The sequence below is a fragment of the Acinetobacter sp. GFQ9D191M genome (genome assembly GCF_011174875.1).
GTDB lineage: Bacteria > Pseudomonadota > Gammaproteobacteria > Pseudomonadales > Moraxellaceae > Acinetobacter.
This window is the reverse complement of record NZ_JAALGV010000010.1, coordinates 1-57,671: the sequence shown is the minus strand read 5'-3', so window position 1 is coordinate 57,671 and position 57,671 is coordinate 1. Positions and strand designations below refer to the sequence as shown.

Below are 57,671 nucleotides of genomic sequence, written 5' to 3'. Positions count from 1 at the left end.
CATCTGTCCCATCGGCACCAGACGTTCTTTATTACCTTTACCGACAATACGCAAATAGCCCTGTTTTAAATTAATCAGATCCAGACGCAGATTAATCAGTTCTGTCACCCGTAAACCACAGGCATAGAGGACTTCAAACATGGCACGATCACGTAAACCGAGGGCAGTATTAATATCAGGCGCATAAATTAACGCTTCGACATCAGCTTCAGACAGGTCTTTTGGCAGGGCACGGCCCAGCTTCGGTGTTTTATGGGCAGCGACCGGATTGTCGCTCCGCAGTTTTTGTTCCCGCAGGAATTTATAAAAAGAACGTAAGGCGGACAAACATCGTGCAATTGAACGTGGACTTTTTTGCTGTTTGGTCAGTTCAATCAGTACATCGGAAATATCATCATGGTTCCATTCTGGTAAAGGTTTAACCAGACATTCAGCACATTGGATCAGATCAGACAAATAGGCATTTCGGGTATGAGGGCTCACTGTCTGGGCAATCAGATAATCACGAAAACCCTGTAAGTAACTGAAAGCTTCAGGAATCTGAACTGGACTAGGAATGCGAGGTTTTTTATTCAGCATGATATTTAATGAAGATAATTTTTAAAAGCGAGAAGCCTGATTGCTATTCTCCACTCTAGTTTAATTTTACCGACATGTCGATGTGCTATACAGCCAAGAAGAAATGTAATTAATACTTATTTGTTAATTATTCTCATTTGTTTGTATACTGTACAAAAGTCTTAGGAATTTTCACGGTGCGTTTGTCTGATTTGAAAGCAAAACAAACTGCCATCATTCGAAAAGTTAATCGAACTACTGATGGTAAAGGCGCTTCCCACGATGTTGTGGCCAGTCGCTTGGAAACTTTAGGTTTTGTACCAGGGACTCAGGTACAAGTCATTACCAAAGGTATTTTTGGTGGGGATCCGATTCTTATTCAGGTGGGGTTTACGCGTTTTGCTTTACGAAAATCGGAAGCGGCCAAGATTGAAATTGAACAGGGAGCCGCGGCATGAGTGATACCTTACGTATTGCCCTTGTCGGTAACCCAAACTGCGGTAAAACTTCTTTATTTAACCATTTAACCGGATCTCGTCAAAAAGTCGGCAACTATGCCGGGGTTACGGTTGAACGTAAAGTCGGGAATTTTACGCTTCCTTCAGGCAAACCGGTACGTGTACTGGATCTGCCAGGAACTTATAGTCTGGATGCGACTAGCCCGGACGAAGAAATTACCCGTAATGTGGTTCAGGGTAAAATTGCAGAAGAAGGCCAGCAGGATACTTTCCTGTGCGTTGTAGATGCAACCAACCTAAAACTGCATCTGGGACTGGTACTGGAAATGATTCAGCTGGGTCGTCCAATGCTGGTGGTGCTGAACATGATGGATGAAGCACGCCGTCGCGGGATGCAGATCAATACCCAGAAACTGTCTGATCGTCTGGGTGTGCCGGTAGTTGAAACGGTAGCCGTGCGTACTTCAGGTATTGAAAACCTGAAAAATGCACTGGATAAAAACAAATTCTCTGCTCCGCAAACTGAACTCAGCGGTTTGAGTGGCGATCACCATCATCAGATTGCAAGCATTCTGAAAGATGTGGTGAATTACGCCGATCAGGAAGATAAACGTACTGATTTCCTAGACAAGATATTCCTGCATCCGGTATTGGGTCTGCTTAGCCTAGCCATCATGATGTTTGTGGTGTTTCAGGCGGTCTTTGCCTGGGCTGCGCCATTTATGGACGGAATTGAAACTTTCTTTGGCTGGTTGGGCGAGTACATGGGTGGACTGATCGCTCATCCTTTATTAAACAGCTTGGTGGTTGACGGGATTATTGCCGGCGCAGGTGGGGTCGTGGTCTTCCTGCCGCAGATTCTGATTCTGTTCTTCTTTATTCTGGTTTTGGAAGAGTCCGGCTATTTACCACGTGCCGCCTTCCTGCTGGATAAATTGATGTTTAAGGCAGGTCTTTCGGGCCGAGCCTTTATTCCATTATTGTCCAGCTTTGCCTGTGCCGTACCGGGAATTATGGCTTCAAGAACGATTAGTGACCCACGTGACCGTCTGACCACGATTTTTGTGGCGCCACTGATGACCTGTTCGGCACGTCTGCCAGTATATGCTTTGCTGATTGCAGCGTTTATTCCTGAGCAAACCGTTTGGGGCTTCATGAACCTGCAGGGTCTGGTGTTATTTGGTCTGTATATGGCCGGTATTCTGAGTGCACTGATTGTTTCCTTTATCCTGAAATTTTTCCATAAAGACAAGTCACAGCACATGCTATTGATGGAGCTGCCAAGTTACCGCTTTCCAGATGTGAAAAACGTCTGGATTGGCCTATTGGATCGCGGCAAAATTTTCTTGAAGCGTGTCGGCGGCATCATCTTTGCATTATCTATTCTGCTATGGTTCCTGTGTACGTTCCCGCAGCCACCAGAAGGTGCAACTTTACCGGATATCGATTATTCCTTTGCCGGGATGCTGGGCCATGTGATGCAACCTATTTTTGCCCCATTGGGCTTTAACTGGCAGATCTGTATTGCACTGATTCCGGCGATGGCAGCGCGTGAAGTCGTTGTGGCAGCATTGGGTACGGTTTATGCCTTGTCTGCAGTTGATGAAGATGCCATGTCTGAGGGGCTGGCGGCACTGATTAGTGGCGGTGGTGATCTGGGCTGGTCGATCGCGACCGGCTTGTCTCTACTGGTCTGGTTTATCTATGCGCCGCATTGTCTGGCGACTTTAGCCACTGTGAAGCGTGAAACCGGTTCATGGAAAACGGTCAGCTTTATGACCTTCTACCTGTTTGGTTTGGCATATTTCATGTCATTCCTGACTTATCAAATTGCATCACATTATTTGGGTTAAACTGGCTGAAGGGAAACCTTGGCTAGATCTGACTGATCATGTGAATGGGAGATTGAGATGATTGAAATTCTGATTGTAGCGGTACTGGTTGTCTGGAGTGCGCTCGTGGTATTTAAAAAGGTATTTCCGAATACTTCACGCTCAGTCTTCCAGAAGCTGTCTGATGCCTGTGCAGCCAAGGACTGGCACACGCTGGCGAAATGGTTAAAACCGGCTATGGCCAGTGGCTGTGGTGGTAACTGTGCCTGTCCGGCATCAGAACAAAGCTCAAATACAAAACCTAAAGCTCAGGCGGTGAAGTGGAAGTAAACTTTCATTCTGTTTAAGAATAAAAACTGAGTATGTAAATGAGTGAGGGAGTTTAGAAATAAGCTCCCTCATTTTTTATTTTTTAAAAACTTATTGATTTATCTGGGTGAGAAGAATCCACTATTTTTCTATATATGAATGGAAGCGTTGTCTGATTTTCCTTTCAAGTTATGGCTAGCATAGTCTTAACTTTTATTCCCATGATGACGCCAATAAAAGTTTATTAATTATTAAACCGATTAAAGATGAAGATTTAACGATATTTTTTTACGCCCTGACACAAAAAATGCCAGAGAAAGTCAAAACAGAAAAAGCATTCAAAACAGCAAAGTGCTACCATTTCGTCAGTTTTAAAATAGACTAGAAAATGGGGCGAAAATGTTAATACAACGTGGTGGATTAAAAGTCGTTGCAGGACTCGGGATTTCAGGTGTTGCAGCAGTCAATTTCTTATATGACCAAGGCTACCGCGTTGCAGTAACGGACTCAAGAGCCACCCCACCTGGACATGACCAGATTCCTGCGGAAGTACAGACCAGTTTTGGCAAGTTTGACCAGGATCTGTTACTCTCTGCCGAAGAAATTATCATCAGCCCGGGACTCGATCCGAAACTGCCTGAAATCCAGGCAGCACTGGCACAAGGTATTTCTGTGGTAAGTGAAATCCAGATTTTACGTCGTGCGACTGATAAGCCGATTGTGGCTATTACCGGTTCCAATGCCAAAAGTACAGTCACTACTTTAATCGGTCTGATGGCAGCGAATGCGGGTAAAAAAGTGGCAGTTGGGGGGAATCTTGGTCGTCCAGCACTGGATCTGACCAAAGATGATCCTGAACTGTATATTTTGGAGTTGTCGAGCTTCCAGTTAGAAACGACCTCAAACTTGCAGGCTGAAGTGGCTGTTGTTCTGAATATGAGTGAAGACCATCTGGATCGTCATGGCGACATGATGGGTTATCACACTGCCAAACACCGTATTTTCCAGGGTGTGAAAAAAGTGGTGTTTAATCGTGATGATTCACTGACCCGTCCACTGGTTCCAGATGCAACACCAATGCAGAGCTTTGGTTTGAATGCACCGGACATCAACCAATACGGTATTCTCAAAGATACGGATGGCACGATCTGGCTGGCCCGTGGCCGTGAACGTCTGCTCAAAAGTTCCGACATGTACATTCAAGGCACCCATAATGTGGCGAATGCTTTGGCTTGCTTAGCTTTGGGTGAAGCAATTGGCCTGCCAATGGACGTTATGCTGGACACTTTAAAAACCTTTAAAGGTCTGGAACATCGCTGTGAATTTGTTAAAGAGGTTAATGGGGTACGTTATTATAATGACTCCAAAGGAACCAATATCGGAGCAACGCTGGCAGCACTTGATGGTCTAGGCATGGCGATCGAAGTCCAAGGTGGCAAAGTTGCCATTATTCTTGGCGGTCAGGGTAAAGGTCAGGACTTTACTGCTTTACGTGACTCATTATCTAAGTATGCAAAAGTAGCCGTATTGATTGGTGTGGACTGCCCAATTATTGAAGAAGCGATTGCGGGTACGACTGAATTGATTCATGCAGAAAGCCTGCAGGAAGCAGTAGAAGTTTGCCAAAAGCGCACTCAGGCACATGATGTCGTGTTATTGTCTCCTGCATGTGCAAGTTTTGACATGTTCTCCGGTTATCCGGAACGTGGTCGCAAGTTTGTGGCCTATGTGAATGAACTCAATTAAGAATAACAAGGATTCGTGATATGGCTGAGTTTGCTCAGACTGCGATCAATAAAATTAATCAATTTTATCAGCAGTGGGTACCTAAGTTACCCGCTGAAGTTAATCCGCGTAATGTGCTGATTTTTTGTGTGCTGGCTTTGCTGTGCATCGGTTCGATCATGGTGGCATCGGCTTCGATGCCTTATGCGGAACGGATGCATGAGAATGCTTTCCATTATGTGACCCGACATGCGATCTCGATTCTGGTTGCGGCGGGTGCAGCCTTTTTAGCCTATAAAGTTCCATTAAAAGTCTGGTTCAATAACACTTTCTTTTTATGGATTATTACCATTGTTTTGCTGGTCGCCGTACTCTTTGTCGGGACTGAAGTAAACGGCTCCAAGCGCTGGATTCGGGTAGCCGGTTTTACCTTGCAGGCTTCCGAAGTCGCTAAGGTCATGATGGCGATTTTTACCGCTGACTATGTAGTCCGTCGTGCTGAAGAGGTTCGTAATAATATCAAAGGCTTGGTACGATTAAGTGCCATCATGGGTGCAACCGTTGGCCTGATTATTCTTGAGCCTGACTTAGGGGCAACAGTGGTAATCACCCTGACCATGCTCGGTGTATTCTTCCTGGCTGGTGCACCCTGGATTCAGTTCGGTGTCGCTTTTATTACTTTATTGGGTGCATTTGCTGCTGCGATTGCTCTGGAACCTTATCGTTTACAACGTTTATTGTCTTTCTCGAATCCTTGGGAAGATCCGCTCGGTACCGGTTATCAGCTTTCTAATGCCTTGATGGCGTTTGGTCGTGGTGAATGGACCGGAGTAGGGCTAGGCCATAGTATCCAGAAAATGTCATATCTGCCGGAAGCGCATACTGACTTTATGTTGGCGATCTTAGGGGAAGAATTTGGTTTCTTGGGTATTTCTACCATTCTGATTCTGTCCTTTACCGTGATGGTCTGCTGTATCCGGATTGGACATCGTGCCTTGCAGCATCAATACTTGCGCGCAGGTTATCTGGCTTATGGGATCAGTATCATTTTCCTGTTACAGATTCTGGTAAACGCTGGGATGAATATGGGGCTATTGCCAACCAAAGGTTTGACCCTGCCATTTATTAGTTATGGTGGTTCATCACTCATTGTCTGTGCAGTGATGATCAGTTTGATTCTGAAAATTGACTCAACGACTCAACAAGTTAATCCAAGTCGGGAAGAATCAAGCTTCTAGATTAGACGGACGCTGTGGATCGGGCTGAGCATGGTCAAGTACTGTGCTCGGCATGACAGTTCCACAATTCAGGCAACGCACAAAAGCACTTTTCGCCTTGGAAAGTGGAATCAGCGGAATAAAAAATAAAGAAAAATAATTACGCTGCTGTTTTAGTTCATACCCAGAACGAGTTCGGCAGACTGGACAAAGAAACTGACTTTTCTCAATGACCTTGGTTTTCGGTCCTACACCAAAAATAAAAAACATTTTTATGACCCTCACTCGCCTGTGTTATTGCTTTTAGCTTAAGTGAAAACCCGTTTTTATAAATAGTGACCTTGTAGCTCAGTTGTATGCGGGATTCGGGAGATATCCCATTGTGCGACGGCTTGTTCGAGCATACGAGCAGGGCGATCCAGTTCTACGGGCGCCTGACAGAGGGCTTGAAGTGCCTGTTGCAAGAGCAGGGGAGCTTGATCAAGATCCAGTGCTTGCGCCAGATTTTGCTTGGACAGTTTCTGGCCCTGATCATTCATTGCCAGTGGTAAATGCATATAGCTTAAACGCGGATAACCCAACAATTGACCCAGATAAATCTGACGTTCCGTGTTGTCCAAAAGGTCTGCACCACGGACTACATGGGTCATGCCTTGCAGATAGTCATCGACCACAACTGCCAACTGATAATTGATGATGCCATCACGGCGTTTTAAGACAAAATCGCCCAAGTCCTTTTTCAGTTGTGAGCAGTGTCGGCCTTGCAGACGGTCTTCAAAACAGATTTCAACATCTTCAACCTTGACCCGAATTGCCTGATGTTCAAAAGGCAGACCGAGGTCACGACAGGTGTCCTGATAAATATGATTGGAGCCCAGCATTTTGCGGGTACATTGACAGGCATAGACCAGACCCTGCTGACGCAATTGCTGGATCACATTTTCGTAAATATCCAGACGATCTTTCTGATAAATGATTTCACCATCGGGCTCGAATTCAAAAGCATCCATGGCACGTAGAATATGTTCTTCGCTGCCGGGATAAATTCGGGGGATATCGGTATCTTCAATACGGACTAGCCAGCACCCCTGATGGGCTTTGGCATCACAGTAGCTGGCGACTGCGGTAATGAGTGAACCAAAATGCAAAGGGCCGGTTGGCGATGGCGCGAACCGGCCCACGTAATTCTCTTCAGCTTTCCCTCCCTTTGATAAAGGGAGGGTCAGGGAGGGATTACTTAAAGACATACTTAACCGTTATTTTGCTTCTCTTTGATCTCTGCCAAAGTTTTGCAGTCGATACATAAAGTTGCAGTTGGACGTGCTTCTAGACGGCGCAGACCAATCTCGATACCACAAGTTTCACAGAAACCGTAGTCATCGTTTTTAATCGCTTCGATAGATTGCTCGATTTTGCGGATCAGTTTACGTTCACGGTCACGAGTACGAAGTTCGATGGCAAATTCTTCTTCCTGAGTCGCACGGTCGTTTACATCAGGGAGCGCAGTATTTTCGTCTTGCATCGTATTTAAAGTACGATCAACTTCTGACATCAGTTCAGCTTTCCATGCCATCAAAATTTGGCGGAAGTGTTCAAGCTGCCCTTCAGACATGTATTCTTCATTTTTTTTAGGTTGATAAGGTTCAATACCAAATAAGCTAGCAGTAGAACCACCCTCAGTCGTTTTCGGCTTAGATTTGCGCACACGTTTTGTAGGTTTTTCCTCTACAACATCAGTTTGTTCGTCTAAGACTTGATTTTGGTTGTCATTCGCCATTTAGGGCATTCCTCATCATATGCGTATGTAATACGCAAAAAATATGGTGATATGCAATTTTTATCCACCCTGTAGAAAGATTATCCTCCTACGGGGGTCGTCATCATATAGACTTTTTATGCTTTTTGATAGTCTTTGATGTCTGGATTATAGATATCACATTTCCTTTGGTTGCAATAAAGTAATTCAAAAAAAATAAAATGCAAAGTTAATAACCTGAAATTTCGGTATTAATATTTTGCTGGCTTAAGGTCACACGTTCGATATGTGTATCGAACTCCCCATTTTGTTTCAAATGTAATACACGATAGCCAGGTGCCGCCTGGTCTAGCGCGAATTCATCACTCTTGGGTTTGAACTGTACACTGGTCGATGGCGTCGATAAAAACTGGATACCCTGCCATTTATTGCAGGAATCCTGATGTACATGACCAAATAGAACCAGCTTCACATTCTGGTGCCGGGCCAGTACATCTTTTAGATCTTCGGCATTCTTTAGCCGGTGCTGATCAATCCAGTGCGACTTCATCGCAAAAGGATGATGATGGCAAGCTACCATCACATACTGATTACGATATTCAAGCAATAATTGGTCCAGCTGTGCCAGTTGAGCCTGTTCTACCCAACCATCTATCCGATCCCGGACTGCACTATTTAGTAAAATCAGGGTCCAGTTGCCAAAATGAATCGCATGAGCCTGATCTCGATCCTGATAAAAAGGAAAGACCAGAATGTCATCATGATTGCCCGGAATTTGATAATTGGGCACCTGACAGGACTGGATATATTTTAAATAACGTGTATAGGTTTCTGCGACCGGCACCTGTGCCAGATCACCGGTATGTACGAGTGCATCCATTTCTGGAAAATTATGTTGAATATGCTGCATGACTTCATGGAAGCTCTGCTCGGGATTCATATTCGCGAATTCCAGATTGGGCTGATCCATCAAATGGGTGTCAGAAATCTGGATAATGGTCCATTCTTGTGGCGATGCAGGATTGAATTGTTCCGATGTCATGTCTGCCCCCTTAAACCTGACGGGACAGCCTGTTGATGCTGTTGTAGCCATTGTAGCGCCATAATCACAGGCGCATTTCTGAGGCGACCATTACTCAGCAGGGTCGGAATATCGGCATAATCCAGAATGTGCAGCTGGATATTTTCCCCTTCATCCGGCATGCCAAAAACACCGCCTTCTTCAGGCAGTTCAGTCTGGGCGACATAAAGATGAAACAGTTCCGAGCAGGCACCGGCAGAAGGATAGAAACTGAAAAGATGCTGCAAGGAATCAACAGTACAGCCTGACTCTTCGAAAGCTTCGCGGCGAATACAGGTCTCAGGCGTTTCATCGCCATCCAGTACACCGGCAATGACTTCTAGTTGCCATGGCGTATCCTGATCATCCAGCCCACCAATACGGAACTGTTCAATCAAGCCGAATTTTTGCTGTTGATCGTTATACAGTAGTACCCCAGCAGCTTCAGGACGGTGGATGAGCTCACGCTGCAATGCAGGTGTATAAGATTCTTGATGGAAGACACGATGACGTAACGTGACTTTTTCCACCTGAATAAATCCCCGATATAAAAACTCACGGGCCTCTATCCTAAAATCTTTTTTATTATAAGAGGCTTGTTTAATAATATTCATAACTCAGAAAAGGATGAAATAACTTATTTTTTTCATCCTATCTGAGATTTTTATGAAAACAACTGTTTTTTTTACGGTTTTACACCTTGTGGTACAATTTTTGACCAGAGCTATGGAAATCGTTTTTCATCTGCTTAAGGCCGGCTTCAATCTCTGCCTGCGTTACAGCCGGGGTTTCATCAGCAGATAACTGGCTGGCATAATCCCGCACATTTTGCGTGATTTTCATTGAACAGAACTTTGGTCCGCACATTGAGCAGAAGTGAGCCGATTTATGCGCCGCTTTTGGCATGGTTTCATCATGCATGCTGCGTGCCGTGTCCGGATCTAGACTCAGGTTAAACTGATCTTCCCAACGGAATTCAAAGCGGGCTTTGGACAGGGCATTGTCACGCGCTTGTGCTCCCGGATGACCTTTGGCTAGATCGGCAGCATGTGCGGCAATCTTGTAGGTAATGATGCCGTCTTTGACATCTTTCTTGTTCGGCAAGCCTAAATGTTCTTTCGGTGTCACGTAGCAAAGCATCGCAGTACCGTACCAGCCAATCATCGCGGCACCAATCGCCGAAGTAATGTGGTCATAACCCGGTGCGATATCTGTGGTTAACGGCCCAAGAGTATAGAAAGGGGCTTCTTTACAGACTTCGAGTTGCAAGTCCATATTTTCCTTGATCATATGCATTGGCACATGCCCCGGACCTTCGATCATCACCTGAACATCATGTTCCCAGGCACGATGCGTTAGTTCACCTAAAGTCCGTAGCTCGGCAAATTGTGCTTCGTCATTGGCATCCTGAATACAGCCCGGACGTAAGCCATCCCCGAGGCTGAAAGACACATCATAGGCTTTCATGATTTCGCAGATTTCATCGAAATGCGTATAGAGGAAGTTTTCCTGATGATGGGCCAGACACCACTGTGCCATGATCGAACCACCACGTGACACAATACCAGTCAGACGATTCGCGGTCAGCGGTACATAACGCAATAACACACCGGCATGAATCGTGAAGTAATCCACGCCCTGTTCAGCCTGTTCAATTAAAGTATCTTTAAAAATTTCCCAAGTCAGGTCTTCGGCTACACCGTTGACTTTTTCTAGTGCCTGATAAATTGGTACGGTACCGATTGGCACTGGAGAGTTACGGATAATCCATTCACGGGTTTCATGAATATTCTGACCAGTCGACAGATCCATAATGGTGTCGGCACCCCAGCGGGTTGCCCAGGTCATTTTTGAAACTTCTTCTTCAATGGATGAACCCAGTGCCGAGTTACCGATGTTGGCATTAATCTTGACCAGGAAATTGCGACCAATAATCATTGGTTCCAGTTCAGGGTGATTGATATTGGCAGGAATAATGGCACGGCCTGCAGCGACTTCCTGACGGACAAATTCAGGGGTGATTTCCTGTAAATTTTTGGCACCAAAATTCTGTCCCGGATGCTGACGCATATCGGTCCCTTCCAGCTGACGCAAGTTTTCCCGAATCGCGATATATTCCATTTCCGGCGTAATAATGCCCTGTTTGGCATAGTGCATCTGGGTCACATTCTGGCCAAGTTTAGCCCGGCGTGGTTTCTGAATATGGGCAAAGCGGATATTGGCAGTACGGATATCACGCAGACGTTGGCGACCAAACTCAGAACTTAAATCATCCAGCATTTCTGTGTCATTACGCTGTTCAATCCAGCCTTCACGCAGATTTGGTAGGCCTTTATTCAGATCAATTTCAACATTTGGATCGGTATAAACCCCTGAAGTGTCATAGACCATCAAAGGTGCATTATATTCACCGCCCAGACCAGTCGGAGTTTCGCTGAGAGAAATTTCCCGCATGGGCACCTGAATATCAGGACGTGAGCCTTGCAGATAAACTTTACGGGAAGCTGGCAGAATGCGGGTCAGATCACGCGCTTCCTGTTCGTGTGGAGTAAGGGGAGTTTCAGAAGAAAGATTCGTTAACTGGCTCATTGCAATGATCCTTATGAATGACATCAACGAATCAAGCACGACCAAAAACGTGGACAGAATTATCTGAGTAGATAAAACAAGGGTAGTCGTTTTTAGATGGCTTGATTCCTACGCAGGTATTAACCTGATCAGGTTCAACGGTACTCACTATCAAATGGCCGATAAGGCTGATTTAAGTGATCTCAGCGAGTTATTACTCGCGCTCCGTCAAGCGAGGCTAAATCTTAGCTTAGTTGGTATTTAAAAAGTAGCTTTAAATTGGGAGGGGTTGCTGATTTTCGGCTATCTCATCGATTTTTAAGAAAAGATTGTTTTAAAGACAGATCGCATCTTTAAAGCAGTTTTTATTGTAGTTCTGTGAGGGTGGGGTGACTTGGGCATAATATAAAATCTGTTCAGTGCTGGACCGGTCACGATAATCCGCAGCTAAGGCACGCTGACGCTGTTCAGGATTCATATCCAGAAACTCTAAAAATAATTGCGCCTGTGTAGATAACTTGGATTTCTGACCACGCGCTAGACCAATAATAGTTTCCAGATGGCTGGTTTCTACCGAATAACGGTCACGATAATCCTCAGAGATTGGCGATTGCTCGCTGCCTCTAAACAGGAAATAAGTATATTGTTTCAGCAGATATTCGGCATCGCGCTGATAGCTACTTTTCGGATAGGTTTGCAGATAATCTTCCCAGAACAAAGCGCGAGCGGCAATATTGGCGGCTTCAAGCTGCAAGCGTTTTTCGACCAAAACCGGTTCCATATTCTGCTCAGCCAGATTTTCAATAAATACCTTTTCGGCAGCCGGTAAATACGGTGCAAAGATACGCGCCAAGTACTCCGGGCTACGACGATATTGCAGCGTGCCATTGCCCTGATCCAGCAGTTCTACATAGGCCTGACCTTTATGCTTCAATAAATACTGGTCGCGTGTGGTCAACTGTTCAAAGTGGCTTTGCTGAATAGTAGGATGCTGAGCCATATCTAAAGCATACTGTTCGAAAGCACGTTGCTGGAATTCGGTACGTTCCACATGCAGAAAGCGTTGATACATTTCGGTGGAACGCTGCATCAGGTGTTTCTGCTCGGCCAGTTCCATGAGCGGCAGACACACTTTAAGATCCTGATTAATCTGTTCCAGTGCAAAAGTGGTGCGCTGTTCATCAATCTGGGACATGTTTTTTTCAATATTTTCACACATGAGGGTGAAATCGTTCGCGGGAGATTGAACGGTTTTAACCTCGGCCTGTTCCATTTCAACCTGCGGTTCTGAGGATTGCTCGCATCCGCCTACGAACAGCAAACTGCTGAAAACAAAACAAACTTTGAATATCGAATGAATTCGCGTTAACACTATGCTTCAGGACTCTATATAGATGAAATCAGAAATAACTGCCTTACCGGGAGCTATATTGTATAGATCTAATTCAAGTTCTATGTGTAGTATTGTGAATGGCTTTGTTAAGCTAGGATGCGGGATGGGGAAAATAGGAGGAATATTGAATAAAATCGTGGATCTATAAGAGAAAAGTAATAAAAGTCATACGTAAAAAATCAAAAGAAATCTTTAGTATTGCTGGGTTTAAAGCGCCTTGATCTGATGATTTAAATGGCTGTAGGGGTGAAAACTATAAAATGAAATTAAAACTCATTGTCAGTGCCTGTTTATTGGGTGTCAGTCCGACACTGTTTGCGCTGGATCTGCGTGAAGCTTATCAGCGTGCCCAGCAGAATGATCCGAACTGGCAGGCGAATCTGTTGCAATACCAGTCGGACCAGCTCAATCTGGGCATTGCCAGCGGAAATTTATTGCCGACTGTGACTTTATCTGGAAATGTGACCCGTAAAAACCAGTCTGCTGATAATTCATCGATAGAAGACTTGCCTGTTGAATTTGGGGAATTACAAGGTTCGAGTGCGACTACACGTCAGATTGCAGTTACTGCACGTCAGCCACTGTTTCGCTGGGATGCTTGGCAGGGTTATAAGCAGGTTAAAACCTCGGTAGAACTCAGCGAAGTTAATTTGCGTCTGCAAAAGCAGCAGCATATTTTGCAGGTGGCAGAAGCCTATTTTAATGTTTTACGCCAGCAGTCTTTAACTACGGCCTATCTGCAAGAAGAGCAGGCCTTATCAGAACAGTTAAAGATGATGAATGCCAAACTTCGAGAAGGACTCGTGGCGAGAAGTGATGTCAGTGAAGCCAATGCCCAATACCAAAGTGCGCAAGCTAACCGGATTTCTACACAGGTACAACTGGTGCTAGCACAGGAACAGTTGGCTCAGTTGATTGGACCTTATCAGGAAAATCTGGCGGTTCTACGTGAGGATTTCCAGTTTCAGAAACCTGTTCCGAGTAATATCGGTTCCTGGACCGAACTGGCACAAAATCAGAATCTGGAAATTTTGCAGGCACGTTTGCAGAAACGCTATTCTGAAGATGCCAAACGGGTGGAGCAGGCGGCTCTCTATCCTCAGGTTGAAGCCGTTGGAACCTATGGCTATTTAAAGCAGACCCCTGAAACAGTGTTATCAACCAATGGGGAGTTTGACCAGATTGGTGTCGAGGTTAACTGGAATCTGTTTACCGGTGGTCGAACCCAAAAAAGTATTCGTCAGGCGGGCGTGAACGTACAGAGAAGCGAAGCCCAACTGGATGCCGCGATTCGCAAAGCCAACACTGATGTCAAACAGTCTTATCTGCAAGTGGAAACGGATGAGGCCAAACTGAATGCACGTAAAGCAGCGATGCAGTCTTCAGATATTGTGTCTCAAGCTTCCAGAGCTCAATATCAGGAAGGTTTAAAAACCATGGTGGATGTATTGCTGGCGCAGCGCAATGCCTTCTCTGCCAAGACCGACTATCTGAATGCTAAATATGATTATTTGCTGCATGTACTGCAATTACAGGCTTCAGTAGGACAATTGACAGAAAAGGAACTGGCAGAGATGAATGCCTGGCTCATTGAATATGACCGTTCTTAAAGAAGGCTAACAAGTTGTCATCAAACTTTCATGATAGTCATGCTTTAATCACAGTTCATGATGTATTTTTGCCTTTTCCTGTTCAGGAGTAGATTTCCTTGAGTCCCAATAATCCTGTGCTCAGTCATCACATTTCTTCGCAATTCAATGAAGAATTGCAGGATGTAAATACCAAGTTCATGACCATGGGTGGCATGGTAGAACAGCAGGTAGCCAATGCCATTCATGCGCTGCTGGATACAGATGCTGCCATGGCGGTCGATGTGCAGTTTCAGGACAATACTGTGAACCGCTTGGAAAGTGAAATTGATGAGGCGCTCACCCTGATTTTGGCTCGCCGTCATCCCGCTGCCATTGATCTGCGTATGGTGCTTGCCATGTCCAAGGCCAATACCGATCTGGAACGGATTGGAGATGAAGCATCGAAAATTGCCCGTATTGCCCAGACTTTGTGTGAAGAGGGTGGTTCACCACGCGGTTATATGGAAACCCGACATATTGGTAACCAAGTTCGAGTGATGATTCATGATGCATTGGATGCCTTTGCTCGTCTGGATGTAGACCAAGCGCTGCGCGTGATGCAGGCCGATGCCGACATTGATCGGGAATATCAGTCCGCTACCCGTACTTTAATGACCTATATGATTGAAGATCCGCGGCATATTAGTCGGGTGATCAATGTACTTTGGGTACTACGCTCACTGGAACGCATTGGAGACCATGCACGTAATATTTCGGAACAGGTTATTTATATGGTCAAGGGCCTGGATGTACGGCATAGCAGTGTTGAAGAAATTGAACAAAAATTTCAGCGTTAAGCAAACCTAAATAATGATAAAAAGCCTGCATTGTGCAGGTTTTTTTTATTTCAAAAATATATTCTTGATATTGTGAAAGCTAGATAGGATAGGTGTTCCCTAATATTGCTATGAGAAAAATCACATAAATAAAAATTACTAATAAGCTTTATAAATTTAATTAAAAGAAATGTGAGCTATTTATCAAAAAACATACAAAAGTTGTATATAATTTAGCAAAATGCGGGTTGATTTATGAAAATGGAATTATTTTCAGAAAGTGAAAAGATTTTTTCACGTGCTCATCAAACCAATAGATAAGAAAGAAAAACGAAGCTCTTTTGTTATCAGTCACATACTTCTGGTCTAAACCTAACCCTGCATTCATTTACTCAGTGAAATTATATATTTAAGAGAAAATTCATGATCATTGATGAAAGTCAAAGAGAAGCTGCCCGAATTTACTTTTCTGTGCAGTTAAAGTTTGTGATCGCGTTAATGGGTGCGTGTTTTTGGACCGTATTTTCTATCTGGATTGCCCAGGACTGGATGCATGATTTGAGCAGCTATATCGGTTATTTTTGGGCTATTTTCCTGATCTATGGTATTGCCATTATTCCGGGATTTATGAACTCATTTGCGGCCTTAAGCCTGATGATGGACAGATGACCTAAACGTCAGCCATTAGCGGTTTATCCAGGGATTACCATGTTGGTCGCAGCCTACAATGAAGCCGCCTCAATTGAAGATACTTTGGTCAGTATTAGCCAGCAAAAATATCCGGGAAAATTACAGGTTATTGTGATCAATGATGGCTCTCAGGATGAAACCGCAGAGATTGTTCGCAAAGCAGAATCAAGATTTCCCTGGCTGACTTTACTAGATTTAAAGCAAAATGCAGGGAAAGCGCACGCCTTAAATGAAGGCCTGAAACTTGCGGAACATGATCTGGTAATTACCGTCGATGCGGATTCCTATCTCCATCGTGTTGCCCTGATCAATATTGTTGAACGCTATGTGGCAGATCCTCCAAATACACGTGCGGTTGCAGGTAAAATTCTGGTACGTAATTCGCGTACCAATCTGCTGACCAAAACTCAGGAATGGGACTATTTTCTGGGAATCTCAGCAACCAAACGCCTGCAATCTCTTTATCAGGGAACTCTGGTAGCGCAAGGTGCTTTCTCTATTTATGACCGTAATGCCCTGATTGAAGTCGGCGGCTGGCCTGAATGTGTAGGTGAAGATATTGTGCTGACCTGGGCCTTGTTAAATGCAGGTTATCGGATTGGCCATTGTGAGGATGCCTGCCTGTTTACCAATGCACCGACGACGCTTAAAGTGTTTGTTAAACAGCGTCAGCGTTGGGCTCGTGGCATGATTGAGGCATTCATTAAACATCCTAGTATTTTAATCAAGCCAAGACTCTCTACATTTTTTATTTACTGGAACCTGTTTTTCCCGTGGCTGGATATTGCCTTTACCTTTGGCTTTATTCCGGGAATCATTCTGGCATGTTTCGGACATTACTGGATTGTCGGGATCATGACTTTGGTGTTATTGCCAATGGCATTCCTGTTGGGCTTTTTAAATTATTCGATTGAACGCAGAATGTTTAATGACCTGGAGCTTAAGGTTCGCAAAAACTTCAGTGGCTTTTTATTGTACGTATTGGCCTATAGCTTCCTGCTTCAACCTGCCAGTATTTTAGGCTATATGGATGAAGTATTGAGAACACGAAAAACCTGGGGAACAAAATGAACACTATGAAAATCGGATATGTATGTGTTCCTCTGCTCGTGGGTTTGAGTACTGCCAGCCTGGCCAATGGATTAAATGAAGATCAGACAGCAAGTGAACGAGCGGCTGGAACGGAATTCTTTTTAAGTGACGATAGTGAAGGCTTCCAGACTCGTAAATTATCAGCGGAATTCTTGCCCGAATATGAAGATGCCGATCATTATCTGGGTGTACGTGGCAGTGCCTATCAATATAGGACAGATGACTGGAAACGCGATGGTCAGAAAGTCTCATTTATTGGGCGTGATATTGAGTCCGCTACAGCCAATGGCTGGAACTTGGAAGCAGGATTATTTGAGCAAGGTGATCATACTTTATTGACCTTTGATGGCAGTTACCGTACCGCACTTGCAAAAAAGACAGCAGTAGAACTTTTTGCCAATCGTGACTGGGTCGAAACCCAGCCTGCACTTGATGCAGGAACGAACTTTACTTTTGTTGGTGCTGCACTGGATCAGGGTTTAGGTGAACATGTCACTCTCGTGGGTTTAGCAGGAACACAGTTTTTCTCGGATGATAACCGCCGTGATCATGGCCGCCTTAGACTGATTTATCAGCCTTCACTGGATCTGGGTCTAACGCTTCAGGCTCGTTATCGTATGTATCGCAGCAGTGAAGAAGATGTGGGTAGAGAGTACTTCAACCCAGAAGATTATCAAGAATCGATGCTCGCTCTTGGTTGGCGTCAGCGCTTCGCTGGCTGGTCTGCAGGCTTAACGGCAGGCTTTGGTCGGGAAAAAATCAATCAGGATCCGAGTCAGTCTACCCGATTATTCGAACTTAACTTACAAAGTCCTGTTCGTGGCTCGCAATTTCTGCGGATGAATGCCGGCTATAACCGCAGTGCTTCGTTCTATGGCCCGAATTACGATTATCGTTATATCAGGGGTGAATGGATTATGCGTTTTTAATACTGGACGATAAATCTTGATTTTAAGCGGTCTTTAAAGACCGCTTTTATTTTTTAGGGATAGTCTAATGAAGAGCTAACTATGCGTTTCTTCCTCTGCATCATCTTCAAAAGTCTTGGCAATTTTTTCAATATTCAGGCTCTTGGCCATTGCATCGAAAATTTCCTTATACACGCCGTCCTGATGATAAAGCGCGTCATGTTCACCGTGTTCGGCAATACAACCTTCTTTCATCACATAGGTATAGTCTGCATCAATAATCTGAGACAAGCTATGCGAAATAATAATCACGGTACGGCCTTGCTTGATTTGATCCAGACTCTGTTTGATCTGTTCTGTCGCAATGGCATCCAGACTCGCCGTCGGCTCGTCCAGAAAAATAATCGGCGGGTTTTTCAGGAACATCCGTGCGATGGCAATCCGCTGTTGCTGACCGCCGGACAGTTGCAGGGCATCGGAATCATAACCATCCGGTAGCTGTAAAATCTGTTCATGAATTGAGGCTTTTTGAGCAGCTGCAATCACCTCATCCATACTGGCATTGGTTTTGCCATAACGGATATTGTCAAAAATTGTGCCCTGGAAAATATGATTTTTCTGTAATACTAATCCGATATGATCACGCAGATATTGAGTGTCATAATCTTTTAAGTCGATCCCATCCAGCTTGATCTGGCCTTCCTGTGGTTCATAAAATTTATCGAGCAGACTGATCAAGGTTGATTTTCCAGCTCCTGATAATCCTACCAGTGCGGTAATGGTATTGGGACGGATTTCCATATTGATATCTTTTAAAGCATGATGCTCATTCGGATAATAAAAATTCACGCCACTTAGCTCAAATCGGCCTTTAACTGGCGGTTTTTGCTGTCCGCTTTGCTCAATTTCAGCATCCGCTTCCAGAATATTAAAGAAGCTTTCTGAATAGATCATGGCATCATTCACTTCATCATAAATCCGGTGCAACGAGCGAATCGGGGCAGAGACGTTATTAAAGAGCAGCACATGGTACATGATCATGCCGATACTCATCTGGCCATCCAGTACAAAATAGGAGGTCAGAATAATAATCAGGACTATGCCGATCTGTTCAATAAAGGTTTTTAAGCCATCAAACAGGAAGCTGGTTTGCCGGGTTTTCATCTGGTTATCGGTCAGTTCACGCTGCAAGCTCAGCTGCTTGTCTGATTCAATTGATTCCCGGTTAAAGGATTTGATGACTGTAATTGAATTGATGATACTGAGAATCCCTTGGCTCTTTTTTTCCCGGCCATCTCTCAGACTACGGCGCCATCCACCGAGTTTTTGTGCCTGTTTATAGGTGAGCCAGAAGTAGATCGGCACAATCGCTGTGGCGACCAGTCCGACATAAAAATTGGCATAGTACATCAGCCCTAGCGCGACAATTGCACTGGTAAACAGAGGAAAAATATCAATAAAAAAGATCTGAACCAGTCGGGTGAGGGAGCCAATTCCGCGGTCGATTCGGGTCTGTAATTTTCCAGCCTGATTATTATCCTGATTAAAAAAAGCCAGCCGGTATTTTAAAAACTTTTCAATAATGCCTTGAGCCAGGTCTTGGGAAATAAAAATCCGCAGCTTTTCTCCATAAAACTTCTGCCCAAACTGGACCAGTGCATTCACCACTTCTTTACCGAGTAAGATGGCAGAGATAGTGATCAAGATATGCCAACCTTCATCTAGCCCTTGTCCTTGTTCCAGCAGTGCATTGATGCTATCGACTGCATATTGCAGGGTCAGTGCATTGACCTGAGCAGTAAAGGAACCGATCAGGGTCAGAATGAGGGTCGCAATCACCAGAAGTCGATAAGGGCTGACAAAGGGACGAAGTTTTAAAAACAGCTGCCATAAATTCATAAGCAATTATTTTTATTGTCAAAGTTGAATTTAGTCTAGGCAGGAATAGAGGTACTCACAAGAGCAAATGTTGTATTTATTTGTGAAATTAGATTGTAATTTTTCTGGATAAGTCTCAGTCTTTTCAGCAAGATATCGTAAATTTTAGACTGATTTTAAAATGACTTTGGACCTGTTTGCGCCAGAACCTCAAGTGAATTTATTACCCATTGATGGGGTGGTAGAGGATTATGGGCAGATTTTAAATGAGCAGCAGAGCCAGCAATATTTGCAGCATTTTCTAGCTCATCTAGCCTGGCAAGCGGATGAAGTCACTTTATTTAGTAAGCATTATATTACTGGACGAAAAGTCGTCTGGTATGGTGATGAACACTATCAGTATCATTATTCCGGAAGTTTTAAACAAGCTCATATCTGGACACCGGGGCTATTTCGGTTAAAGCAGCATATTGAAAAATTGGTGTGTCATTCCTTTAATTCCTGCCTGGCCAATTTATATGAAGATGGTTCGCAAGGTCTGGGCTGGCATAGTGATGATGAGGCGGCTTTATATCAAGGGGGGTCCCGCGAAAATGTGATTGCATCCCTCAGTCTGGGGGCAACCCGCAAAATGAGCTTTAAACATAAGACAGAAAATAAAACAGTAGATCTACTTTTGCAAAGTGGTCAATTGATTGTGATGCGTGGACAGACCCAACACTACTGGAAACATTGCATCCGGAAAACGACTCGGGTTTTGGAACCCAGAATTAACCTGACTTTTCGTTATTTTTTTCCTTAATTAAATTATCTTTGATAAAACAAAAAATATTAGTTCATTAGTATTTAAAATTCTTTCTCCCTCAGGGAGAAAGTGAGGATGAGGAAATTTCTTTGGTCATTGTTTTATGATTAAAAAATGATTGATGAAGGCACTCTATTCTTTTAGATTGAAAGTATCCCAATGAACTAAAAAAGAGATTCTTTAATTCAAAAAAAATAGCATCTCGAAAGATGCTATGGCTGATATTCAAAAAGAAATTTAAGGTTGTAGTCCAACCGGATGCCGATACCAGCTTTCAATCAAGAGGGCAGCAGCAATACTGTCCGCTGACAATTTTTTGCCGCGACCTTGAGCCTGATAATGATCCAGTTCATCCCGTGCTTCACGAGTGGTCAGGCGTTCATCCACCATCAAGGTTTCAATATTGGTCTGATGACGTAAACGGCGGGCAAATTTACGTGCCCGTGTCGACAGTTCAGATTCACTATCATCCATATTCAGTGGCAGACCAACTAAAAATAAGCCTGGCTGATGGCTTTTTACGATTTTCAGTAACTCATCCCAGTTCGGGATCCCATCTTTCATGGGAAATAAAGGGAGGGGATTGGCACTTTCAATCAGGGATTGACCGACTGCCATTCCCATTTTCTGTGTACCAAAATCAAACGTCATAATAGTGTTTGGCGCGTTTACATCAGGCATGTCCAATCTCGGAAGATAACCAGGTTCGGTCTACGCCCATTTTTTTATAGGCAGCATCCCAGCGGTCGTTATAAGGTAAGTTAAAAATCAGGTCCATATCGGATTCACAGATTAGCCAGTCACCCCGGGCAATCTCTTCTTCAAGCTGATGTTTGCCCCAGCTGGCATAACCCAATGCGATCTGATAGCGGCCTACACCTTCATTATGCGCAATCGCATCCAGAATATCTTTAGATGTGGTAATACAAACATTTTCACCCACAGCAATAGAAGAATGCCAGGTCGGCTGACCGGTATGCAGGACAAAACCAGCCTCTGGTCGCAAAGGTCCACCTTGCAACACTTCATGGGGATTGACATTATCCGCTTCAATATCCAGATCATTCAGCAATTCTTTAATTTGAATGCCAGCAGGGCGGTTAATAATGATCCCTTGAGCGCCATCTTCATCATGACGGGCCAGATAAATGACCGTGTGGGCAAAAAAATCGTCACTTGCATGGGGTGGCGCAATCAGACAACGATGAGTCAGATATTGTTTAGTCACCTGAGCGGCTCTCCAAAAGTCTATATCGTTTGTGATCGTGGTAGATGATTTATCAGGGCAAAAGACTGGATTTTCAATTCTGCAAATTGTCTATTCCTTTATTTACTTATCCCACAAAAATGCACTACTGACAACTTAGCTTTGTAGATGCTGAGTATAAAAAAACTACAAATAGGTATTTTTTATTTTTTCAATAAATCAATAAAATCAGTTTTATTTTATTTTATTGAATGGTAAATTCTAGGGTTCATTTATTATCGACTAAGAATATAAAATAAATTTAAGAAGGAATAAGTTTATATATTTTTAATTGTTTAATAATCAAACTAAATAATTAAATAGAAGAAAATATTAAATTTTATATTTAAAGCGGAGTGCTTTATTTTTTATTAATTTTTTATAAGTTGTTTTAAACTAAAAGCTGTTCATAAAAAATCCCTGCACTAGTCAGGGATTTTTTATTAAGCATAATTCATGCTTGCTGAAACTTTAACTGTCTTAACTGACGTGCATGCTGCAAGGTGGTTTCATTAATTTCCACGCCACCCGTCATACGTGCAAGTTCCTGTACAATTTCACTTTCTTCCAGATTGATAATGGTACTGCTGGCCGGATCAGTCTGGCGCTTTTTCACCAGTAAATGCTGATCGGACTGTGCAGCCACCTGCGCCTGATGGGTGATACATAGAATTTGTACATGCTGTGCCAGATCAGCCAATAAGCGACCCACGATTTCCGCAGTTCCGCCACTGATCCCAACGTCGATTTCATCAAAGACCAGTACTTCAGCTTCAGTTTTTTCTGCATTCATCACCTGCATCACCAAGGCAATACGGGATAATTCACCGCCTGAAGCCACGCGTGCCAGAGGTTGCGCTGGAATGCCTTTGTTGGCAGTAAATAGAAGTTGAATAAAACTCAAACCTTCACTCGATGGATGTTCCAAAGGCTCAAATTTAAATTCAAAATGCGCTTCTGGTAGTGCGAGCTGTTTCACCTGTTCGGTCAGTTTCTTCGCCAGCGGTTCGGCTGCATCACGGCGAATCTGATCCAGATATTGTGCTTTGTTTAAGAATTCCTGATAAGAAATTTCCACTTGTTCAGCCAGAGTTTCCGGATCTTCCAGCTGATGCAGCTGCTCAAGCTCAGCCTGCCAGGCCTCATATTCTTCTTTCAGCAATTCTGGCTGGGTGCGGTATTTGCGTGCTAAACGGTGAAATACTTCCAGTTTGGAATTCAGTTCTTCCATACGTTCCGGATCAAAGCTTTGCCGATCCATAAACTGGCGTAAGGTCGCCGTCGCATCTTCGAGTTCACTTTGGGCATTCAGCAATGAAGTATAAATCTGGGAAAGCTGCTCGCTACGACCGGCATGCGATTCCATACGGCGTAAGATTGAAGCCAGTTCCTGCGAAATATTCTGTTCACCTTCATCCAGGCCATTCAGGCTATAGACACAATCCTGCATAATCGCTTCATGATGTGAAAGGCGGTCAAATTCCTGCTCAATTTCCTGATAATCCGTCTGGACGACTTCTTCCAGTTCTTCGAGTTGTAGCTCCAGAGTTTCCATACGTTGCTTACGGGTTGCTTGTGCATCCAGCGCGGCCTGATGCTGGCGAATATTTTTATGCCAGGTGCTATAAGCATCACGTACTTCCTGAGCTGGTGCATAAAAATTGCTATAACGATCTAGCCAGTGTTTGGGATAAGGCGGTTCTAGAAGTTGCTGCTGGCTATGCTGGCTATAAAGCTGGACCAGTAGTCGGCCAATTTCTTTCAGTTCAGACAGGCTGCTGGGCCGGCCATTGATCCAAGCCTTACTGCGGCCCGTGGCAAAGATCACCCGGCGTAAATGAATTTCCCCTGACTCATCATCGAGTTCATGCTCTTTTAACCAGCTCGCCTCAGGGCTGTCTTCCTGATAGCTAAAGGTTGCGGTTACATCGGCTTTTTCGGTGCCATAACGCACATAATTGGTATCGGTTCGCTCACCCAGACAGGCAGACAGGGCATCCAGTAACAGGGATTTACCTGCACCGGTTTCACCAGTAAGAACGTTAAAACCTTTATCAATATCAATAGCAAGATGCTCGGCCAAAGCAAAATTGATCAGAGTTAAATGTGTCAGCATAAACGCATCCGGGCTGCGAAAAGTTTGAGTGAAATAGCATGTCAGTTGCTTCAGTCTAGCAACGCGGCTGTTATTATAAATCAGGATAAATCGATTTCATTCTATCTTAAATTTCAGGGATTAATACACGCTTATTTGAATGTTGTGTCACAGGAACCAAGATTAGGCCACTGAAGTTACAAAAGATATTTTCATTTTTCTGACATGCTTGAAATTTAAATTAAATCAGGTCGGAATATATTTTGCTTATAAATGGCGAGAAAAATCACGGCATTTTCCAAGATCTGCCGAAATCACTCAAACAGGCTGGAATCAAGGCAAGCAGGGGCACCCAATAATTTCATTCAAGTCCGATAAACTTCGATTGATTAGTTGCGGGTGCACATTTAAACTACAGCAATCAAAATATTACAAAATGCTTTATCTGGAGAAATGGCATGTCAGCTCAGTTTGATCATGTATCAGTACTTAAAAAATCGAATGTGTATTTTGGCGGGTTATGCATCAGCCATGTGGTGCAATTTGAAGATGGCACTAAAAAAACCTTAGGGGTAATTTTACCTTCAGAAAATGCATTAACTTTTGAAACACATGTGCCTGAGCGTATGGAAATCATCTCAGGTGAATGCCGTGTACAAATCGCTGACAGCGAAGAAAAAGAACTGTTCCGTGCTGGTCAGTCTTTCTATGTGCCAGGCAATAGCCGTTTCAAAATCGAAACTGATGACGTGCTGGACTATGTTTGCCATTTTGAAGGCTAAACAGACCTACAGATGAGCTGTAGCCGATCAAGAAATTTTGTTCTGAATCGGTTAAACTAAGCTTGATACGGAATCCTGTGAAGTTGGCTTTGCAGGATTTTTCTTTTGCTGCCTATTTCCCAATTTATTTTCGAGGTCGTTCATGGCTAAACCTGAGTATTATTATGGCGTCCATTCAGTAGAATCACTGCTGGAGCTTGAGCCTGAACGTGTCTTGACTCTTTTTACCCTGAAAGGCCGTGATGATCAGCGCCTGAAACGTGTACTGGAATTGGCTGAGCCTTTTGGCATTAGTGTCCAGCAGGCTAGTCGTGACAAGCTGGAAAAACTGGCTGGTTTGCCTTTTCACCAAGGCGTTGTAGCGGCAGTTCGCCCGCATCCAACCTTAAATGAAAAGGATCTGGAAGATCTATTGAAGCAAGATTCTCAAGTACTTTTATTAGCACTCGATCAGGTAACTGATCCACATAACCTGGGTGCTTGTATTCGTACTGCCGCAGCGATGGGTGTAGCGGCTGTAATTGTGCCGCGTGACCGTTCAGCAAGCCTGACGCCAACTGCACGTAAAGTGGCAGCGGGTGGTGCAGAAAAAGTGAAGTTTATTCAGGTGACCAATCTGGCGCGTACTTTGGGTCAAATCAAAGATGAATTTAATGTACGTGTGGTTGGTACGATGCTGGATGAAAAAGCTTTACCTATCCAGAAATTTGATTTTACTGGTACAGGTGTATGCGTGGTGATGGGTGCGGAAGATACCGGTTTGCGTCCAATTACCCAAAGCCAATGTGATCAGACGGTTTATATTCCGATGACAGGAAATCTGCAAAGTCTGAATGTGAGCGTGGCAACAGGGATGGCTCTTTATGAAGCCTGTCGTCAGCGTCAAGCTTAAGTCCTTTTTATTATTTACCTAAATACTGTTAAAGAAGAAGTCTATGTCTCCCCGAACGCAAGGTTATGCCTTTGTCTTAATTACCATGTGTATTTGGGGAGGTTTTACCTTAAGCACGCGCTTAAGTGCCCAGTGGGGGATTAGTGCCTGGGATCTGGTGGGATTACGTTTTCTATTGGCTTTTCTGATTCTGATGCCAGTCCTGATTTATAAAAAGGACACAGCCTTTTTGTGGAGTAAGAAATCCTTTCTCTTAGCCATGATTGGCGGGGTGGGGTATTGCCTGACTGCTTATACCGCTTTCCATTATGCACCTGCAGCTCATGCTGCCGTATTTCTGAATGGCTGTATTCCACTTTGTACCGCAGTGGCTGCTTTTGTGTTATTTAAACAGGGGTTTGACCGACATACCTGGATCAGTATGGTGATTATGCTGCTTGCGATTGGCAGTATGAGCTGGCTAATGTTCCGGGAGTCCGGTGTGGCCTTGGGATTAGGCGATCTGCTATTTTTCATCAGTGCGATGTGGTGGGGTGTGTTCACTGTACTGCTACGTCAATGGAAACTCTCTGCCTGGCATTCCATGGCCAGTGTGGCGATCTGGTCAGCTATCGTTTATGTGCCCCTTTATCTGATATTCTTCCCCAAACATCTGGAGGCTGCTGAACCTTGGCAAATGGCTTCCCAAGTGCTCTTTCACGGTATTTTTGTGGTGATTGTAGCAACATTAACCTATGTAGAAGCAATTAAACGTTTAGGTGCTTTTAAAGCGGGCAGTATTGTAACCCTGGCGCCATTTATTGCTGCCATACTGGCTGTACCGTTATTAAATGAGCCTCTAAGTCTCGCGATTGTCTCTGGTTTGGTAGGTATGGCAATTGGTGCCATACAGCCTTGGCGCTGGCTGATGCATCAAGACAGTCTCAGCCAAAAACTGGAACAACAAAAAAAGCAGTCCTAACAGGGCTGCTTTTTATTTAAACTCTGACTGAGTTCGGGTTAATGATTTTGAGCAGCCATCTTAAGATACTTTTCATGTAAAGGCGTAAGATGGGCATAAAGATGTTCCAGCTCACCATCATTCAGCACAATATCATCAGCCATGGCACACTTTTGTTCACGCGGCATTTGTGCGGCAATGATCTTCTGAATTTGCTCTACATTTTGGCCATCACGCTGCGAAGCCCGCTGAATTTGCAGTTCAATCGCGGCATCAATTAATAATGTATGTTGTGTCAGTTCATGCTGATTGGTTTCGAACAATAAAGGAGACACTAAAATCGCATAAGGACTTTGTGCTGCATGCAACTGTTGAATAATTGAAGTGCGAATAGCAGGGTGGGTGATATTTTCCAGCGTTTTTCTTGCTTCTGGAGACTGGAAAATATGGTCACGTAAAGCACGGCGATTCAATGAGCCATCCTCAAGCAAAACCCAATCGCCAAAAGCTTGCTGAATCTGCTGTAGGGCTGGCTGACCGATATCAACGATTTCACGGGCAACAATATCTGCATCTACGACAGCAATCCCTTGAGCTTCAAACCATTGGCTGGCAGCAGACTTGCCACTACCAATTCCACCAGTTAAACCGAGTACAAATTTCACTTTACTGACCTAAATAGATTTTCATGATCTGCTCACCCCATAAAAAGGCAATCCAGCCGGCAATGGCAATATAAGGGCCAAAGGCAAAGGGCTGATTTTCTTTACGAACTTTAAGCAGGATAATCCCAATAATCGCACCCACCAATGATGACAATAATACAATGAGTGGTAGGAGCATAGGCCCCATCCAGGCACCTAGGGCCGCTAACAGTTTGAAATCTCCATAGCCCATACCTTCCTTGCCGGTTACCAGCTTAAACAGATAGTACACCACCCACAAGCATAAGAAGCCAATGATATAGCCCCAGATGGCAGAATTAGGGGTAGTATAAATCGCATAACTATTAATACCCAGGCCGAGTGCAGCCAGCGGCAGGGTATATCGATCGGGTAATAACTGGGTATCGAAATCAATAAAGGTGAGGGCAATCAGGACATAGGTAAAAACCAGCCCAAACAGCATCTGTATAGTAGGTCCGAATACTGCCACCACTATCAGTGCACAAGCAGCTGTCAAAAGCTCAATAAATGGATAGCGGATACTGATAGGATTCTGACAGTTACCACATTTACCACGTAATAAAATCCAACTAATCACTGGAACATTTTGATACCAGCGAATAGGAGTCTGACATTTCGGGCAGGTTGAAGCTGGCTTGCTTAAAGTAATTTTGCTTTCATCAATAATGGGCTGATCTGGATGCAAAAACAGTTGGCAATCTGTACGCCATTCCTGTTCCATCATTTTAGGTGTGCGATAAATGACAACGTTTAAAAAGCTACCAATACAGAGACTAAAAAGCCCAACTGCGAGATAAAGCGCAGTTGGGTTTTGACTGAAATATAAAATAAAATCTTGCATTAAACCACGGAACCCATTTGGAAAATTGGAAGGTACATTGCGATAACAAGGCCACCAACAAGGACACCAAGAATTGCCATAATCAAGGGCTCCATCATGGAAGTTAAACCATCAACCGCATTGTCGACTTCATTTTCATAATGGGTTGCGACTTTATCCAGCATGGCATCCAATGCACCTGATTCTTCACCAATTGCAACCATTTGTACGGCCATAGAGGGGAATTTATCGGTGACACGCATGGCAAATTGAAGCTGTTGACCTGTCGCAACATCTTCCTTGATTTTTAATACCGCCTCCTCATAGACCACGTTATTGGTTGCACCAGCAGTCGATTCAAGCGCATCAATTAATGGCACACCGGCAGCAAAAGTGGTGGCGAGAGTGCGGCTATAACGGGCAATGATCGCTTTATAGACCAGATCACCAAAGATGGGTGCTTTGAGCGCGGCCTTATCCAGTAAATCACGGAATTTTTTGCTACGCTTTTTCGCTTCAAGGAAAGCAGTAATCACTACGCCAATTCCAATAATCAAAAGGAACCAATATTTTTGCATCCATTCGGACATATTGACTACCATTTTAGTAAATGCAGGTAAGTCTGCACTGAATGAAGAGAATAAGTCCTGGAATACAGGAACTACTTTCACCATCAGGATAATTGTGACGATCACAGCTACTACAATTACTGTAGCTGGGTATTTCATGGCTTTTTTAATTTTTTGCTTTAACAGCTCACTTTTTTCTTTATAAATCGCGACACGATCCAGCATGGTTTCCAGAGCACCAGATTGTTCGCCAGATTCAACTAAAGAACAGAATAGGTTGTCAAAATATTGCGGGTATTTTCGTAATGCTCCGGCAAAAGTATTCCCGCCTTCGACTTCACCTTTAATTCCAAGCACAACCTCGCGCATAGAAGGATTTTCCAAACCTTCCGCAACAATTTCAAAGCCCTGAACTAACGGTACCCCAGCTTTCATCATAGTGGCGAGCTGACGGGTGAAGATAGTGATATCCAGTGTAGAAACTTTTTTCTTCATCAAACCTTCGAGAATATTTTTTTTCTTTTCTCGAATGGTTTTGATCGTAATGCCTTGTTTGCGCAAGTTCACTTTTGCCAAGGCCATATTTCGTGCCGGCAATTCCCCCTTGATCTTGGCGCCTTTGCGATCAACCCCTTCATAACTGAAGATCGGTGTCATCTGGCCTTTTTTTACTGCTGCCATAGCTTTATCCTTATTTTATATTCAGCACGATCATTCGCTGGTTACACGATTGACTTCCTGTAAAGAAGTCACCCCCTGCATAACCTTCACTAACCCTGATCGGCGTAAATTGTTAAATCCTGCACGTGCGGAAGCTTCAGCAATTTCAATGGCATTGCCATCTTCCATAATAATTCTTGAAATCTCAGGTGTTACCTTCATAACTTCATAAATACCGACCCGGCCCTTATAACCTTCACGACATTCATTACAGCCGACTGGCTCATAAATCTGAAATTCAGGGCTTTGTAAATCTGCTTCGGTAAAGCCCATCTCCAGTAAGCTTTGCTTTGGAATGTCAGCCGGTTTTTTACATTGTGAACACAAGCGACGGGCCAGACGCTGCGCAATCACCAGATTGACTGAAGTCGCGATATTGAAAGAAGGTACGCCCATATTACGTAAACGGGTCAAAGTTTCCGGAGCACTGTTGGTGTGCAGAGTTGACATCACCATATGGCCTGTTTGGGCTGCCTTGATTGCAATTTCAGCTGTTTCCAGATCACGGATCTCACCGACCATGACAATATCAGGATCCTGACGCAAGAAGGATTTTAATGCCGCTGCGAAAGTCAGGCCAACTTTATTGTTGACGTTCACCTGATTAATCCCTTGCAGGTTAATCTCGACTGGATCTTCCGCAGTAGAAATATTGGTATCCTCGCGGTTTAAGATGTTTAAGCCCGTATAAAGCGATACGGTTTTACCAGAACCGGTAGGACCGGTAATCAGTAACATCCCTTGCGGTTTATCTAGGGCTTCCATAAATAGTTCTTTCTGCTCAGGCTCATAACCTAAAGCATCAATTCCCAGCATGGCACTGGATGGATCTAGAATACGTAGAACCAGTTTTTCACCAAACAGGGTAGGGAGTGAGTTAACACGGAAGTCGATAGCTTTGTTTTTTGAAAGCTTTAATTTAATACGGCCGTCTTGAGGCACGCGTTTCTCAGAAATGTCCATTTGCGACATAACTTTTAAACGTGACGCCAAACGGTTTGCTAGTTGTAGCGGCGGTGTTGCAATTTGACGTAAGACTCCATCAACACGATAGCGTACCCGATACATTTTTTCATAAGGTTCAAAATGTAAATCTGATGCCCCCATACGAATGGCATCAATCAGTAATTTATTAATATATTTAACAATCGGGGCTTCTTCACTTTTGTCTTTTTCGTCTTCTTCTTTATTTGGATCGGTTGTGTCGACATCGACATCCAGATCGAAATCATCATCAAAATCAAAAGTACTTTCTTCAGTAAAGTTTTGCTCAATCAGTTTTTCAAGTTTATTGTGTTCAACAATAACAGTTTCGATATTCAGTTTGGTTGCAAAGCGGATGGCATCCGTTGCTTCAATATTGGTTGGATTGCTCGTGGCAACATAAAGAACATTGGAATTCTTATAAATTGGCAAAATTCGATGTTTGGTAATTAGCTTTTCATCGATATCTTCACGCAGGATTTGTCCTGGATCATAAGCGCCAATATCAAATAAAGGCTCACCAAATTCTACTGAGATCGTTTCGGCAATGGTGGTAGGGGAAAGATTATGATGACTGACCAAATAGGCCACAATATCTGTTTTTTCTTGTTTCGCATTGGCTAAAGCAGTCCGCATATCTTCAGCCGATAATACCCCTTCATCGACCAGGCGACGAATAAACCCCGTAAATCTTGGTGACCCCTGCAATGCTGTCATGCTTCAATATGCCTATCAATTCAATTTTTTTAATTTGCTATTCTAAAATTATACGTTTGTTATACAAAAATACCATAGCTGAGAATGCTGTAATCTTCCTGATATTCAGTAAAAGCTTGAACTGGTCGGAAGAACCGGGTATTTTTTTCAGTGATAACAAAAAATATCCATTTTGAATAGTCTAAACTGAGAAATAGGATGAATAAAACTATTCTTTAAATTTTACAATTCCGTGTAGAATGTGCCCAATTCAAGATATGTCAGTGAAATAGGTTATTTATGTCGGTTTCGACGATTACCCCTTGGGTAGTGGGCAACTGGAAAATGAATCCAATGCAAGCAGATGCCCAGGCTTTGGTTCAAAATTTCAAAGACTTGCTTGAGTCTGCACCAGTTTCAACAGAGAAATGTCATTTGGGTGTGGCACCGACAACCCTTGCCTTAACTCAAATTCAAACTGCATTTGCTTCTGCAAATCGCCCTGTATATACCGTAGCACAAGATGTATCACGTATTTCAGGTACAGGCGCTTATACCGGGGAAGTAAGTGCTGAATTATTGGCTGATAGCCAGATTCGCTATGTATTGATTGGACACTCTGAACGTCGTGAAATTTTTGCTGAAAGTTCACAGATTCTAAATGCTAAAATCAAGAATGCCTTAAATGCCGGCTTAACCGTAATTTACTGTGTGGGCGAAAGTCTGGAACAGCGTGAAGCAGGGCAGGCAGAAGCAGTGGTTCTGCAACAGATTTGTGATATCGCGACTGTGGTTGCAGGCGAGCAGTGGAAAAATATCGTGATTGCTTATGAGCCAATCTGGGCCATTGGTACCGGTAAAACAGCTTCTCCGGAAGATGCGCAGGCCATGCATGCCCAGATCCGTCAGGGCTTGAGCCAGATTACAGGTTATGCTGCGACTATGGCGATTTTATATGGTGGTAGTGTAAAACCGGAAAATGCAGTAGAGTTAGCAGCCTGTCCTGACATTAACGGGGCATTGGTGGGTGGTGCATCACTCAATGCTGAGTCGTTCCATCAAATTGCTCAAGCATTTGCAAATACACAATAATTAGGAGTTCAGCATGCAAACTTTTGTGCTGGTAGTACATATTATCTTAGCGATTTTGATGATTGTCTTGATTTTGGTTCAGCATGGTAAAGGTGCGGATGCAGGTGCATCATTCGGTGGTGGCGGTGCGGCAACGATCTTTGGTGCCTCGGGTTCGGGTAATTTCATGACCCGTTTGACGGCAGTTTTTACCGCATTGTTCTTTGTAACCAGTATTACTTTGGCGATTCTTGCCAAGAAACAGACCACTGATGCGTACAGCTTGTCTTCAATTCAATCAGCTCCAACTGCGCCTGCACAACCGGTTGAAACTTCACCAACTGCACCACAAACGACCGAATAATTTTAATTAAACCTTTCTTTTTTTCAGTGATGCGACTAGAATGCGTCACAGCTGCGGTGGTGGTGGAATTGGTAGACACGCTACCTTGAGGTGGTAGTGCTTTCGGGCGTGGGGGTTCAAGTCCCCCCTTCCGCACCAACTTATAATCCAGAACATAAGTTGGTGTATGCAGCTAAAAAACTTCTGTTGTTGCGGGATGGAGCAGTCTGGTAGCTCGTCGGGCTCATAACCCGAAGGTCGTTGGTTCAAATCCAGCTCCCGCTACCAATCAATCCTCTTTTAAAGACGCAAACTTTTAAAAGGCAGCTTAAATCTGATTTAAGTTGAGAAGGATTATTTGCATGTTGTTGCGGGGTGGAGCAGTCTGGTAGCTCGTCGGGCTCATAACCCGAAGGTCGTTGGTTCAAATCCAGCCCCCGCTACCAATCCTTTAAAGATGCAAACTTTAAAGGCGGTTTAATGATAGAATGTTAAGCTGAATGTTATTTGTATGCTGATGCGGGATGGAGCAGTCTGGTAGCTCGTCGGGCTCATAACCCGAAGGTCGTTGGTTCAAATCCAGCTCCCGCTACCAATTTTTCAGTAACAGATAACAAATATGCAGAATGATGTGGTTGTGATTGAAAAGTTCGCATCTTTTGTATATAATTTTTGCACGTTGATGCGGGATGGAGCAGTCTGGTAGCTCGTCGGGCTCATAACCCGAAGGTCGTTGGTTCAAATCCAGCTCCCGCTACCAAGTTTCTTAAAAGAGGCTCACAACTATGGTGGGCCTTTTTGCACAGTGGGATTTGAAAAAAGTTCAAATTGTGTATTAATTGGGGCGATTTACGCCCTTTTTTATTGGCTATCGTGTAGTGTCGACAATATTTGGTCAAATCTCCATGTTTCACTACTACTATAGTTTGTATTGGTTTGTAGTGGTCAAATAGATCATAAAATCGCACCAGATGACGAGAGTAAATGAAGCTATCAAATAAAACTCAAGCACTTCAGGACTTGATTGCACCAGCAGTTGAAGCCTGTGATGTAAATCTGTGGGGGATTGAATTCCTGCCACAAGGCAAACGTTCATTATTACGGATCTATATCGACAAACCGGTCGATGAAAATGCAGCACCTGTTGTCAATGAAGATGGCGAAGAAGAGCAGGGTCGTGGTATTGGGGTTCAGGACTGTGTGCGTGTCACACAGCAAGTCGGCGCGATCCTGGATGTACATGATCCAATCTCAGGTGAATATTCGCTTGAAGTGTCTTCACCAGGTTGGGATCGTCCATTCTTCCAGCTGGAGCAGATGGCTCACTATACCGGACAAACGGTTGCGCTGCGTTTGATCAGTGCCGTCGATAACCGTCGTAAATTCCAGGCAAAACTGGTTGCAGTTGACCTTGAAAATGAAATGATTCAAGTTGAAGTAGAAAAGCAACAGATTTTGGATATCGACAGTCACAATATCGATAAAGCAAACTTGGTCTATCAAGATTAATTCAATTAATAAGAATCTGAACGAATAGGTGACTTATGGCACGTGAAATTCTTACCGTCGTTGAAACGGTTAGTAACGAAAAAGGTGTAAGTCGTGAAGCAATTTTTGAAGCGCTAGAACAAGCTTTGGTTGCAGCGACTAAGAAGAAATTCTACGAGGGGACTCACTCGGAAGAAGCTCGTCTTCGTGTAGAAATTGACCGTAAAACTGGTGATTATCGTACTTTCCGTCAATGGGAAGTGGTGGCTGATGAAGATCATGAAATGCCTGCTTGTCAGGATGCGATCTCTGATGTGGATCCGGCACAATGGTCGATTGGCGATATCCGTGAACTGGAAGTAGAATCAATCGATTTCGGTCGTATTGCTGCTCAGATCGCGAAACAGGTAATTGTACAGAAGATCCGTGAAGCAGAACGTGCACTGGTTGCCGATGCTTATGAATCTAAAGTCGGTGAGCTGATCTACGGTGAAGTGAAAAAACAAACCAAAGATGGCTTTATCATTGACTTGGGTGACAACGCAGAAGCGTATCTGGCACGTGAAGAGATGATTCCGAAGGAAATCCTTCGCCCGAAACAACGCGTAAATGCGATTCTATATAGCGTTAACCGTGAAGGCCGTGGTGCACAGTTATTGTTGTCACGTGCTAAACCGGAAATGCTGATTGCATTGATGAAAAAAGAAATCCCTGAAATTTCTGAAGAAATCATTGAAATTAAGGCCGCAGCTCGTCAACCGGGTGTTCGTGCTAAAATTGCAGTGAAAACCAACGACCACCGTATTGACCCGGTGGGTGCTTGTATTGGTATGCGTGGTACACGTATCCAGGCTGTACAGCAAGAGCTCAATGGCGAGCGTATTGATGTGGTGGTTTGGTCGGATGATCCTGCGCAATATATCGCAAGCGCATTAGAACCAGCAGATGTATCTAGTATTGTCATCGATGAAGATGCACGTACTGCAGACATCATTTTCGCGACTAGTGATCAGCTAGCTCGTGCAATTGGTTCACAAGGTCAAAACGTTCGTCTGGCATCTGAATTGACTGGCTACAAGCTGGACATGATGCTGGAAGAAGAATACTACGCACGTCAGCAAAGCGAAGCACAAAAATACCTGGACATGTTTGTTACACGTCTGGATATTGCTGAAGATTTGGCGATGGCGTTGGTAGAAATGGGCTTCACCTCGCTTGAAGAAATTGCTTACGTACCGCCAGAAACGTTTGATGAAATCGAACTGGATGCGGAACTGGTTGAACTACTGCAAAGCCGTGCGAAAGAAATTGCACTTGCTGATGCATTACAACAGCAAGAAAACGTACAAGCGCCAAGTGAAGAACTTGTTGCAATGGAAGGCATGACAGCAGAGATCGCGCAAGCTCTCGCAGCTCGTGGTGTGGTAACCGTAGATGACTTAGCTGACCAAGCGACTGATGATATCGAAGATATCGAAGGTCTCGGTGCTGAGAAGGCCGGTCAACTTATTATGAAAGCGCGCGAATCATGGTTTAACTAGGAGGTAGTATATGACGGACAAGTCGATTAAAGAGTTAGCACTCAGCGTGGGTCGCCATGTTGATAAGCTCCTAGAGCAGGTTCGTGAGGCAGGTTTACCACAGCGTAAAGCTGACGATATTATTACCACCGAACAACAAGACCGCTTAATGAATCATGTGAAAAAGACACAAGGTTCGGATGGCCATGCAGGACAAATCACGTTGAAACGTAAAACGACTAGTACTGCTAAAGTGGCAAGTACTTCAGGTAAGGCGAAAACGATTAATGTAGAAGTTCGCAAGAAACATACATTCGTCAAGCCAGACCCGGAACAAATTAAAGCAGAAGCTTTAGCGAAGGCTCAAGCTGAACAGCAAGCGAAAGCAGAAGCTGAACAGAAGTCAGCTCCAGCTAAAAAATCTGCTGATGCACCTAAATCAGGTACAAACAATGCAAGCAAAGCCCTAGAAGCAATGCGTGCAGCTCAGAAACAAGAAACTGAGAAACAGGAAACACCTAAAGCAGCTGTTGTGGTAAAACGCAAATCAACTAACAAACCGATTGTGAAAGCAGCGGTTAAACAAGTTGAAACAGCAGAACAGAAAAAAGCGCGTGAAGCTCAAGCAGCTCAATTAAAAGCAGCTGAAGAAGCAGCACGTCGCAAGGCAGCTGAAGAAGCACAACAACGTACCCTTGAGCAAATGCGCAAGATGGCATCGAAGTATTCTTCTGAAGATACCACTGCAACCATTCGTGTGATTGATGATTCTCCACTTGCTGCTGGTCTAGTTGGCCAGGCATATGAAGACTCATTTGCGAAAGAAGACCGCGAAATTAAACGTGGTACTAACACTTCAAATACACGTTCACCGAAAAAAGGTGGTCGTCGTGGTGAAGAGCAGTCTTTCCGTGATAACTCACACAAACGTGGTTTGAAATCTAGCCAAGCGAATAAGCATGGTTTTGAAAAACCAGTGAAAAAACAGGTTTATGACGTTGAAATCGGTGAAACGATTGTCGTTGCTGACCTTGCTGCGAAAATGGCGGTTAAGGTTCGTGAAGTCATCAAGTCACTGATGAAAATGGGTGAACTGGTTACTCAAAACCAGGCGATCGATCAGGAAATCGCGGCACTTGTGGTTGAAGAAATGGGTCATAACCCGGTACTGGTTTCTGAAACTGCAGTTGAAGATAACCTGCTTGAACAGGCTGAAGAAGCACGTGGTGCGCAAACTACTCGTGCGCCAGTTGTGACTATCATGGGTCACGTTGACCATGGTAAAACATCGCTTCTAGACCGTATTCGTCGTGCCAAAGTGGCGCAAGGCGAAGCAGGTGGTATTACCCAGCATATCGGTGCTTACCATGTAACCACGGATAAAGGTATTATCACATTCCTTGATACTCCGGGACACGCAGCGTTTACTGCAATGCGTTCACGTGGTGCCAAAGCGACTGATATCGTAGTTCTGGTTGTTGCAGCAGATGATGGCGTGATGCCACAAACTGCAGAAGCAATCGATCACGCACGTGCAGCGGGTACGCCAATCATTGTTGCAATCAACAAGATGGATAAAGACTCTGCTGATCCAGATCGCGTATTGAATGAATTGACCACCAAAGAAATCGTACCTGAAGAATGGGGCGGTGACGTTCCTGTCGCGAAAGTATCTGCACATACTGGCGCGGGTATTGACGAACTTCTTGACCTGATTTTAATTCAGTCTGAATTGCTTGAATTGAAAGCGTCTGAAGAAGGTGCGGCACAAGGTGTTGTGATTGAAGCGCGTGTTGATAAAGGCCGCGGTGCAGTAACTTCTATTCTTGTACAAAACGGTACGCTGAAAGTAGGTGACCTGGTACTTGCTGGTTCGTCTTATGGCCGCGTTCGTGCCATGACCGATGAAAACGGTAAGCGTATCAAGTCTGCAGGTCCTTCGATTCCAGTCGAAATTCTGGGTCTTCCAGAAGCGCCGATGGCAGGTGACGAAGTTCTGGTTGTGAATGACGAGAAGAAAGCACGTGAAGTTGCCGATGCGCGTATGGATCGTGAACGTCAAAAACGTCTTGAACGTCAATCTGCAATGCGTCTTGAAAACATCATGGCGTCTATGGGCAAAAAAGATGTGCCGATCGTCAATGTGGTATTAAAAACTGATGTACGCGGTACATTGGAAGCGCTGCATGTTGCATTGGCTGAGCTTTCAACTGATGAAGTAAAAGTACGTATCATTGGTTCTGGTGTTGGTGCGATTACTGAATCTGACGTGACACTTGCTGAATCTTCAGAAGCGGTTCTTCTGGGCTTTAACGTACGTGCCGACAATACTGCACGTCAAAAAGCAGATGCAGACAGTATCGACATTCGTTACTACTCAGTGATCTATCAATTGATTGATGACGTGAAAGCAGCGATGAGCGGTAAGCTTGCTCCTGAACACCGCGAAACAATCTTGGGTGTTGCTCAAGTACGTGAAGTGTTCCACTCAAGCAAATTCGGTGCTGCAGCAGGCTGTATGGTACTTGAAGGCGTATTACACCGTAACAAACCGATTCGCGTATTACGTGATGACGTGGTGATCTTCCAGGGTGAGCTTGAATCTCTTCGTCGCTACAAAGAAGTGGTGGAAGAAGTTCGTGCCGGTATGGAATGTGGTCTTGCGGTGAAAGGCTATAAAGACATCAAACCTCTCGACAAGATCGAAGTGTATGATGTGCAATTGATTAAACGGAGTCTTTAATGGCGGGTAGTCAACGTCTGAAGCGTATGGCGGATACGGTACAACGCGAGTTGTCTGAACTGATCCGTCAGGAGCTGAAAGATCCACGTCTGGGTGGTCTGGTGACCATCTCAGCCGTGAAGGTGAGCCCAGACTTAGGATATGCAGAAGTTTATGTCACAGTAATGGGTCGTGAACTTGGTGATGAGCAAAGTGAAGCCGCAAATAAAGAAACACTCGATGTCCTGAATAAGGCATCAGGGTTCCTGCGCCATGAACTGAGTCGTCGAATCAAGACACGTATTACACCTCGTCTACGTTTCCATTACGACAAAACCAATGCATATGGTAACTATATGTTTGGTCTGATTGCTGAAGCAGTGAAGGATTTACCTCCTGCTGAAGACAAGAAAGATGAAGAATAAGCTTTTATAAAGCGCAATAAAAAAGCCACCTTAGGGTGGCTTTTTTATTGCTGAACTTTTAAGTAAAACGGGCTAACTATTACTTTGAATCTTGATCATTCATTTTCTTTTCATAAAACGCACGACGGCGGGTTTTCTGCCAAGGCAATGGGCGTTCCAGCGTTTCTGGCACTTCACCACTCATTGAACGTAAGCGTAAATGCAAGGCGGCTTGTGCCATCAGATTGGCAGATACCGGTGCAGTAATGAAGGCAAATAGGGTAATTAGTACTTCGGCAAAACCTAAACGGCCATAGATGGCTGAAAAAATAATAGAAGCGATCAGGAAGCTTCCCAATCCTAAGGTACTGGATTTGGTCGGTGCATGCAGACGCATAAACAGGTCGGGTAGACGTATCATCCCAATGCCACCCACCAGCATAAAGAAAGCGCCAATCAATAAAAAAATCGAAACTAGTATTTCTAAAATCAGAGGCATTTAAAAACTCCTAGTCAATGACATGGCCAGTGGTGAAATAACGGGCGAGGGCAGCGGTAGAGACAAAGCCCAGCATGGCCACCAGTAAGGCGCCTTCAAACATGAAGGTACTGCTCCAGTAGATTCCCAGAATCACTACCAGACAGGTTGCATTTAAAAATAGGGTGTCCAGTGCCAGCAAACGGTCGACGATTGATGGGCCCATGACCAGCCGGATCAGACACAGTAACATGGAGATCGTGACAGCACCCAGACAAATCAGCAATGCATATGGCAGAATGGTCATGCTTCAGCTCCTGATTGTGCGCTAAAAATTTTAATCAAAGGTTGTTCATAGCGCTGTTTGATGGTTTCAATTTCAGCCTCTTCATCATCCGTGCTTAAGGCATGCACCAGAATATCGCCACGATCCTGATCAATCCCCGCAGAGACTGTACCTGGTGTGGTGGTAATAATCATTGCCAGCAAAGTATTCACTTCTTCATGCTCGGTATCCAGAGGAACACGAAACCATTTTGGATGCAGATTTTTGGTTGGTCCCAGTACTAAAATCGCGACTTTAATATTAGCGACAATGATGTCCCAAACAACGACCCAGAATAAGCGCATCGCTGGGTTCCACCGGATATTCGGTGTGTAATCAATAAAAGGAGCGACCATTCGCGGAATCAAGATGGCCAGAAATATTGCCATAAGGAGTGTGCCGGCTTCCATATTATGGGCCAGCATGACCCAGCTCATCGCCACAATTACTGACACGAAAGGATGAGGGAACCAGCGTTGAAGTAATGATTCAGCCATTAAAGTCCCTCCGCCGGTTTAAGTTGATTGTCGTCGTATTTGTTCTGTTCAATATACTGTTTATCAATCTGACGCTGTTTAAATTCAGAAATATGATCGCCATTTAAGGTATTTTCTGAAATGACATAAGGAATCAGATGTGCATTTGGATCAGGCGTTTCACCACCGTATTTAGTTTCTGGTAAATAACCCGGATCAAATGGCTGTACACTGATGAACTTACCTTCAGCATCACGTTTTAATGATGCTGCTTCATAAATCGGATTGGTCTTAATCTGTGCTGCGGTCTGATAATTATATTGATAAATCGGTGCAGCAAAAACAACGTAGGCTGTCAGACTGAGCAATAATAGATAAATGACCCGGTCATTTCGTGCTGGTGCCTTGCTGGGCAAGGCTTCATATTTGCTGAATTCTTCAGAATTTTCATCCTGTTCCGGTCGGCTTGAACGCCAGAACAGAATAAAACCGACCCGGGTAAAAGCCAGAATACTCAGTAAGCTGACCAGTAGAACCGTGAAGATAATCAGCATTTGATGCTCAGACTGTCCTGAAGCTTGCAGGATAAACACTTTACCGAAGAAGCCACTGAAAGGTGGCAAGCCGGCCATCATCAAGGCAATGATGAAATACACAATAGAAACCAAAGTATTCTGTTTCATCTGTGGGGCAATTTTAAAGTGATCTTTAAATTCACCGCGTTGTGAAGTAATCCAGCCACACAGGATATAAAACGCTGCGCCAATCAGGGTACTGTGCACCATATAGTACAAGGCACCTGCCCAGGCTTGGGTGCTGTTCATGGCAATCGCAATAAGAATAGTCCCGACTGAAGACAGGATCATAAAGCCGACAAAACGGCGTAGACGTTCAGTCCCAATGGCACCGAATGCACCATAGAGTGATGTAATCACACCAATGGCCAGCAGACAGTTCATCAGGATCTGATGGCTGTATTCATCATCAAATACGGTGCCATTGACCCGGATAATCGCGTAGATCCCGACTTTGGTCATGATGGTAAACAGGGCAGCCACTGGAGTAGTGGCAACAGCATACGTTTTAGGAAGCCACAGGCCTACCGGTAACATGGCTGCCTTGATCCCGAACACCACAAATAGCATCAATCCGCCTGCAACGGCCAGCTTATGTTCATCGCCTGCCAAAGTTGGCATCAGACGAGCAACATCAGCCATATTCAGGCTGCCGACACTGCCATAAATCATCCCGAGTCCGATCAGGAACATGGCAGAAGCAAGCAGGTTAATAGCCACATAATGCACACCGAGCTGGAAGCGTGCCTTGCCTTGCCCATGCAAAAGTAGAACATAGGATGCCATTAACAGGATCTCGAAGAACACGAACAGGTTAAACAAGTCACCGGTCAGGAAGGCACCACTAAGCCCCATTAATAGAAAATGGACCATGGCATGGAAATAACGCCCGCGAATATCCCATTCTTTGCTGGCATACCAAACGATGGGCAAAGCGAGTGTATAGGTCAATACCAGCATCAAGGCAGATAGTTGGTCCAGGACCAGCACAATACCAAAAGGGGCAGCCCATTCACTTAATGTGTAGACACTGATCTGTCCTTGGCTGCTATTGATCAGATAGCCAATCGCCATAATCAAACCCAATAGGGTCGAAATATGACTCACGCCACGACGCCAAGGCTGACGCCAGTCGGTAATCAGAGAACCAGAACCTGGGTTACCCAACAGTACTAGAATAAAGGCAGTAAAAGCCGGTAAAAGAATACTGAAAATAGGGGTGTGTTGATTCAAGAAGTTGAGAAGATCAGTCATTACGGCTCATCCTCACGTGGGTCATGTTGCGGTATCTCTTCTTTGGAATCAACGTGATCTGTTCCTGATTCATAACGGCTACGTAAGGCCAGCTGTACAATAAAGGCGGTGGTGGCAAAACCGATTACAATTGCGGTTAAAACCAAGGCCTGAGGTAAAGGATCGGTGACCTGCGTGGTTTCGGTGAGTACTGCAGGTGAATTCATCTGAATACGGCCCATGGCAAATAAAAACAGGTTCACTGCATAACCAATCATGGCCAGTCCGAGGACCACCGGAAAGGTACGTGCCCGCAGAATCAGATAGATCCCGGTGGCAGTGAGTAGGCCAATTGCTGAGGCTAATAAAAGTTCTAAACTAATCATTCTATTATCCTCTTGGTACTGGGCCAGTCATACTTGAGTGACGGGAGTCACCCAGAACGGAAATCATCAGCATGGTCGCACCGACTACGGTGACATAGACACCGACATCAAATAGTGCAGCAGAAGCCAGATGCATATCGCCAAGTAATGGCGGATGGACATGAATATGGGCACTGGTCAGGAATGGACGTGACCAGAACCAGGCTGCGATACCGGTTAGGCCTGCAATAGTCAGGCCGATACCAATCCAGATTTCATAGAGACGTCCAGATTTAGCTCCCAGCATTTTTTCTGCATGATCCTGACCAATGGCAACGTATTGAATGATCAAAGCCAATGAGGTGACCAGACCGGCAATAAAACCGCCACCCGGAAGATTATGGCCGCGCATAAAGATATACAGACTCACCACCAGTGCTACCGGTAAAATCCACGATGCGGTAATACGTAGCATCAAAGGGGAGGGGTTAAAACGGTAAGTCAGGCCTTGGGTAATGGTGGTGCCATGGGCACGCATACCGTCCATCAGACTCAGTACCCCAATGGCAGCAATTCCAAGTACGGTAATCTCGCCGAAGGTATCGAAACCACGGAAATCGACCAGAATTACGTTGACGACATTTGTGCCGCCACCAAGCGGAATCGATTGTTGGATGAAGAACCAGGAAATTGAATTATGGTCACGCGTCATAACTAGCCAGGCAACTGTTGCAATTCCTAGACCCCCGCAGACCGCAATCACTGCATCTCGCCAGCGTCGGGTCGGGCTGGATTCATAAGGTGTGAGTTGTGGCAGGAGTGACAGGCTCATTAGTAGCAGAACCGTCGTTACTACATCGACTGTAATCTGGGTCAAAGCCAGATCGGGTGCCGAAAAACCAATGAAAACCATGGTAACGACCAGACCGACTGCACCGCTGATCAGGATGGCTTTAATCCGTTCATGATGGAACCACAGCATCATCCAGCAGGCAGAGAACAGTAATAACCATAGAACGATGGCAAGCACTGGAGCATGGGTCAGTTCGCGGCTACCGGTGTCGATCCCATTGACGACGAGTGGATAGCCCACCAGGCCAATGGTAAACAGCACAATCCACAAAATATAACTTTGCAATTTGCCATTTTCAGTCGCACGGCGGAAACGTCTTGAATTCAGTAACAGATTTTTCAGGAACAGATCAAACAGTACACGGCCTTGCAGTTTGCCCAGTTTTGGATCCAGATCAATTTCCCGGATCGCACCGCCTTTGGCCAGTGCAAAATAGAAAATTGCACCGCCGAATATCGCAATGATGCTCATCACCAAAGGCAGATTAATACCGTGCCAGAGGGTGAGGTGAGTACCTTCAAAGGCGAAATTCTGGGTTGACGCTTGTGTAGTGCTATTTACAATCTTTTCGACCAGTAATCCTGGTAACAAACCAACTGCAATACACAGGAAAGCTAATAAAATAGCTGGTGCACGCATACCGAATGGCGGCTCATGCGCATCTTTATTTGGGACTTGCTGACCTAAGGGGCCATCAAAAAATACGCCATGTACCAGACGAATCGAATAGGCGACAGCGAAAATCCCGGCCAATGTTCCTGCAATGGCTGCACCCACCAGGACTGGGCCACTTAAGTTTGCGACCAGTTCAGTAAAGAACATTTCCTTGGACAAGAAACCATTGGTTAATGGAATACCAGCCATGGAGGCGGCGGTGATCATGGTCAGTGTTGCGGTAAAAGGCAGCATTTGCCAAAGACCAGACAATTTTCGCAGATCACGAGTACCGGATTCATGGTCAATGATCCCGGCAATCATGAACAAGGCAGCTTTAAAGGTTGCATGGTTAATGATATGGAAAATTGCTGCTGCGACCGCCAGTGGTGAGCCAATACCCAGCAAACACATGATCAGGCCCAAGTGGCTAATAGTTGAATAGGCCAACAGACCTTTCAGATCTTCTTTAAAGATGGCAAAGAACGCTGCCACACACAGGGTAAATAACCCGATAAAAGTAACAATATTATGGAACAGTGCCGCGCCTGCAAAAATCGGCAATAAACGTGCGACTAAAAACAGGCCCGCTTTGACCATGGTGGCAGAGTGCAGATAGGCAGACACCGGCGTCGGTGCTGCCATGGCATTTGGTAACCAGAAGTGAAACGGGAACTGCGCACTTTTGGTAAAAGCACCGAGTAAAATTAATAATAATGTCGGTACAAATAGGGCATGCGCCTGAATCTGTTCGCCCATCATCAGAATCTGGTCAATCTGATAGGTACCCGTCATCTGTCCGAGCAGAATAAAGCCACCCAGCATAGATAAGCCGCCCATCCCGGTAATGGTCAGAGCCATGCGTGAGCCGCGTTGGGCCGCTTCGTAATTGCTCCAGTAACCAACCAGCAGAAAGGAAGAAATACTGGTGAGTTCCCAGAAAATCAGGAGAATCAGAAGATTATTAGACAATGAAATGCCGAGCATCGCTGCCATAAACAGCATCAGCAGGAAATACAGTTTATTCAGGGAGTTTTTAGGGCTGAGATAGTAATAGGCATAGATATAAATCAGGGTACCAATCCCACTAATCAGCAGAGCAAACAGCATGCCCAAAGCATCCAGCCGGAAACTGAAATCGATTCCAAGCTGGGGTAGCCAGGACCAGGTCTGGGTAATTACCGTTCCATTAAATACAGCAGGCGCCTGACTCAACAGTAATAAGAAACTGCTGAGGCTGACGGCAATTGCTCCTAAAGCCGTTACCCCGCGTGAAAATTGCTTCAGCCACGAGACAAGGGTTGTGCCTAATACTAACGGTAACAATATAATAATTGGCAGCACACTCGTATCCATTGTCGTGATATAGGTTAAGGTCAACCTAGGGTGAATCTTTATCTTTCAAGGATTACAGGACCGCAAAGAGCGACCCAAAACTTCTCGATCTTGAAAGCCAGAATGATATTCAAACAGAATAAAACAGTTGTATTGCGCAACTTATAAACGATAGCAAATTCCGATTTTACAACGAAAATTGCAAGTAAAACCGATCATATTACAGGATAACCACAACATCAATGTTTTTATGTAGAACATGTAGATTATACGTAAGCTTGGTTTTGATATGGGGTGCATGCTTGAACATCTCGTACAAATTTGACCGAAAATAAAGATCAAACTCCCTGCATTTATTGATAAAAATTTATAACTTCTTGATCAGAAATGCAGAAAATCAAAACCTATTCTTGCATCCTGATTTTAATTTTTAAATTGCATTATCGTTTCAGCACTAGTTAAGAAGATTGAGGCAGGCTTTGTGAATTATCCTGACTCAACAGTTGTAAAAGTTCTTGCTGCTGTTCTGTGCTTAGCTGTTCCTGAATCAGTTGCAAAACAGACTGAGCCGTCAAGTTGACTATTTCTGGTTCTTGAAGTGCATCTTCAACTTTTTCTATATCTGAATGATTCTGGCTCATCTCAAGCGGCAACTCTGCATAAAAATGATCATACTGAACCTGCATTGGATTTAGATGGATGGGGTGCAACTGTTTATTTTCCAGTTTTAGACACTGAAAATCCTGAGCCTGCTCCAGCAATTCCGGCCGGTTTCCAGTCACAATAATCTGCAAGTTAGGAAACGCCTGATGCAGACGCGGTAAAATGACGGCGGCCATGTCCTGATCCAGTTGATGATCAATTTCATCAATCAGTAAAATGCCAGTACCTTCCTGACAGGGAAATAAGCTGTGCGGATTAAGCAGACAAAGGCGCCGTACAACATCTCCCACCAGTGCAATCCAGTTCCGGATACTGCTCGACAACTGCTGAAAGCTAAAGGTGTGATCCTGATAACGCACCATCAATTGCAGCTTGGGCTGGTAGTCCAGATAAATCTGGCTAAGTTCTGGTAGTACAATGGATAAAGCTTCACGCAAGGCAGTCAGGCTCGGTGTATGCATATGTGCTTTAGCTTTTTCAATTTGCTGGGCTAGTTGATCTGCCTGTATATCATCCGATTGCTGTAGCGCCTGATCTAGAATCTGGTCAATGATCTTGGCACTTTGTGCATTTTCGATATCACTGATTTCACGAAACCATTCGAAGAAACGTGCAAAAGTCGTAAAAGGAATGGCAGTAATTTCATAGGCATGTGCAGTCTGAAAAATGGCCTGATTATTTTTGCTGAGTAAATTGATTTCATTGACGAAACGTTCAGCCGGATAATAGGCGACCATAGGCAGACCGAGTAAAGGGTCATGTTGTCTTGCCTTCTGATAAAGATTCACCATGGCATCGAGTTGCTGCGTTTCCGCTTTGGCAAAGCCAATGCCCTGACTATTTAAGGTTTTATATAACTGCCAGGAACAGGATTGGACAGAGGTCGCTTCTCCCTGTGCTGATTCAGGTAATGATCCCAAATCATCAGGAAAACGCACCTGGATATCAATTTTGGATTGCAGACGATTTTGCAGGATATCCTGATCCAGCATGCTTAAACCTGCGGTACGCAAGTCACGAAAACGTGCAGAAAACCAGGTTAAAGCCTGATAACTCAAGCGCAGCAAGGTGGTTTTACCCGAACCCTGATCACCCAGAATTAAAGTCACAGGTGATTTTTGCAGATCAAAATCGAGCTGGATATTAGAAAAGTGCAGAGCATGTTTGAGTTGTATTTTTTCGATGTGCATGGATCACCTGTAGCGTGATTTTTACATCTATGTTTTACCTTAGCCGACGGCTTGGCGCAGTGACTGTGGCATCCTGATTTTCAGTTGTTGAATGAGGTCATAAATGTGATGAATATTTAAGCTTACTTTAGCACGAGTACAGGCCACGTACAGCAGACGTAACTCTTCGTCACTAATTTTATGGTCTTTCTCGTTTAGCTTGAACTGGTAATCATCTTCAATATGAACGCGATCCCATTCCAGACCTTTGGCCTTATGTGCGGTAGAGATGATGTAGTCCGCTTGCCCGATCGGGGTGATTTTGGCAAGGGCAGTTTTCAGGGGATCAGTACCATGTTCATCGACCAGTTTGACTAAGGGTTTGATATCACTGCCTTCATTGGTCTCGCAGTACTCGTGCACATCATGCCAGGAATTAAACCAGGCCAGTTCAGGCACATCAACTACACGCTTGCCCTGTTTCAGCATCGCAGCGGCATCAACAAAACGGTTCAGTTTGACATGATCCGCTTGCAGGCTGACTTTATCGCCACGTACTAAACCGGCAAGTAATAGTTCCATAGCACGCGCATTGGTCCGGCATAGAATCGCATCGCGTAATTTAGTGTGCGGTTTATTGACGACTTTGGAGTTTAAGTGCGGATTACCGAGTAGGGGCACGGTTTCATTCAATGCTCCCAAAATCGCATTGGCATTTAACGCAATTTCAGGCCCGAAACGGAATGAAGTGGTCAGACGAGATTCGGGTAGCGGCAGCTGCTGCATGGCATTCACTGCGCCACGCCAGGCATAAATCTGCTGATGCGCATCGCCGACATAGATGACCTGAGTGCTACGCTGTTTCAGCAAAATTCCCAGCATCAGTGGGTCGGCATCCTGTGCTTCATCAAACAGCACATAGTCGGCAGGAATATTGGGCTCAGACAATGCCCAAAGTTTCAGGTAAATATCATGCCCAATCCCGGCCTGATGATTGGGATCAATTGACTCTAACCAACGCTGTTCAACTGCTGGATAAAGTTTCTTTTGCAATGCTTCAATATCATCTGGGTGTAGCCAGCTCGGTGCCTGAATATGTCGCGGGGCGGGATATTGCGAACTGGTCGAGCAGAAATAGCCAACTGCATTCGCGACCAGACTGGCCAGACGCGAAGGCATCAGTACATATTTTTCATAACGTCCGCCCATCATCCGGCGCAAGGTCATCGGTTCAAGGCGATATTCCTTGGCAATAAAGCTTGGACTTAAACGCGGTAGGCGTAGTTTATCCGTGACTCCACGTGGAACACTGCGAAAAGCCAGGGAGTGGAAAGTACGGCAGTCGACACCACGATGAAACTTGTTTTGTGCTTCTGAGGCAATGGATTTATTAAACGCCAGATACATGCCGCGCCGTTCCGGCATGGCATCACTGATCATTTGCAGGGTCGTAGTTTTACCTGTGCCCGCATAGGCAATGACTTTAAAAGATTTTCCCAGACGTGCGTTATCAATGGCAGTGGCCTGCTCATAGGTCGCTTTGGGTTTTTGCAGATCAGACACAGGTAGATTCATTCACGACTTAATGTTGACGATTGGCTTTTTCAACCAGACCGGATAGACCCTGACGGCGTGCCAGTTCATTCAGGACCAGTTGTGGATCAAGGTCAAAATAACCAAGCATGACAATGGTATGGAACCACAGATCAGCTACTTCATAGATCAGGTCATTCTTGTTGTCTTCAGAGGCTTCAGTTTTGAAATCTTTAGCCGCGATCACGGTTTCAAAGCTTTCTTCACCGACTTTTTCCAGAATCTTGTTTAAACCTTTATGGTACAGCTTGGCCACATAAGAGGATTCCGGATCAGCTTTCTTACGCTCTGCCATCATCTCGCCCAAGTATGATAATACTTCAACCTGTTCAGACTGAGCAGTTGAGGCATTCATAGCAAGGGTATGTGGATTTGTTGATTTTTCACCGTAAATTGCAGCAGGATCTTTGATTTGTACATCCACAATTTCCCAGCCATTTGGGGTTAATTTACGGTAGAAACATGATTCACGACCAGTATGGCAGGCAATACCACCATGCTGTTCAATCTGTAAAATAATTACGTCCGCATCACAGTCCAGACGGATTTCATGCACAGTCTGGAAATGGCCAGATTCTTCGCCCTTATGCCATAACTTATTGCGTGAGCGGGAGAAATATACTGCCTGATTTTTTTCGGCAGTTAAAGCCAGCGCTTCACGGTTCATCCAGGCGACCATCAATACACGACCGGTTTGATGGTGCTGGGCAATGGCAGGGATCAGACCTTGTTCGTTAAATTTTACTTCATCGAGCCATTGCACGTTGTTCATAAGGGTTTCCATTAATTGAATCAGAATATAAAAAGATGGATAGGAAATATCCGTCCATAGTGTACGTGATCTCGTCGCATTTGCGGCAAAAATCTGTGCTTGAAAAGACAGGATGTGTCGTTAGGCGCATTCAGATTATAAACCTGAGCGATTAAATCTCTAAAGTGTAGAAATAAAATAGCCGCCCTTAGGCGGCCAGAAAATTCTTGAAGAAATTACCAGTGCTCGCCCGGGAAGATCCGCGCATAGGCCTTTTGTACCCAGTTCAGTTTTTGTGGCTGACCCACTGATGCTGAAGAGCTTGGGAACAGGTTATAACCGATCGACATCAGGACATTGTTGATGTCTGGTGCAATCGCATAAGTAATCGAAGCCAAACGTCCCAGATTAGTTGCCACTTTCTTCGGACGTTTCACAATCGCATAAGCAATCAGTTCGGCTGCCTGTTCCGGAGACAGGGTAGGCACATATTTATAGATCTTGGTCGGTGCAATCATTGGCGTACGAACCAAAGGCATATAAATCGAAGTGATCGCAATTTTATGTGAATGGACTTCTGCAGACAGACAGCGGCTGAAAGCATCCAGTGCGGCTTTAGATGCGACATAAGCCGAGAAGCGGGTGGCATTCGCCAATACCCCAATCGAGCTGATATTGATGATATGACCTGCACGACGAATCATCATTTGCGGCAGGATATTCATCACCAGGCGCACAGCGCCAAAATAATTTAGCTGCATGGTACGTTCAAAATCATGAAAACGATCCACTGATTCATGCACCGCACGGCGAATCGAGCGGCCCGCATTGTTAATCAGGATGTCGATATGATCGACTGAAGCAATAATCTGTTTGGACACTTCATCAATGGATTCCATATTATTAAGATCACATGGAAATACTGAAGCTTTACCGCCCTTGGATTCAATTTCTTTTTTTACTTGTTCTAGGGTGTCTTTGGTACGCGCGACCAGTAAAACATGTGCGCCAGCATCTGCCAGCTGATGTGCCGTCGTTAAACCTATACCACTGGATGCGCCTGTAATGAGAACAGTTTTACCTGCAATACGTTTTTCCAATTGTTTCTGTAGTCTAGTTTTCACGTTTGTTATCCCTAATTTGAAGACTGCGTTCAAATTATTTTTATTAAAAAATCAAAGATGGCTCTAACAGAGATAAGAGCGAAGATGAGTACTAATATGATAACTAATTATTTAAGAAAATCTATACATTAAACTATTGAAAATAAAATAAAAATTAGAGTAATTGCTCTATTTGTGTTCGCTGTTTCAATTGATTTTTATCATGAAAATAAATCACAAAGCAAGTGATTGTATTCAAAAAATAAATAAAAAAACTCCAGCATTTTTGCTGGAGTTTTCTGCTTTAAAATGGCGCTTAAACTGCTGCGAGAGAGTGTTCCAGATCCGCAATCAGGTCATCAATATGTTCAATTCCGATTGATAAACGAACCATATCCTCACTCACACCTGCTGATTTGAGTTCTTCGGGATTAAGCTGGCGGTGGGTGGTTGTTGCCGGGTGACAGGCCAGACTTTTGGCATCACCAATATTGACCAGACGGGTGAACAATTGCAGGGCATCAATAAAACGGGCACCACCTTCACGACCACCTTCTACACCAAAAGTCAGAATGGCAGACGGTTTACCTTTCACATATTTTTGTGCCAAAGCATGCTGCGGGTGATCTTTCAGACCGGCATAATTGACCCATTTTACTTTTGGATGTTGTTGCAAATATTCTGCAACCTTCAGCGCATTTTCGGTATGACGTTCCATACGCAGGCTCAAAGTTTCCAAGCCTTGCAGAATTAAAAATACATTTTGCGGGCTGATCGCTGCCCCAGTATTACGCAGAGGTACGACACGAGCACGCGCGATATACGCCGCTTCACCTAAAGCTTCAACATAATTAACACCGTGATAACTCGGATCAGGTGTATTCAGAGCAGGGAAACGCTCGGCATGTTGACCCCATGGGAACTTGCCACTATCCACGATAATACCGCCGATCGAATTACCATGACCGCCAATGTATTTGGTGAGTGAATGCACCACGATGTCGGCACCGAAATTAAAAGATTTTTGTAGGACTGGGGTGGCAACCGTATTATCAACGATGACTGGTACGCCATATTCATGGGCAATTTTGGAAATCGCTTCGAGGTCAATAATATTACCCAGCGGGTTACCAATTGATTCCACAAAAACCAGTTTGGTCTTGTCATCAATTAGGCCACGTAATGCTTCCGGGTCTTGATAATCAAAGAAGCGAACTTCGATCCCTTGTTTAGGCAGGGTATGTGCAAACAGGTTATAGGTGCCACCATATAAAGTGGACACCGAAGCAATATTGTCACCCGCTTCAGCAATGGTCTGAATCGCATAGGTAATCGCAGCCATACCCGAAGCCAATGCCAGCGCACCAATACCACCTTCCAGAGCTGCAATACGTTGTTCTAGCACCGCTGTGGTAGGGTTCATAATGCGGGTATAAATATTGCCCTGAACTTTCAGGTCAAACAGATCGGCACCGTGCTGAGTATTGTCAAAGGCATATGAGGTGGTTTGATAAATTGGCACTGCCACAGCTTTAGTAGTAGGTTCCGGGCTATAGCCTGCGTGAATCGCTAAAGTTTCTGCTTTATGAGTCATGATCGTTGGTCTTCTTGTGTTTTTAGCTGTAATGAAACTGCTCAAATATTAGCACTTGAAATATGAAGAAAAGTGCATATTTATTCAAATGAATATCTTAATTAACGATATAGCATCAATAAAATAATGCAAGTTTAGGTGTCAGAAATGCTGTTTGAAAAATAAACAGGATTAAACTTGTAACAAGGCATTAACTTCACGTGAATGGCTTATGTTTTGAAGACTTTCTGCGTATAATAGCCGATTATTTTTTCGCTCATGATTGAGCAGGGGGAGTTTGTTTCTTCCCCCATTTGGTTTTTCAATTGAGGAGTCCTACGTGGCCCAATATATTTATACGATGAACCGAGTGTCCAAGATGGTTCCGCCAAAGCGCGAAATCCTCAAGGATATCTCCTTATCATTTTTCCCAGGCGCAAAAATTGGTGTGCTTGGTCTGAACGGTGCAGGTAAATCTACTTTGCTTCGTATTATGGCGGGCGTAGATAAAGATTTCTCTGGTGAAGCACGTGCGCAACCGGGTATCAAAATTGGTTACCTCGAGCAAGAACCACCACTTGATCCAACCAAAGACGTTCGTGGCAACGTTGAAGACGGCGTACGTGAAGCACTTGATGCATTAGAGCGCCTTGATCAGGTATTTGCAGACTATGCAGATCCAGATGCAGACTTCGATGCACTAGCAAAAGAGCAGGAAAAACTGGAAGCAATTATCCAGACTTGGGATGCGCATAACCTGAATAACCAGCTGGAACAGGCTGCAGCAGCATTAAATCTGCCTGCATGGGATGCAGATGTAACCATGCTTTCAGGTGGTGAACGCCGTCGTGTTGCATTGTGCCGTTTACTGCTGTCTAAACCAGACATGCTGCTTCTCGACGAACCAACTAACCACTTGGATGCAGAGTCTGTATCTTGGCTGGAACGCTTCCTGAAAGACTTCCCGGGCACCATCGTAGCGATTACGCACGACCGTTACTTCCTTGATAACGTGGCCGAGTGGATTCTGGAGCTTGACCGTGGACATGGTATTCCTTACCAAGGTAACTATTCTTCTTGGCTGGAACAGAAAAATGCGCGTTTAGAACAAGAGAACAAGCAGGAAGAATCGTTTGCTAAAGCATTGAAAAAAGAACTTGAATGGGTTCGTTCAAATGCGAAAGGCCAGCAGAAGAAAAACAAAGCACGTATGGAGCGTTTCGAAGAGCTTAACTCTCGTGAATTCCAGCAACGTAACGAAACATCTGAAATCTATATTCCACCTGGTCCGCGTCTGGGCAACAAGGTGGTTGAAGTTGAAGGGATTAGCAAATCGTTTGGTGACAAACTGCTGTATAAAGACTTGTCTTTCACAGTACCACCAACAGCGATTGTCGGTATCGTAGGTCCAAACGGTGCAGGTAAAACTACATTGTTCCGTATGATGACGGGCGAACAGCAACCCGATACTGGTACAGTGACTTTGGGTGATTCTGTAAAAGTTGCTTATGTGGGTCAGATTCGTGACACCCTGGATGACAATAAAACCGTTTGGGAAGAAGTGTCTGGCGGTCTGGATATCCTGAAAGTGGGTGATTACGAAATTGCATCTCGTGCTTATATTGGGCGCTTTAACTTTAAAGGCCAAGATCAGCAAAAACGTGTAGGTGAATTGTCAGGTGGTGAGCGTAACCGTTTACAACTTGCGAAAATCCTGCAACAAGGTGCGAACGTAATCCTGCTCGATGAACCATCAAACGACTTGGACGTAGAAACTTTACGTGCGTTAGAAGATGCGATTTTGGTCTTCCCGGGCTGTGTGATGGTGGTATCGCATGACCGTTGGTTCCTGGACCGTATTGCGACTCACATCTTGTCATTTGAAGATGAGACTCCAGAATTCTTCACCGGTAACTATACCGAGTTTGAAGAGTATCGCCGTAAGAAATATGGCGATGATCTGGCAGCGAAGCGTCAGAAATATCGCAAAATTGGTGCTTAATCAAAGCGCATAAAAAAACCAGCTTTCGGGCTGGTTTTTTTCTTTAATATTGGACACTCATTTGGCTATAAGTATTTGATAACAGTTGTGCAGCTTTTAAATGACCTTGCTGTTTAGCCTTATTCAGCCATTCCTCAGCATGAAAATAATTCTGATCTAAACCTAGACTACCTTTAAGAAAGTGTTTACCCAGTCTATATTGCGCTTCGGCGTGACCACGTGTTGCTGCACTTAAGTAGTTCCAGAAAGCATTGCGTTGATAATTTTCTTGCTGCTCTAGCTGCGTAATTTGAAATTGTTCAGCTTGGCGTTGCTTTAAAATATGGCAAAGCTTTTCAAACTGTACAGCTTCCAGATAATAGGTGTCTGCTTCAGAAATATAATTTTCCATTTCTGAACCTGTTGGCTCATCATGAGAAAACAGAAAATGTATGACTTTTTTAAGTTTAAGCATTTTTATTCCTCACCTTTGCCATTATTAACAATTAATTAAACTATCCACTAAAGACTACAATATAAAGCGGTTTTATTTCGGTAATGAATTACATGCTTTTAGTCTCATGTTGATATTTTTGTGTATTTAATGAGCAAAAACAAGCAGTAGAAATAAAAAAACTTCATTTTAAAAGTGAAGCAAATTGGAAGAAATATGAATTTGTTGTTCTAGTCGACATTTTGATATTAGGGGTTAGAAGATTTAGTTTTACTAATAAAAAAATCTTGCATAAACATGCAAGATTTTTCGGCTTTGAAAATGAGTGAACTCTAGAAATCAGATTTCCCACTCATGATTGCATTCACGGCATTTCCATTTCTTTTGGCTTTGCATGAAAGCCTGCATGGAAATTTTAAAATCAGGCAAATCTTTATAGAACATGAAGCCTGCGATCAGACAGATAATAAACACGATCACAGTAGCGGTCTGTAAAGTCGTACCTGCACCATCTCCAAAAATCCACATCGCGATGCTAATGATGACCAGCAGCAATAATACAAACAGGGCAGGCACCAGCATGATCAGGCTTTTAGGCACGACTGGGCGCGCCGCCGGTTGACCTGGCTGAGCAACGGGCATGATTTTTGGGCTTTGACATTTAGGGCAACGATATTGCATTACTACTCCAAAATTCTAAATTACTGATTATTTTATCGGAAGATACGCAAAAACCGAAATACCGCCAATATAAAACAGACAGACAATAAAAAACCCAAGTCACAATGCTTGGGTTTTTTATTAAGATGTTGCCATCTTGAATATGGCGTCCCTACGGGGATTCGAACCCCGGTTACCGCCGTGAAAGGGCGATGTCCTAGGCCTCTAGACGATAGGGACAAATGAGGCAAATACACAGGTAAAGCAAGACTTATTTGGTGGAGTCAAGGAGGATCGAACTCCTGACCTCTACAATGCCATTGTAGCGCTCTACCAACTGAGCTATGACCCCAGTCTGTGTGAGCGCTATATTATGGATATAACGCTTAGACGTCAACTAAAAAATAAATTAAGCTTGATCAACTGCTTCATTTTTCGGCAGTTTCAGACTCTCATTCAGTTTTTCCCAAGCTTTTACTTCTTTCTTGCTAGGAGCACCGACCACTTCCAGCGCGTGGCGCAGACGGGCAAAAGTTAGATCCGGACCAATAGTGACCATGGTCTGCATGACTGGGGTAGAAGCGGTTGAACCGGCAATCGCAATAAAGAACGCTGGCATAAAGTCACGTAATTTAATGCTCATCTGATTCGCCAGATCCATCAACGTTTGGCTAACAGTGTCATTGTTCCAGGTGAACAGGCTTTCTAGACGCCAGATCGCAAATTGCAGGCTTTGACGCACTTGTTCTTCAGAAAGTTTTTTGCTTTCGAACTGTTCTTTAGTCAAAGTCGGGAAATGGTTGAAATAGTGCGCTGACCAGTTCACTGCTTCAGACAGCAGATTGATCCGTGGTTGAATTGCAGCAGCGATTTCTTCCAGTTTGGCACGGTCTGCTTTCCAAGCCAGTAAGGTATCTAACAGTTCAGCAGGAGAGAGAGCTTTAATCCATTGGCCATTTAACCAGTTGAGTTTCTCAATATCGAAGATAGGACCACCCAGAGAGACACGGTTAATGTCAAAGTGTTCAATCATTTCAGCCAAAGTGAATTTTTCACGCTCATCTGGCATTGACCAGCCCATACGGCCTAGATAGTTCAGCAATGCTTCTGGCAATACGCCGATATCTTTGTAGTAGTTAATTGAGGTCGGGTTCTTACGTTTAGACAGTTTTGATTTGTCTGGGTTACGCAGTAGAGGCATGTGGCACAGGACTGGCATGTCCCAACCAAAGTATTTGTACAGCAACTGATGTTTCGGTGCAGATGGAATCCATTCTTCACCACGAATCACATGCGTAATTTGCATCAGGTGATCATCAACCACGTTTGCCAAATGGTAAGTTGGCAGACCATCCGTTTTTAGCAGAATTTGCATGTCGACTTGCGCCCATGGAATTTCTACTTCACCACGGAGCATGTCATTAAAGGTACATACCCCTTCAGTCGGCACTTTCATACGGATCACGTGCGGTTCACCAGCTGCCAGACGACGTGCCACTTCTTCTTTAGACAGTTTTAGACCGCGGCCATCATAGCGTGGAGTTTCGCCACGAGCCTGCTGTTCAGCACGCATTTCATCCAGTTCTTGCGCTGTTGCGAAGCAGTAGAAGGCATGACCTTTATCTACCAGTTCTTCTGCGTATTTTTTATAGATGCTCATGCGTTCTGACTGACGGTACGGTGCATGTGGACCACTGACATCTGGACCTTCTGACCAGTTCAGGCCTAACCAGCGTAGGGAGTCCAGAATCATTTTTTCAGATTCAGGAGTAGAACGCAGCTGATCCGTATCTTCAATACGAAGAATGAATTCGCCACCGTGCTGTTTGGCAAAACACAGGTTGAACAGGGCAATATAGGCAGTTCCCACATGCGGGAAACCGGTAGGAGAAGGTGCAATACGAGTACGAACAGTCATAACCGGATCTAATCTTAAATATAAAATTGCAGCTATTATAACGAAAAAGCCACATCACTTAATGCTTTATTCAACATTGAATGATGCGGCTTTTCAGGATGAGCAAAATATAACGAATGTGGAGAACTAAAACTAAGTCTTATGAATTGCTCGGAGAAAAGATACTTTGCACAAAGCGGGTAAAGCGCAAGTTTTGAGCTGCAAAAAAGCTTTGAGTCGGATTTGATTTGAACGCAGTCAGCGCTTTAAGTTCATCCTCAGTATGAAAAGCATTTTTATCAGCTTTATGTTGCTGAATTGCTTTTTCAATTGGTGAGGTTTTCACTTCAATTGCACTTACAGAGGCTTTAGGTAGCTCTGTTTTCACAACTACGGCATGGCCAAGTTGAATCGAGAACAGCGTGATAAGACTTAGGATGCTGGCTGTAAATATTTTAAATTTCATATCCAAACTTCCTCCTTGGCTTTGGTTAATCTTGTTTTGTTAAAAATGTTGTTATAATACTGGCTACAATCTAATCACATTCAGATATGAAAAAGTAGAACCAAGTCACATTTTTTACAAAAAACTAATATTTCTCTGTGGAAAATTACTAAATCTCAGGATTTCCACATTTAAGTTGCCTATTTGTAACAGATAACTGTGTAGAGATCGTGAAGAACTGTCTTATATTGTAGCAGGATATTAAATTTTTAGGGGAAAATGTATCCGAAATGAATTGTGAGCATATATATCAAAAATAGAATATGATTGGATAAAATATTATAAACACATGATTGTTAAGTAATTTTTTTGTTTATATAGTGCTGAGTAAATTAGCAATGAGTGCCCATCATGAAAAAGATAATAACTTCTACTATCTCCAAGTGAAAGAGGA

52 protein-coding genes, 7 tRNA genes and 1 riboswitch (1 of these 60 running past the window's edge) are annotated in these 57,671 nt (G+C 44.2%); of the genes, 26 read left to right on the top strand and 33 right to left on the bottom strand.

Annotation, left to right across the window (positions count from 1 at the left end; all coding sequences use genetic code 11):
• Positions 1–579, bottom strand: partial view of a site-specific tyrosine recombinase XerD gene (gene xerD / locus G5T77_RS01710; RefSeq protein WP_166136452.1) — the 5' portion only. 339 nt of this gene lie to the left of the window's left edge; the window shows 579 of its 918 coding nt (coding positions 1–579); the start codon lies at positions 577–579; its stop codon lies off the left edge, out of view.
• 176 nt (positions 580–755) lie between these two features.
• Here xerD and G5T77_RS01705 point away from each other — a divergent pair, with 176 nt between their 5' ends.
• The 5 genes from G5T77_RS01705 (at position 756) to ftsW (ending at position 6,120) form a co-directional block, all read left to right on the top strand.
• A complete protein-coding gene (locus G5T77_RS01705) occupies positions 756–1,016 on the top strand; it encodes a FeoA family protein (RefSeq protein WP_004787267.1) in 261 nt (86 codons plus the stop codon).
• Positions 1,013–2,869 (top strand): ferrous iron transporter B, encoded by a 1,857-nt coding sequence (locus G5T77_RS01700; protein WP_166136449.1) that lies wholly within the window; start codon positions 1,013–1,015, stop codon positions 2,867–2,869. The genes G5T77_RS01705 and G5T77_RS01700 overlap by 4 nt, the downstream gene beginning before the upstream one ends.
• Before the next feature lie 57 nt (positions 2,870–2,926).
• On the top strand, positions 2,927–3,178 hold the full coding sequence (locus tag G5T77_RS01695; protein ID WP_166136446.1) for a DUF6587 family protein: 252 nt from the start codon (positions 2,927–2,929) through the stop codon (positions 3,176–3,178).
• A gap of 378 nt (positions 3,179–3,556) precedes the next feature.
• Entirely contained in the window at positions 3,557–4,903 is a 1,347-nt protein-coding gene (gene murD, locus G5T77_RS01690) for a UDP-N-acetylmuramoyl-L-alanine--D-glutamate ligase (protein WP_166136444.1), read from the top strand.
• A gap of 20 nt (positions 4,904–4,923) precedes the next feature.
• Positions 4,924–6,120 (top strand): putative lipid II flippase FtsW, encoded by a 1,197-nt coding sequence (gene ftsW / locus G5T77_RS01685; protein ID WP_004787257.1) that lies wholly within the window; start codon positions 4,924–4,926, stop codon positions 6,118–6,120.
• Here ftsW and G5T77_RS01680 read toward each other — a convergent pair.
• The 7 genes from G5T77_RS01680 to G5T77_RS01650 all read right to left on the bottom strand — a co-directional run bounded on the left by G5T77_RS01680 (position 6,109) and on the right by G5T77_RS01650 (position 12,855).
• On the bottom strand, positions 6,109–6,369 hold the full coding sequence (locus G5T77_RS01680) for a zinc ribbon domain-containing protein (protein ID WP_159124363.1): 261 nt from the start codon (positions 6,367–6,369) through the stop codon (positions 6,109–6,111). The two genes, ftsW and G5T77_RS01680, sit on opposite strands and share 12 nt — an antisense overlap.
• 56 nt (positions 6,370–6,425) lie before the next feature.
• Positions 6,426–7,346 carry a tRNA glutamyl-Q(34) synthetase GluQRS gene (gene gluQRS, locus G5T77_RS01675; protein WP_166136442.1) on the bottom strand — a complete coding sequence of 307 codons (921 nt, stop codon included), beginning with the start codon at positions 7,344–7,346 and terminating at the stop codon, positions 6,426–6,428.
• 2 nt (positions 7,347–7,348) lie between these two features.
• Positions 7,349–7,876, bottom strand: a complete 528-nt coding sequence (gene dksA / locus G5T77_RS01670) for an RNA polymerase-binding protein DksA (protein ID WP_004787252.1) — start codon at positions 7,874–7,876, stop codon at positions 7,349–7,351.
• Positions 7,877–8,084: 208 nt separating this feature from the next.
• Entirely contained in the window at positions 8,085–8,897 is an 813-nt protein-coding gene (locus G5T77_RS01665) for a metallophosphoesterase (RefSeq protein ID WP_166136439.1), read from the bottom strand.
• Positions 8,894–9,529, bottom strand: a complete 636-nt coding sequence (locus G5T77_RS01660) for an NUDIX domain-containing protein (protein WP_104426962.1) — start codon at positions 9,527–9,529, stop codon at positions 8,894–8,896. The genes G5T77_RS01665 and G5T77_RS01660 overlap by 4 nt, the downstream gene beginning before the upstream one ends.
• Positions 9,530–9,608: 79 nt before the next feature.
• On the bottom strand, positions 9,609–11,504 hold the full coding sequence (gene thiC / locus G5T77_RS01655) for a phosphomethylpyrimidine synthase ThiC (protein WP_159124360.1): 1,896 nt from the start codon (positions 11,502–11,504) through the stop codon (positions 9,609–9,611).
• An 88-nt stretch (positions 11,505–11,592) separates the two neighbouring features.
• A riboswitch (TPP riboswitch) is annotated at positions 11,593–11,721 on the bottom strand.
• Between the two features lie 96 nt (positions 11,722–11,817).
• Positions 11,818–12,855, bottom strand: coding sequence for a hypothetical protein (locus G5T77_RS01650; RefSeq protein ID WP_166136436.1), 1,038 nt, complete (start codon positions 12,853–12,855; stop codon positions 11,818–11,820).
• A 281-nt stretch (positions 12,856–13,136) separates the two neighbouring features.
• Between G5T77_RS01650 and G5T77_RS01645 the strand changes: the two genes are divergently transcribed.
• The 5 genes from G5T77_RS01645 (at position 13,137) to G5T77_RS01625 (ending at position 17,994) form a co-directional block, all read left to right on the top strand.
• On the top strand, positions 13,137–14,486 hold the full coding sequence (locus tag G5T77_RS01645; protein WP_166136433.1) for a TolC family outer membrane protein: 1,350 nt from the start codon (positions 13,137–13,139) through the stop codon (positions 14,484–14,486).
• 98 nt (positions 14,487–14,584) lie between these two features.
• Positions 14,585–15,304, top strand: a complete 720-nt coding sequence (gene phoU / locus G5T77_RS01640; RefSeq protein ID WP_004787240.1) for a phosphate signaling complex protein PhoU — start codon at positions 14,585–14,587, stop codon at positions 15,302–15,304.
• Positions 15,305–15,706: 402 nt separating this feature from the next.
• Complete coding sequence (locus G5T77_RS01635; RefSeq protein WP_166136430.1) at positions 15,707–15,952, top strand: hypothetical protein; 246 nt, start codon at positions 15,707–15,709, stop codon at positions 15,950–15,952.
• Between the two features lie 39 nt (positions 15,953–15,991).
• Positions 15,992–17,044, top strand: a complete 1,053-nt coding sequence (locus tag G5T77_RS01630) for a glycosyltransferase family 2 protein (RefSeq protein ID WP_166136427.1) — start codon at positions 15,992–15,994, stop codon at positions 17,042–17,044.
• Complete coding sequence (locus G5T77_RS01625) at positions 17,041–17,994, top strand: hypothetical protein (protein ID WP_166136424.1); 954 nt, start codon at positions 17,041–17,043, stop codon at positions 17,992–17,994. Before G5T77_RS01630 ends, G5T77_RS01625 begins: the two co-directional genes overlap by 4 nt.
• A 75-nt stretch (positions 17,995–18,069) precedes the next feature.
• Here G5T77_RS01625 and G5T77_RS01620 read toward each other — a convergent pair whose 3' ends face one another.
• A complete protein-coding gene (locus G5T77_RS01620; protein WP_166136421.1) occupies positions 18,070–19,872 on the bottom strand; it encodes an ABC transporter ATP-binding protein in 1,803 nt (600 codons plus the stop codon).
• A gap of 160 nt (positions 19,873–20,032) precedes the next feature.
• Between G5T77_RS01620 and G5T77_RS01615 the strand changes: the two genes are divergently transcribed.
• Positions 20,033–20,653 carry an alpha-ketoglutarate-dependent dioxygenase AlkB gene (locus G5T77_RS01615; RefSeq protein ID WP_166136418.1) on the top strand — a complete coding sequence of 207 codons (621 nt, stop codon included), beginning with the start codon at positions 20,033–20,035 and terminating at the stop codon, positions 20,651–20,653.
• Positions 20,654–20,893: 240 nt separating this feature from the next.
• Here G5T77_RS01615 and ruvX read toward each other — a convergent pair whose 3' ends face one another.
• The 3 genes from ruvX to recN all read right to left on the bottom strand — a co-directional run bounded on the left by ruvX (position 20,894) and on the right by recN (position 24,018).
• Positions 20,894–21,337, bottom strand: a complete 444-nt coding sequence (gene ruvX / locus G5T77_RS01610; RefSeq protein ID WP_166136415.1) for a Holliday junction resolvase RuvX — start codon at positions 21,335–21,337, stop codon at positions 20,894–20,896.
• Positions 21,330–21,884: a YqgE/AlgH family protein gene (locus G5T77_RS01605; RefSeq protein ID WP_004787233.1), complete on the bottom strand. Its 555-nt coding sequence runs from the start codon at positions 21,882–21,884 to the stop codon at positions 21,330–21,332. Before G5T77_RS01605 ends, ruvX begins: the two co-directional genes overlap by 8 nt.
• A 472-nt stretch (positions 21,885–22,356) precedes the next feature.
• A complete protein-coding gene (recN, locus tag G5T77_RS01600) occupies positions 22,357–24,018 on the bottom strand; it encodes a DNA repair protein RecN (protein ID WP_166136412.1) in 1,662 nt (553 codons plus the stop codon).
• A gap of 437 nt (positions 24,019–24,455) precedes the next feature.
• Here recN and G5T77_RS01595 point away from each other — a divergent pair, with 437 nt between their 5' ends.
• The 3 genes from G5T77_RS01595 (at position 24,456) to G5T77_RS01585 (ending at position 26,632) form a co-directional block, all read left to right on the top strand.
• Positions 24,456–24,779 carry a pyrimidine/purine nucleoside phosphorylase gene (locus G5T77_RS01595; protein WP_004787221.1) on the top strand — a complete coding sequence of 108 codons (324 nt, stop codon included), beginning with the start codon at positions 24,456–24,458 and terminating at the stop codon, positions 24,777–24,779.
• A gap of 142 nt (positions 24,780–24,921) precedes the next feature.
• Entirely contained in the window at positions 24,922–25,671 is a 750-nt protein-coding gene (rlmB, locus tag G5T77_RS01590) for a 23S rRNA (guanosine(2251)-2'-O)-methyltransferase RlmB (protein WP_166136409.1), read from the top strand.
• A 43-nt stretch (positions 25,672–25,714) separates the two neighbouring features.
• Positions 25,715–26,632, top strand: coding sequence for a DMT family transporter (locus G5T77_RS01585; RefSeq protein ID WP_166136406.1), 918 nt, complete (start codon positions 25,715–25,717; stop codon positions 26,630–26,632).
• A 38-nt stretch (positions 26,633–26,670) separates the two neighbouring features.
• On the opposite strand, the gene coaE is transcribed toward G5T77_RS01585, so the two are convergent.
• Genes coaE through pilB form a run of 4 tightly spaced genes read right to left on the bottom strand, consistent with a single transcriptional unit; the run spans position 26,671 to position 31,107 of the window.
• Positions 26,671–27,276 carry a dephospho-CoA kinase gene (gene coaE / locus G5T77_RS01580; protein ID WP_166136403.1) on the bottom strand — a complete coding sequence of 202 codons (606 nt, stop codon included), beginning with the start codon at positions 27,274–27,276 and terminating at the stop codon, positions 26,671–26,673.
• A gap of 1 nt (position 27,277) precedes the next feature.
• Positions 27,278–28,138 carry an A24 family peptidase gene (locus G5T77_RS01575; protein ID WP_166136400.1) on the bottom strand — a complete coding sequence of 287 codons (861 nt, stop codon included), beginning with the start codon at positions 28,136–28,138 and terminating at the stop codon, positions 27,278–27,280.
• A complete protein-coding gene (locus tag G5T77_RS01570) occupies positions 28,138–29,367 on the bottom strand; it encodes a type II secretion system F family protein (RefSeq protein WP_166136397.1) in 1,230 nt (409 codons plus the stop codon). The genes G5T77_RS01575 and G5T77_RS01570 overlap by 1 nt, the downstream gene beginning before the upstream one ends.
• A 30-nt stretch (positions 29,368–29,397) precedes the next feature.
• The gene (pilB, locus tag G5T77_RS01565; RefSeq protein ID WP_166136394.1) at positions 29,398–31,107 is read right to left on the bottom strand and encodes a type IV-A pilus assembly ATPase PilB; all 1,710 of its coding nucleotides are present in this window, start codon (positions 31,105–31,107) and stop codon (positions 29,398–29,400) included.
• Positions 31,108–31,386: 279 nt separating this feature from the next.
• Between pilB and tpiA the strand changes: the two genes are divergently transcribed.
• The 11 genes from tpiA to G5T77_RS01510 all read left to right on the top strand — a co-directional run bounded on the left by tpiA (position 31,387) and on the right by G5T77_RS01510 (position 38,655).
• Positions 31,387–32,178 (top strand): triose-phosphate isomerase, encoded by a 792-nt coding sequence (gene tpiA / locus G5T77_RS01560; RefSeq protein WP_166136391.1) that lies wholly within the window; start codon positions 31,387–31,389, stop codon positions 32,176–32,178.
• Between the two features lie 13 nt (positions 32,179–32,191).
• Positions 32,192–32,521, top strand: coding sequence for a preprotein translocase subunit SecG (secG, locus tag G5T77_RS01555; protein WP_004787204.1), 330 nt, complete (start codon positions 32,192–32,194; stop codon positions 32,519–32,521).
• Positions 32,522–32,574: 53 nt separating this feature from the next.
• Positions 32,575–32,659: transfer RNA gene (locus G5T77_RS01550), tRNA-Leu, on the top strand.
• A 52-nt stretch (positions 32,660–32,711) separates the two neighbouring features.
• Positions 32,712–32,788: transfer RNA gene (locus G5T77_RS01545), tRNA-Met, on the top strand.
• Between the two features lie 81 nt (positions 32,789–32,869).
• Positions 32,870–32,946: transfer RNA gene (locus tag G5T77_RS01540), tRNA-Met, on the top strand.
• Positions 32,947–33,018: 72 nt separating this feature from the next.
• Positions 33,019–33,095 (top strand) — tRNA-Met (locus G5T77_RS01535).
• A gap of 88 nt (positions 33,096–33,183) precedes the next feature.
• A tRNA-Met gene (locus G5T77_RS01530) sits at positions 33,184–33,260 on the top strand.
• A gap of 224 nt (positions 33,261–33,484) precedes the next feature.
• The gene (gene rimP, locus G5T77_RS01525) at positions 33,485–34,009 is read left to right on the top strand and encodes a ribosome maturation factor RimP (protein ID WP_166136388.1); all 525 of its coding nucleotides are present in this window, start codon (positions 33,485–33,487) and stop codon (positions 34,007–34,009) included.
• A 35-nt stretch (positions 34,010–34,044) separates the two neighbouring features.
• Positions 34,045–35,529, top strand: coding sequence for a transcription termination factor NusA (nusA, locus tag G5T77_RS01520; RefSeq protein WP_004787201.1), 1,485 nt, complete (start codon positions 34,045–34,047; stop codon positions 35,527–35,529).
• A 10-nt stretch (positions 35,530–35,539) separates the two neighbouring features.
• A complete protein-coding gene (gene infB / locus G5T77_RS01515; protein WP_166136385.1) occupies positions 35,540–38,251 on the top strand; it encodes a translation initiation factor IF-2 in 2,712 nt (903 codons plus the stop codon).
• Positions 38,251–38,655, top strand: a complete 405-nt coding sequence (locus G5T77_RS01510) for a ribosome-binding factor A (RefSeq protein WP_004810065.1) — start codon at positions 38,251–38,253, stop codon at positions 38,653–38,655. Before infB ends, G5T77_RS01510 begins: the two co-directional genes overlap by 1 nt.
• 79 nt (positions 38,656–38,734) lie before the next feature.
• Here the strand turns inward: G5T77_RS01510 and G5T77_RS01505 are convergent, their stop codons facing one another.
• The 11 genes from G5T77_RS01505 to G5T77_RS01455 form a co-directional block, all read right to left on the bottom strand.
• Positions 38,735–39,133, bottom strand: coding sequence for a Na+/H+ antiporter subunit G (locus G5T77_RS01505; protein ID WP_005233541.1), 399 nt, complete (start codon positions 39,131–39,133; stop codon positions 38,735–38,737).
• 10 nt (positions 39,134–39,143) lie between these two features.
• Complete coding sequence (locus G5T77_RS01500) at positions 39,144–39,419, bottom strand: monovalent cation/H+ antiporter subunit F (protein ID WP_004787192.1); 276 nt, start codon at positions 39,417–39,419, stop codon at positions 39,144–39,146.
• The gene (locus G5T77_RS01495) at positions 39,416–39,934 is read right to left on the bottom strand and encodes a Na+/H+ antiporter subunit E (protein ID WP_166136382.1); all 519 of its coding nucleotides are present in this window, start codon (positions 39,932–39,934) and stop codon (positions 39,416–39,418) included. Before G5T77_RS01495 ends, G5T77_RS01500 begins: the two co-directional genes overlap by 4 nt.
• On the bottom strand, positions 39,934–41,742 hold the full coding sequence (locus tag G5T77_RS01490) for a monovalent cation/H+ antiporter subunit D (RefSeq protein WP_166136379.1): 1,809 nt from the start codon (positions 41,740–41,742) through the stop codon (positions 39,934–39,936). The genes G5T77_RS01495 and G5T77_RS01490 overlap by 1 nt, the downstream gene beginning before the upstream one ends.
• Entirely contained in the window at positions 41,742–42,107 is a 366-nt protein-coding gene (locus tag G5T77_RS01485) for a Na+/H+ antiporter subunit C (RefSeq protein WP_034169749.1), read from the bottom strand. Before G5T77_RS01485 ends, G5T77_RS01490 begins: the two co-directional genes overlap by 1 nt.
• A gap of 4 nt (positions 42,108–42,111) precedes the next feature.
• Complete coding sequence (locus G5T77_RS01480; protein WP_166136376.1) at positions 42,112–44,949, bottom strand: monovalent cation/H+ antiporter subunit A; 2,838 nt, start codon at positions 44,947–44,949, stop codon at positions 42,112–42,114.
• Between the two features lie 437 nt (positions 44,950–45,386).
• Positions 45,387–46,781 carry an AAA family ATPase gene (locus G5T77_RS01475; RefSeq protein ID WP_166136373.1) on the bottom strand — a complete coding sequence of 465 codons (1,395 nt, stop codon included), beginning with the start codon at positions 46,779–46,781 and terminating at the stop codon, positions 45,387–45,389.
• Positions 46,782–46,820: 39 nt separating this feature from the next.
• Positions 46,821–48,323 (bottom strand): UvrD-helicase domain-containing protein, encoded by a 1,503-nt coding sequence (locus G5T77_RS01470; RefSeq protein ID WP_166136371.1) that lies wholly within the window; start codon positions 48,321–48,323, stop codon positions 46,821–46,823.
• A 19-nt stretch (positions 48,324–48,342) separates the two neighbouring features.
• A complete protein-coding gene (gene hisIE / locus G5T77_RS01465) occupies positions 48,343–49,125 on the bottom strand; it encodes a bifunctional phosphoribosyl-AMP cyclohydrolase/phosphoribosyl-ATP diphosphatase HisIE (RefSeq protein WP_166136369.1) in 783 nt (260 codons plus the stop codon).
• Positions 49,126–49,340: 215 nt separating this feature from the next.
• Positions 49,341–50,228 (bottom strand): SDR family NAD(P)-dependent oxidoreductase, encoded by an 888-nt coding sequence (locus tag G5T77_RS01460; RefSeq protein WP_166136366.1) that lies wholly within the window; start codon positions 50,226–50,228, stop codon positions 49,341–49,343.
• Between the two features lie 295 nt (positions 50,229–50,523).
• Positions 50,524–51,801, bottom strand: coding sequence for an aminotransferase class I/II-fold pyridoxal phosphate-dependent enzyme (locus G5T77_RS01455; RefSeq protein ID WP_166136364.1), 1,278 nt, complete (start codon positions 51,799–51,801; stop codon positions 50,524–50,526).
• Positions 51,802–52,120: 319 nt separating this feature from the next.
• On the opposite strand from G5T77_RS01455, the gene ettA reads away from it, so the two are divergent.
• Positions 52,121–53,782, top strand: coding sequence for an energy-dependent translational throttle protein EttA (ettA, locus tag G5T77_RS01450; RefSeq protein ID WP_005233568.1), 1,662 nt, complete (start codon positions 52,121–52,123; stop codon positions 53,780–53,782).
• 43 nt (positions 53,783–53,825) lie between these two features.
• On the opposite strand, the gene G5T77_RS01445 is transcribed toward ettA, so the two are convergent.
• The 6 genes from G5T77_RS01445 to G5T77_RS01420 all read right to left on the bottom strand — a co-directional run bounded on the left by G5T77_RS01445 (position 53,826) and on the right by G5T77_RS01420 (position 57,238).
• The gene (locus G5T77_RS01445; RefSeq protein ID WP_159122703.1) at positions 53,826–54,236 is read right to left on the bottom strand and encodes an SEL1-like repeat protein; all 411 of its coding nucleotides are present in this window, start codon (positions 54,234–54,236) and stop codon (positions 53,826–53,828) included.
• Between the two features lie 318 nt (positions 54,237–54,554).
• On the bottom strand, positions 54,555–54,896 hold the full coding sequence (locus G5T77_RS01440) for a hypothetical protein (protein ID WP_004787163.1): 342 nt from the start codon (positions 54,894–54,896) through the stop codon (positions 54,555–54,557).
• Between the two features lie 143 nt (positions 54,897–55,039).
• Positions 55,040–55,115, bottom strand: a tRNA-Glu gene (locus tag G5T77_RS01435).
• 36 nt (positions 55,116–55,151) lie between these two features.
• Positions 55,152–55,227: transfer RNA gene (locus G5T77_RS01430), tRNA-Ala, on the bottom strand.
• Between the two features lie 57 nt (positions 55,228–55,284).
• Positions 55,285–56,793, bottom strand: coding sequence for a glutamate--tRNA ligase (gltX, locus tag G5T77_RS01425; RefSeq protein WP_159122702.1), 1,509 nt, complete (start codon positions 56,791–56,793; stop codon positions 55,285–55,287).
• Between the two features lie 139 nt (positions 56,794–56,932).
• Positions 56,933–57,238 (bottom strand): hypothetical protein, encoded by a 306-nt coding sequence (locus G5T77_RS01420; RefSeq protein ID WP_159122701.1) that lies wholly within the window; start codon positions 57,236–57,238, stop codon positions 56,933–56,935.
• Positions 57,239–57,671 lie beyond the last annotated feature (433 nt).

Excerpts from the sequence above, each read along its gene's own strand:
- G5T77_RS01455 (WP_166136364.1), bottom strand. The coding sequence starts at position 51,801 with ATGACTCATAAAGCAGAAACTTTAGCGATTCACGCAGGCTATAGCCCG.
- infB (WP_166136385.1), top strand. The coding sequence starts at position 35,540 with ATGACGGACAAGTCGATTAAAGAGTTAGCACTCAGCGTGGGTCGCCAT.
- dksA (WP_004787252.1), bottom strand. The coding sequence starts at position 7,876 with ATGGCGAATGACAACCAAAATCAAGTCTTAGACGAACAAACTGATGTT.
- pilB (WP_166136394.1), bottom strand. The coding sequence starts at position 31,107 with ATGACAGCATTGCAGGGGTCACCAAGATTTACGGGGTTTATTCGTCGC.
- G5T77_RS01510 (WP_004810065.1), top strand. The coding sequence starts at position 38,251 with ATGGCGGGTAGTCAACGTCTGAAGCGTATGGCGGATACGGTACAACGC.
- secG (WP_004787204.1), top strand. The coding sequence starts at position 32,192 with ATGCAAACTTTTGTGCTGGTAGTACATATTATCTTAGCGATTTTGATG.
- G5T77_RS01490 (WP_166136379.1), bottom strand. The coding sequence starts at position 41,742 with ATGACTGATCTTCTCAACTTCTTGAATCAACACACCCCTATTTTCAGT.
- G5T77_RS01645 (WP_166136433.1), top strand. The coding sequence starts at position 13,137 with ATGAAATTAAAACTCATTGTCAGTGCCTGTTTATTGGGTGTCAGTCCG.
- G5T77_RS01480 (WP_166136376.1), bottom strand. The coding sequence starts at position 44,949 with ATGGATACGAGTGTGCTGCCAATTATTATATTGTTACCGTTAGTATTA.
- gluQRS (WP_166136442.1), bottom strand. The coding sequence starts at position 7,346 with ATGTCTTTAAGTAATCCCTCCCTGACCCTCCCTTTATCAAAGGGAGGG.
- recN (WP_166136412.1), bottom strand. The coding sequence starts at position 24,018 with ATGCTGACACATTTAACTCTGATCAATTTTGCTTTGGCCGAGCATCTT.
- G5T77_RS01635 (WP_166136430.1), top strand. The coding sequence starts at position 15,707 with ATGATCATTGATGAAAGTCAAAGAGAAGCTGCCCGAATTTACTTTTCT.
- G5T77_RS01500 (WP_004787192.1), bottom strand. The coding sequence starts at position 39,419 with ATGACCATTCTGCCATATGCATTGCTGATTTGTCTGGGTGCTGTCACG.
- tpiA (WP_166136391.1), top strand. The coding sequence starts at position 31,387 with ATGTCGGTTTCGACGATTACCCCTTGGGTAGTGGGCAACTGGAAAATG.
- G5T77_RS01475 (WP_166136373.1), bottom strand. The coding sequence starts at position 46,781 with ATGCACATCGAAAAAATACAACTCAAACATGCTCTGCACTTTTCTAAT.
- G5T77_RS01440 (WP_004787163.1), bottom strand. The coding sequence starts at position 54,896 with ATGCAATATCGTTGCCCTAAATGTCAAAGCCCAAAAATCATGCCCGTT.
- G5T77_RS01485 (WP_034169749.1), bottom strand. The coding sequence starts at position 42,107 with ATGATTAGTTTAGAACTTTTATTAGCCTCAGCAATTGGCCTACTCACT.
- nusA (WP_004787201.1), top strand. The coding sequence starts at position 34,045 with ATGGCACGTGAAATTCTTACCGTCGTTGAAACGGTTAGTAACGAAAAA.
- rlmB (WP_166136409.1), top strand. The coding sequence starts at position 24,922 with ATGGCTAAACCTGAGTATTATTATGGCGTCCATTCAGTAGAATCACTG.
- G5T77_RS01680 (WP_159124363.1), bottom strand. The coding sequence starts at position 6,369 with ATGTTTTTTATTTTTGGTGTAGGACCGAAAACCAAGGTCATTGAGAAA.
- G5T77_RS01495 (WP_166136382.1), bottom strand. The coding sequence starts at position 39,934 with ATGGCTGAATCATTACTTCAACGCTGGTTCCCTCATCCTTTCGTGTCA.
- gltX (WP_159122702.1), bottom strand. The coding sequence starts at position 56,793 with ATGACTGTTCGTACTCGTATTGCACCTTCTCCTACCGGTTTCCCGCAT.
- G5T77_RS01695 (WP_166136446.1), top strand. The coding sequence starts at position 2,927 with ATGATTGAAATTCTGATTGTAGCGGTACTGGTTGTCTGGAGTGCGCTC.
- murD (WP_166136444.1), top strand. The coding sequence starts at position 3,557 with ATGTTAATACAACGTGGTGGATTAAAAGTCGTTGCAGGACTCGGGATT.
- G5T77_RS01595 (WP_004787221.1), top strand. The coding sequence starts at position 24,456 with ATGTCAGCTCAGTTTGATCATGTATCAGTACTTAAAAAATCGAATGTG.
- G5T77_RS01505 (WP_005233541.1), bottom strand. The coding sequence starts at position 39,133 with ATGCCTCTGATTTTAGAAATACTAGTTTCGATTTTTTTATTGATTGGC.
- G5T77_RS01575 (WP_166136400.1), bottom strand. The coding sequence starts at position 28,138 with ATGCAAGATTTTATTTTATATTTCAGTCAAAACCCAACTGCGCTTTAT.
- G5T77_RS01585 (WP_166136406.1), top strand. The coding sequence starts at position 25,715 with ATGTCTCCCCGAACGCAAGGTTATGCCTTTGTCTTAATTACCATGTGT.
- G5T77_RS01615 (WP_166136418.1), top strand. The coding sequence starts at position 20,033 with ATGACTTTGGACCTGTTTGCGCCAGAACCTCAAGTGAATTTATTACCC.
- ftsW (WP_004787257.1), top strand. The coding sequence starts at position 4,924 with ATGGCTGAGTTTGCTCAGACTGCGATCAATAAAATTAATCAATTTTAT.
- G5T77_RS01700 (WP_166136449.1), top strand. The coding sequence starts at position 1,013 with ATGAGTGATACCTTACGTATTGCCCTTGTCGGTAACCCAAACTGCGGT.
- G5T77_RS01625 (WP_166136424.1), top strand. The coding sequence starts at position 17,041 with ATGAACACTATGAAAATCGGATATGTATGTGTTCCTCTGCTCGTGGGT.
- G5T77_RS01620 (WP_166136421.1), bottom strand. The coding sequence starts at position 19,872 with ATGAATTTATGGCAGCTGTTTTTAAAACTTCGTCCCTTTGTCAGCCCT.
- G5T77_RS01445 (WP_159122703.1), bottom strand. The coding sequence starts at position 54,236 with ATGCTTAAACTTAAAAAAGTCATACATTTTCTGTTTTCTCATGATGAG.
- G5T77_RS01630 (WP_166136427.1), top strand. The coding sequence starts at position 15,992 with ATGTTGGTCGCAGCCTACAATGAAGCCGCCTCAATTGAAGATACTTTG.
- hisIE (WP_166136369.1), bottom strand. The coding sequence starts at position 49,125 with ATGAACAACGTGCAATGGCTCGATGAAGTAAAATTTAACGAACAAGGT.
- G5T77_RS01665 (WP_166136439.1), bottom strand. The coding sequence starts at position 8,897 with ATGACATCGGAACAATTCAATCCTGCATCGCCACAAGAATGGACCATT.
- G5T77_RS01420 (WP_159122701.1), bottom strand. The coding sequence starts at position 57,238 with ATGAAATTTAAAATATTTACAGCCAGCATCCTAAGTCTTATCACGCTG.
- G5T77_RS01660 (WP_104426962.1), bottom strand. The coding sequence starts at position 9,529 with ATGAATATTATTAAACAAGCCTCTTATAATAAAAAAGATTTTAGGATA.
- ruvX (WP_166136415.1), bottom strand. The coding sequence starts at position 21,337 with ATGCCTGATGTAAACGCGCCAAACACTATTATGACGTTTGATTTTGGT.
- thiC (WP_159124360.1), bottom strand. The coding sequence starts at position 11,504 with ATGAGCCAGTTAACGAATCTTTCTTCTGAAACTCCCCTTACTCCACAC.
- rimP (WP_166136388.1), top strand. The coding sequence starts at position 33,485 with ATGAAGCTATCAAATAAAACTCAAGCACTTCAGGACTTGATTGCACCA.
- G5T77_RS01570 (WP_166136397.1), bottom strand. The coding sequence starts at position 29,367 with ATGGCAGCAGTAAAAAAAGGCCAGATGACACCGATCTTCAGTTATGAA.